The following is a 56,847-nucleotide window of genomic DNA, read 5'->3' as shown; positions in this document are numbered from 1 at the left end:
TGCTGCCCGACTTCGGTCGTGACGTAGGCGTCGCGGCCGGTGAGCGCCGCCGCCAGCCGCTCGAGAGCGTACTGCGGCTTGATGCGTTCGCTGGAGTTCTCGTACTCGAGGCAGTTGCGCGCCTGCCAGCCCTTGATGGTCTTCCACCAGGCACCGATGCCGTTGCCGTGGGCATTGCGGCCGTTGGCCTTCCAGCCGCGCCGCAGGGCGTTGATCGAGCGGCCTGCGTCGCCCTGGACCGGCACGTCGACCGCGACGTTCTTGTTGATGCTTGAGGGGTCGATGTCGATGTGGATCTTCTTGGATCCTGGCGAGAACGCGTCGAGCCGGCCGGTGACCCGGTCGTCAAAGCGCGCCCCCACGTTGAGCATCACGTCGCACTCGTGCATGGCCATGTTGGCTTCGTAGGTGCCGTGCATGCCGAGCATCCCGAGGAAGTTGGGTTCGCTGGCCGGCACGGAGCCGAGGCCCATGAGCGTCGTGGTCACCGGGAACCCGGTTTCGCGCACCAGCCGCGTGAGTGCCCGGCAGGCGGACGGACCCGAGTTCACCACGCCGCCGCCGGCGTAGATGATCGGTCGCTTGGCTCGAAGGATGAGGTCCAGCGCTGCCTTGACCTGGGGGGCGGGCGGCGTCTCCCTAGGCCGGTAGCGCTCGCTGTCCTGCACAGGAGCGACGTACTCGAGCTCCGCGTTCTGGACGTCCTTCGGGAGATCGACGACCACGGGGCCGGGCCGCCCCTTGGCCGCGACCGTGTAGGCCTCGGCGATTACCGGCACCAGCTGGCGGACGTCCTTGATCAGGTAGTTGTGCTTGGTGCACGAGCGCGTGATGCCGACCGTGTCCGCTTCCTGGAAGGCGTCGTTGCCGATCAGGTGGGTGGGGACCTGGCCCGTCAGGCAGAGCACCGGGACACTGTCCATCAGCGCATCCGTAAGCCCGGTGACCGTGTTCGTGGCACCGGGTCCGGAGGTCACGAGAACGACCCCCACGCGGCCGGTCGAACGGGCATACCCTTCCGCCATGTGCACGGCTGCCTGCTCGTGCCGCACGAGGATGTGGCGCACCCGGTTTTGCCGGAAGATCGCGTCGTAGATCGGCAGGACGGCGCCGCCCGGGTACCCGAACACGACCTCCACGCCGAGGTCGGCGAGCGCGCGCACAATGATTTCTGCACCGGTGAGCTGCATCGTATCTTGGCCCGGAGTTGGGAAGGGCCCATTGTAGGGTCGGAATTTGGAAAGCACACGCGACGGCCGTTCCTGACCGGCTTCGCCGACGACAGTGGCAGCGACCGGTTGGAACTGGATCGCAAGTCTTTGGTTGGCTGCGCGCGGCGGCCTCACGATAGTGGCGAGAGGCGGCATCCGGAAGAGCCGTGGCGCGATGTGTCGGCCGCGCATACAAAGCGCTGCTTCGCAGGACGCACGACGGGTCGACTGCGTTTAGGTCATGCGAACCGGCCTCGGCAGGAACACCTCCAAGCGTAGGGCACGGAGCGCGCCGCGCTGTTGCCTTTATGGCACCCGATTTTTCCGGTGGATCGAATGATGTTGCATAGCACGGGCGCTGGATGTCGTCGGATGGCTGTGTGACCCGAAGGTCCTGCGTTGACTGGCCGCCCGCCCAACGGGTAACTGCTGCTGGCGAGCGCTGACCGAGGTCCTTACAGGCGTATGCATTCCTTGGCAGCAAATGTGGTTTCGCAGGAGATTCGGCCGCGCGAGTGATCGGAGGCGTGCCGGTCTTGCGATCTGCTTCAGTGGATGGACTTCGCGCATCCACCGGGGGACGAGCATTGCCTGCTGGAGGTGCCGGGGATGAGGGTTGCGTGATGACTCGGCGTCAGCGACTGCCGTCAGTCAGAGACTTGCGGACGGCTGCAGACGTGGATGCATTGCCGGACGAACCGGTGGCGCTGAAGATGCTCTTGGTGGAGGCGGTGAGCCGTGGGAGCGGCATTGAGACGTACCTGATCTACGGTGATCAGTGGTTGCGAAATGCCGCGGATGTGGACGCATTGCCGGATGAGCCGGCCATGCTCAAGATGCTCTTGGTGGAAGCGGTCATTCGGTGGAACGCCTCTGGAACGCTTCTGGTCCGTGGCGACAATTCCTTGCGAAATGCTGCGGACGTAAGTGCTCTGCCGGACGACCCGGCCATGCTCAAGATGCTGTTGACGGAGGCGGTGAGCCGGGCCAGGCGATTGACGGAAAGCGGCTTGGGACGCCTGGAGCCTGGCCGGCACTACGTTGGCGACGGGACCGGGCTGTTCGTGGACGTATCTGAGACTAGGAAGGTCTCGTTTGGTCAGCGGTTGCGCGTTGCCGGAACCGGCAAGCGCATTGAACTGGGGCTTGGCTCGTGGCCTGCCTTCCGATTGGAAGAAGTGAAAGTCAAGGCGGCTGCTCATCGACGGATGGCGCGACACGGCAAGAATCCATTGCTGGTACGAGCGGAAGTGCCAACCGTCGCGGAGGCCGTGGAGGAATTCTTCAAGGAGTTTGGCCCTTCCTGGGTAGGTCGCAACACGGAACGCGCATACCGGGCAAGCCTTGCGAAGTACGTATTGCCGGGGTTAGGCGCGCGGCGCGTCGATCAGGTGAGGCGGTCTGACCTTGCCGCCGCGGTGAAACCTGCCTGGGTGGAGTACCGGCGGGTGGGACGAGACCTGTTGCGGGTGCTCCGTGGCACGTTTCGCTGGGTACGGGCCCATGATTTTCGGAAAGACCTTCCAACGGACGGCGTAGAGGACCTGTTGCCCAGGATCGAACGTGAAGAACGACACCATGAAGCGATGAGCCACGAAGACGTTTCGGAGGCAGTAGCAAGGGCTCGGATGTTCGAGAACCACGTCAGGAGGGTGACGCCAAGTGACAGGATGCTGGCCCTCGCATTCGAGATGACGATTCTGACGGGTCTGAGGCGGCAGGAACTCGTGGGCATCCGCTGGCGTGACATTGATGGACCGACGCGCGTTTTGACGATCGACGCTCATCGCATGAAGAAAAAGACGAAGGCACACAAGGTCCCGCTGTCGAGTGCCGCGATGGACGTATTGCGGCGAGCACGCGAGCTGAGCTTCAGCAAGGAGAACACAGGCGAGCACGTGTTCATGTACCCGGCGCACATCGGCAATCGTGTTGCGATGAAGCCAATTTCGCCGTACTCGCTGTCGAGATTCCTGCAGCGCCTCGGCCTGAACGGGACATTGCACGGGTTTCGGAGCGCGCTCGACGACTGGGCGACTGAGAAGGGAACGGATGCGCAGATCGTGGAGCGCGCATTGGGCCACGCGGTGAAGAGCAAGGTGCGGCGTGCTTACTCGCGGACAGACTTGCTTGAGCGGCGGAGAGTGCTCATGGAAGCATGGGGCGAGCACGCCACCCGCGCCTGTCAAGGAGGCGCAGACGTTCGGCGGTTCCCGGGCTCCTCCCGTCCCCTCCAGAAACCCCGCCAGTCTCTGCAAGAGGTGCAGAACAAGGTAACCCGTGCTTCCTCATGAGTGAGGGCATCTCCAGCTATTGAGAGCGATTCTCCAAGTAGCAGGGCGCACCTACCCTGTCATGGGTCGCGCGGACCGCGCGGATTGCACGAATTGCGCTAATGGCGAGATCATCGGAGTCCCCGCCCAAATGCCCCGCCATCAGGCCATGGATGCGCTGGTTTCTAGGTCGGTGGGGCAGAATGAAGGTCCACTTTAGTCACGCCGTCCGCGAATTGGACGAGTAGCCAGATAAGCAGATATTCGAAGTTTATCTTTTTGATCAAAAGGGTAACGCATAAAAACCCCGAAATCGGGGCATCAAATCCTTGTTACTAGCGTCGTGGGCTGCAACGAGGTTCATGCCGATTCCGCTCCGTACTCGCGGGAACCGCAAGCGCGCAAGAGACAGCCCCCATGGCTGACACCGAGCCGATGACGGTCAACATGCACACGGCGGAGCAGCATGCGGTAACCGTTGGCGGCACGGTCGAAGTTCTCTTCGGATCCTCTGATCACGCGGACGGTGTCGACGGCATGGACCGAACGATTTTCAGTCGGATCAACGTGAACTACGACAAAACGCTGGACAGTGGTTTGCAGATCGCGGCCCGCATTTCGTACGGCTTGAATGGCCGTAATTCGCCCACATACGTCGACATTGATGACCCAAGCAACACCAACAATGCTGGCAAACTGGTACTTCCCAGGACAGATCTCGGTGGAGCACCGGACGTTCTGTTCATGACCATCGGTGGAGGCTTCGGCACCATCAGCGTTGGCGCACACCCGGGCGCCACGTGTTCGCTGATGCCACGGCCCGTGGCTTTCACGCAGACGCTGAACTGGACTCATCACCTGCAGTTCGCCGGCATTGCCTACGAGAATCTCCTTTTGCAGGAACCGCAGTACTGCGCTACTCCCGAAAGCGTTTCCTATGCGTCTCCGGCAATGGGCGGACTCAAAGCGATGGTCACCTACGCGCCCAATGCGAATGCGAACCAGGCACTTAGCCTCAAGGATGCTGTCAAGAACAACGATAAGGTCTCAGAGGATCTGATTAACGCTGCCGCTTCTTGGTCGAGTTCGATGGGTGGAGCGGACATATCGCTCGGCGCCGGGCTCAACAACTCATCGGGGGCCGACGGAGTCGAGACGATGACTGTAGCGGGCACGATCGGGCTCGGTGGTATCACCGTCGGTGCCAGTTACTTCAACCACGACCACTCAGACTCAACTGGTTACACGCTCGGCGCCAAGTACTCTTTGGGGCCGTTGACCCCAGGGATCGTCTACGCGGTCGAGGAGTACGACGCCGCGGACGCCAAATTTGCTCAGGAATCGGGTCTTGTGATCGGGGCGAGCTACGCCGTAGGCGGAGGCATGCTCGGGTTCTTGGAATACATGAAGATTGAGAAAGACGGCCGCACCAGTGCCAGCGACGAAGACACACTCCTGATTGGTGGTCTGCGACTGGACTTCTGAGGAAGTCGGATCGCTTCTGGCATCGCGGTCCAAACTATTGGTAGTGGCGGGGCGGCGACCCAGAGGCCGCCGCCCTTCTTTCGGAATGAGTAGTTAAGTGCACCTTTGGCGTGTCTCGCGACCCGCATAGGGGCTTACCAACCTTTCATTAGAAGGCAGTGGTGGGCCACTGTGCCGGTCATGATCAATTCATCGATTTTCCTGCTCCGTTAGGGGAGCGTTTGCAAAATCGCTTCCGTGGTTGGCCTAGCGGCGGCGCACGCAGGGTGCAACCAGGCGACGATTTCGACAGATGCAATGAATATGGCGGTGACGGCCGCCGCACCTTCGACCGCTGCGTCCGCAGTCAACACCGTCGGCTCTGTGTTCGTAGTAACGGAACAAGGGCCGAACGGCATCTTCCGGCACGCCACGCATACGATCGTCGAAGAGATGGAACGCAACAGTCTGTTGGTCCATCGCACGGAATACTCGCCCCCGCATGAGGAACTGGGCGGTCCATGCGATGGAGCGAATGGCAATCTCTTTGATGCGCGATCATTCGACTGGATCGGCCGCCTCAAGGACGGGGAGCTGCTGGCCCAAAAGACGCCACACACCGGAATGTTTGCTTGGCCCCTGCAGGTCGGCAACGCATGGCGTTGGAAGGCTCGTTGGTCGGACTACGCGGTACGGCCGGACTTTTCAGGACCAGATTGGACAGACTATGAAGTCAAAGCGTACGAGGAGGTTAAGGTGCCAGCGGGAACGTTCATGGCGTGCCGGGTCGAAATCGTCAGAACGCAGTATGAAAGTCATACGGAAATGGCTTGGTTTGCACCAGAGATACGGCAAGTAATCAAGGGCACCTGGAGCCGCACTTCGAAGAATGGATATGGGGCTGCGTCCCTGCTTACATGGGAACTCGTGAGCGTCGACCTCAAGTAAGACCGGTTGACGACCCTATGCGCTGGCGCAATGCATTAGGTGGCGCCCAGGGCGCGTACAACTTGGACATCCGGTGAACGGTTTGTAGGAATTTGCGCGTCAGGTCGCGGCATAGCTCGGCGCTTCCCTCAGACCCCGCCACGCAATGACGACAGTACGCTTCGCTGATCCTTCACGGCCATCAAGCTGGAAATCGGGTTTGCACCTCCAAGCCGTTGGTCACGCTCGGCACATAAAAAAAGCGGCGGCCCGAAGACCGCCGCCAAATGTCTCAATGAGACGCCGCCCAAGGACGGCGCTCCTGGAACAGGTCAGAAGCCGAGGGTGACGCCTGACATCAGGAGCGTTTCATCGTCGGATACGCCGTCCTGTGTCCGTTCAAGGCCTAGGTATTCGACGAACACACCGAGCCCGCCACCAACAGCGTAGCTCGCGCCGACGACCAAGGCGGTTTCCTCGTTCTGATCGTCGCAACTGTCGCATTCGAGGCTGCTGTAGGTAATTCCGGGCGTGATGGCACCGAGCGAGTACTTCGCGCCAACGGTCCAACCGGTCGTGCCGCTTCGGTAGGTACCATCCGGGTTATCACCGTTGTCGTACCAGGAGAACCCGACGGTCGCTCCGCCCATTCCGGCGCTGGCAGCGATCGTCACGGAGTCGACGTAGTCGTCCGCTGCCGTCTGGAACGCAGCACCGACGTTGATGTTCATCCCGCCCATGTCGGATCCGAACGTAACCGCGGCATTGAGGTAGTCCTCACCGTCGCTGCTGGCGTTGGACAAGCTTCCGGTCTGGTCGGCGTCCATGTTGGGAGCGTAACTGATCATCGCGCTCAAACCGCCCATCGAGGGGGTGGAGTAGGAAATGCCGGTGGGCGTCCCACAGTAATTGACTTCCGAGTGCGTGACGTTGTTGCTACCGACACCGAAGAACAAAGTGTACCAAGTCGCGTTGACACCGCCGGGCACAAATGCGATCGGACGCGGAAGTGTCGCGCACGCCGCCATCGCGTGATGACCCATGGTGACCGTACCAAAGCCGCCGCCGACGCTGATGGCGAGGATGTCAGGAGCGTAATTCTGCCGGTTCTGGGTTTTGGACACGTCAATGTCCATGTCGCCCATCATCATGCCGTCGTCCATCATCATCTCGTTGATGTCGTCAGTGGCGACGGTCGGCTGGGCGTTGGCACCGCGCTGGTTCAGCAGGTACGCAATGTTGCCGGAGATTACTAGGCCATTGTCGAGTGTGTTGGAGTAGTTCACGTTGATCCGGCTGAACAGGCCGCGGTCAAAGCCGTCCTGACCATCAGCGTGGTCGGAAGTGCCGCCGACGACCTCGACAGCGCCGCCGACGGTGACCTCACCCTGCGCCTGCGCGGTTCCCGCAAATGCGAAGAAGGCAGCTAGCGTGAGGCCAAGGCCTGACACCGCTACCCGACGAAGAATCTGTGCCATAAGGATGTTCCCCTGTGGTTAACCGCGGGACCGCAGGCGGCCCTGCTAACTGGCCCCGAGGCGGCGCTCCGGCCCTCCCGAAACCCAACGGCCACAAACCCTTCTGAGGTCCTGGGCCGACAAAAGACTGCCGACATGGGAACCCGCCGCTTGCAAACGGCGAAACCCTGTCGGAATGAGACGGAAAAATTACCCTATTGGACAAAAATGCCAAGGGTAACGACCTCCCTCCTAGGCAATCCTGCAGCATGAGTCACAAAATTGCAACACTGTGCTATCGGAGCTACGGACGGCGTGGTTTCATGGGCTTAGCTGGTCCTTGGTCCATCGCGATCGACTGAGTGCAGCGCCGATTACCCTGCGCGTAGCGATGGATGCCTACCCGCGGTCCGAGCCGAGTGCATTTACGGCGCCATCATGATGGTGGGCAGACCAAAGCCTGGTTGGCGCGATTCAAAGCGAGCAACGGCTAGGGTATATGAACAGCATTGTCCTGTGGATGCGCAATTCCACCCCCCCGGCGCGAGTTCTTGCCTGGGGTAGCCTCCGGCTGACAAGGCTCTGCGTCATCGAACCAACCAGTTGACCAACCTGACTGCCGAGCATAGCGTGTAGTGACAAGTCGAGGATGGCAGGGGCGGTTGAGTCCGGTTGCTGCCACCGATGCAACGGAGGGCCTAGCTGCATGACGCGTCGGGTGAAAGTAGGTGAGGCGAAGACCCACCTGTCTGCATTGTTGGCTCGTGTCGAGGACGGCGAAGACCTGATCATTTGCCGTGGTTCAGTGCCGATCGCCCGCGTTACGCGAATAGTTGGTGAGCGATACGAGAATGTGCGGGAGATCCTGCGCCGGGAACGTGCCAAGCAGAAACCGGTCACGACGAATGAGATTTTGGCTTGGCGCCACGAGGGGCACAGTTACTGATGACGTTCGTGATGGATGCCTCTATCGCGGGTGCTTGGCTCTTGCCGGACGAAGATGCAGCACTCGCTGACGTGGCACTAGATCGGCTGGCCAACGAAACTGCCATGGTGCCCAATCTGTTTTGGCATGAGGTGAGAAACCTCTTGCGAATAGCCGAGCGCCGCAAACGAGTGACTCCCGGATATGCCGACGCGTCGATGGCGCGGATCCGGAGGCTACCCATCGAGTGTCCTGACGAAATGGAAGACGGTCACGTCCTGCAACTCGCTCGTGTCCACGCACTCTCCGCGTACGACGGCAGCTACTTGGCTCTCGCTGTTCACGAAAGCTGTCCGTTAGTGACTTTGGACAGTCAATTGCGCGCTGCAGCCCGCGCCGAAGGCGTCCCGCAGTTTTCCGATCATCCAGGGTCGTAGCGGGTGAGCTGAGCGAACACGGACACAATTCGATCAATTCGAGTTCGAGGCACCAAGAGACAACTTCTGGATGTTCATGCGATGGGTTGCGGCCAGGATCGCAGGACTTGAATTCGGTCCTAGTCCGTGCGCGCCTGAACGAGATCATGTGTGGTCTGGCGCCGCAGCCAGAACGTGGCATTGGACCAGCCTGCCTTTTCCAGCCGAAGCGCCACTTCCGGGGAAATTCCCGCGTGCCCGTCGAGCACCCATGAGAGGGTGTGGCGGGCGACACCGAGCACCTGCGCTGCTTCGGTCACGTTCAGGCCGAGCGGATCCAGACAGTTCACGCGAATGCCGCGCCCGGGATGCGGAGGTTCGCTCATCGCCATGGTTCCGACTCCTGCTAGTGGTAATTGGTCAGGTCGACATCGTAGGCGTCGCCGTCCTCGGAACGAGAGGTGATCCGCCAGAGCCGCTGGCCATTCTTCAGTTTTGGCTGCTGCACGTAGAAACCTGCATGACACTAGGCAAATCAGCTTCACCGCCTCCTGGGTAGCCGCCCCTCTTGCGGACCAGTCGCGACGTCAGGCCGGGCCGGAATCTCCCGGTGAGAAGATACGCAAGTCATGCGTCTGCCTTTTCCTCAATAAATCACTATGTTGGAAGCCTGAACATTTCAGGATCAGGACACCGAAGTTGGCTTGGTCCAAGCCTGTCACACGCTCCGGCGCCGCCCGCAGCGACCGCAGGCAAGCATTGGAGGGCTTCGGCGCGATCGACACCTTGGTGCGGAGGCGGGGACGTCAGTATCGCATCCTGTTCGGTCCCGCACCTGCCGCAGGTTGCCGGAGCATGGGAGGCTCCGTATATAAACTGCGGATAAGGCGCGGGGACCTTCGACCGCAGCCGGCTGAGTTCATGCATGTCCTGGAATAATCAGAATGGCCCCTGGGGGTCGGACCGCGGGTCCGGCGGCTGGGGGAGCGGGCCCGGAAGCCCCCTCTCCGGCGGCCCGCCGCAGAATCCCCTGGGGGATGCGGCCAAAGCTGCGCGGAAGTTTTTCCAGTCGTTCATCCCGGGCGGCAAGAAATTCATCCTGCTTGGCATCGCGATCGTGGCCGGTCTTTGGCTCGCGAGCGGCTTCTACACGGTTGGCCCGCAGGAGCAGGGTGTCGTGCTTCGCTTCGGCGAGTACGTCACGACCACCCAGCCCGGCCTGAACTACGTGCTGCCCCGGCCGATCGAGGAAGCGATCGTGGTCCCCGTAACGCGGACCCGGAACGTCGAGATTGGTTTTCGCAGTGGCGGCAGCGGCGCCCGGAACATCGATGACGAGAGCCTCATGCTGACCGGCGACGAGAACATCATCGATGTCAACTTCGTCGTCCAGTGGGTGATTGGGAACGCCGGCGACTTCGTCTTCAATCTCCGGAATCCGGATCAGAATGTCCGCGACAGCGCCGAAAGCGTAATGCGTGAGATCATGGGCCGGACACCGATCGAGTTCGCGCTGGCCGAGGGACGCGACCAGGTCCGTCAGGAAGCGCAGGTTCTGCTGCAGGAGATCCTTGATCAGTACAAGACCGGAATCGCGGTCACTGCGCTGCTGCTCCAGCGCGCGGATCCGCCGCCGCAGGTGATCGACGACTACCGGGACGTCCAGCGCGCGCGCGCCGACCAGGAACGGTTGGTGAACGAGGCGCAAGCGTACGCCAACCGGATCGTACCGGAAGCCAAGGGTGAGGCAGCACAAATTCGTGAGGGCGCGGAAGCTTACCGGCAGCGTGTGATCGCCGAGGCGGACGGTGCCGCCCAGCGCTTCATCTCGGTGTACAAGGAATACGAGCAGGCCAAGGATGTGACCCGCCAGCGGATCTATCTCGAGACGATGGAAGGGCTGATGAGCAACATGAACAAGGTGATCGTCGACGACGCGGGAGGAGGGGTGGTGCCCTACCTGCCGCTCCCGGAACTCCGTCGCCGGGCGCTTGAAGGGAGCGCCAACTGATGTCGCGGATTGCCGGCATTGCGCTGGGCGCGCTTGCCGCCGTTGCAGCTGTTGCGGCTTACGAGAGCTTCTTCATCGTCGACGAGCGCGAGCAGGCCATCGTGCTTCAGTTCGGCGAGCCGAGGCGCGTGGTTCGGGAGCCGGGGCTGCAGTTCAAGATCCCATTCATCCAGAACGTTACCGTCTTCGACCGACGCATTCTGCTGTTTGACAATCCGGTCGAGGAAATCATTTCCTCTGACCAGAAGCGCCTGATCGTCGATGCGTTTGCCCGGTACCGGATCGTCGATCCGCTGCTCTTTTTCCAGACGATTCGTTTCGAGCTGGCGCTGCGCACCCGGCTCGGCTCGATCATCAACGACAGTCTCCGACAGGTGCTCGGCGAAGTGCCGCTACAGTCGGTGATCTCCGAAAAGCGCGCTGCGCTGATGGCATCGGTGGCCGATGGCGTGCGTCGGGAAGCCCGCCCGTTCGGGCTTCACATCGAGGACGTGAGGGTCCGCCGGGCGGATCTTCCCAACGAGAACTCGGAGGCGATCTACCGCCGCATGCAGACCGAGCGCCAGCAGGAAGCTGCGCAGATTCGCGCCGAAGGCGAGGAAGAGGCCCGGCGCGTGCGGGCTGCCGCCGATCGCGACAAGACGGTGATTCTGGCGGAAGCCGAACGCGACGCGGAGGTGTTGCGGGGGCAGGGCGAAGCCGAGAAGAACCGCATCTTTGCCAGCGCGTTCGGGCAGGATCCGGAGTTCTTTGCCTTCTACCGCTCGATGCAGGCGTACCAGAACGCGCTGACCGCCGACGACACGACGATGGTGCTTTCGCCCAAGAGCCAATTCTTCCAGTTCTTCGGAACGGACGCGGTCGCGCCTCCCGAATAGGACGGACGGCTCCAATTGGATGATCTGTGGGCTGCGCTCGGGCTTGTGCTGGTGATCGAAGGCGCACTATATGCGCTGTTCCCGGACGGCATGCGCAACGTGCTGCGGCGATCGCTCGAAATGCCGGCCGCCGCCGTGCGCGCGGCGGGTATTGTGGGCGCTGGCAGCGGCTTGGTCGTGATATGGCTCATCCGGGGATAAGGCATCCCGCTCTTGGCCGGAGGTACCCCATGATCCGCCCGTCCTTCGTTTACCGCGCGATCGTTGCGTTCTGTTTCGTGGCCGTGCTGGCAGGCGCCTCGTCCACCCGCGTGCACGCGGCCGAGACAGCGCTTCCCGACTTCGCGGACCTCACGGAGCGGCTGCTCCCGTCGGTCGTGAGTATTGCGACGGTGATGCGGACCGCCAGCGGTCAGCGGCCGCAGTTTCCGCTGCCCCCGGACGCCTTTCCGCCGAATTCGCCGTTCCGTGACTTCTTCCGCGACTTCTTCGAGCGCGGTCCGCAGCAGTCGCCCAGCCCGCGGCCGCCGCGGAGTTTTGGCGGCGGGTCCGGGTTCCTGATCGAGGCCGACGGCTACATCGTCACCAACCATCACGTGATTGAGGACGCCGACGAGATCGCCGTGACCCTGCACGACGGCAAGACCTATACCGCCGAGGTGAAGGGCACGGATCCGAAGACCGACCTGGCGCTCATCAAGATCGAACCCGACGAGCCGCTGCCGATCGTCGAATGGGGCGATTCGGATGCGGCGAGAATGGGCAACTGGGTCTTTGCGATCGGCAACCCGTTCGGTCTCAGCAGCACGCTGACGGTCGGCGTGATCTCGGCGCTGGCGCGCGACATCCGCTCCGGGCCCTTCGACTCCTACATCCAGACGGACGCGGCCATCAACCGCGGGAACTCTGGCGGACCCTTGTTCAACCTCGACGGCGAGGTCATCGGCGTCAACACGTCGATCTATTCGCCGCCGGGCGGGGCCGGGGGATCGGTGGGCATCGGCTTTGCGGTGCCATCCTCCATTGCCAAGAACGTCGTCGCCCAGATCCGCGAGCTCGGCCGCACCCGCCGGGGCTGGCTGGGCGTGCAGATCCAGGGAGTCGGTGAGGACATCGCGGAATCGCTGCGCCTCGAGAAGCCCGCCGGGGCCCTGGTGGCCGTGGTGTTTCCCGACAGTCCGGCCGACCAGGCCGGGGTCCAGCCGGGTGATGTCCTTCTGAAGTTCGATGGCACCGATATCCCCACGGTGCGCGATCTCCCACGCATGGTGGCCGGAGCCGAAGTCGGCAGCGAGATCGAGATCGACCTCTGGCGCGACGGCAGGATGGAGACAGTCTGGGTCACGCTGGGCGAGCTCGAGAAGGCCGAGGCGGCCCTGGCAAGTGCCGACGACATCGAACCCGCCAGCGGCGAGACCCTGGGGCTCACACTCGCGACGCTGACCCCGGACGAGCGCTCGCGCCTGACCATCGGCGATGACGTGCACGGCGTGGTCGTCACCGGTGTTGCGCCCGAATCGGATGCCGCCGCCAAGGGTATGCAGGTGGGCGATGTCATCGTGGAGGTCGGGCGGAAGCCGGTGCGCACACCGGCGGCGGCTGTCGAGGAGGTGGACCGCCTGCAGCAGGAAGGGCAGACGTCGATCCTGCTGCTCGTCAATCGCGAGGGCAGCAACCTGTTCGTCGCGCTGCGCACCGCCGAGAGCTGATCCGGCCGGAACCTCCCTCCGAACCCGTGGCGGCCGGACGGCCACGGGTGGTCGTGGTGGCCGGCCCCACCGCCTCCGGCAAATCGGCGCTCGCGGAAGCGCTCGCCCGACGCCTCGGCGGGCAGGTCGTCAACGCGGACAGCGTGCAGCTTTACGGTGCCTTTCGAATCCTCACGGCGCGCCCGACGGTGGCCACCGAGCGCCGGCTGCCGCACCGCCTGTACGGCATTCTCGGGCCCGTCGACCGCTGTTCCGCCGGGCGCTGGCGAAGCCTGGCTCTGGACGCCGTGGCGGAAGGGCATGCGGCCGGGCGTCCGTCCGTCCTGGTCGGGGGAAGCGGGCTCTACCTGGAGGCCCTGCTCCGGGGGTTCTCGCCGATCCCGTGCGTGCCGCCCTCGGTCCGTCGGGATGCGGTTCGGCGGCTGGATGCCATCGGCCCGGCGGCGCTGCACGACGAACTTCGCAAGGTCGATCCGGTCCTGGCCGGGCGTCTGGAACCGGGTGACCGGCAGCGCATCGTTCGCGGCTGGGAAGTCTGGCTCGCGACCGGCCGGCCGCTCTCCTCGTGGCAGGCGTCGGCGCCGGCACCGCCGGACCTGGACGTCCGCCGGGTCCTGCTCCGCCCGCCGCGGAACGCGGTTCGCGCAGCGATCGAGGCCCGGGTGAGCGGCATGCTGGCTGCCGGGGCGCTGGACGAGGTGCGGGCCTTCGTGCAGCTCGACGTGCCGGCGGATGCGCCCGTCCGCAAGGCGCACGGTCTGCGCCCGCTGACCCGGCACCTCCGCGGGGAACTCACGCTAGACGAAGCCGCCGAGCTCACCGTCAATGAGACCCGCCGCTACGCCCGCCGGCAGGACACGTGGTTCCGCGGCCGTTTTGCCGCCGATCACGTGCTAGCCCACCCGCCCGGGGTCGTCGCGGGTGAAGCCGAAGCGTTGGCCCGGGAGGCCATGGCCGCCTGAGGAACCGAAAGCGCGACTATCGAGGCGTCGCCGGTTATTCGAAGATCGTGGTCAGGCGAGCGAGCACTTCGGCCATGATGGTTGCGGGAACGGCTTCTAGGGGGCGCCCCTGCCGGGCCGCGAGGTCGAGGGTGCGGGGCTGGTCGCAGCGGATCACACCGTGCGTTCGGGTTCCAGCTTTCTCGAGCGAAACGGCGAAGCCTTGCCGAGGCGCGAAGCGCCCGCCTTTGGTGACAGGAAGGACCACGGGCGTCCGGGTCCGTTCGTTGAAGGCGGCGGGTGAAACAATCAGAACGGGCCGCGTGCCTCTCTGTTCATGGCCGGCAGAAGGATCAAGGCTGACCAGCCAGATTTCGCCTCGCTTCACTACAAGAGTTCGTTGCCGACTGGCTTGGCATCGAGCCATGCGCGATCTTCGGCAGAAGGCGGGGCGGCATCGTCACACTGTGCCAGGAGCTCCTCGAGGGTGTATCTGGGACGTGTCGTCGGCTCAACGATCAGGCGACCGTCTTCCACACCGATACCCACTTTGGCCCCTACGCCGAGGTTCAGGAGATCGAGAAGTGCCGGGGGCACAGCGAGCATGACGGAACCGCCGACTTTGCGCAGGTTCGTGGTGTGCATGGGCGCCTCCAACATTATATGTTCATATAACTTATACAGGCTTAATGCGCAAGTATTGCCCAGCCGAGAGCCGGGGATGAGGGGGTCCGTCAGGGAACCTGTTACCAGACCGCGCGGCGGCATGCGGCGCGCGTTGCGCACTACAGGCGCGACGAAGCCTCAGGGCCGGGCACCGCATGGTCGGCGGTGTCGCGGACGGCATGACGGCTCAGAACCTCGATGACCCGGCAATCGGCGATGTTCCCGCCCCGGCACTGCTCGATCATCCGTTCGAGCTCGTGGCGCAATTCCTGAAGCCATTCGATCCGTCGCTCGACTCCCTCGAGCTGCGCCTTGGCGATGGCGTCTGCGGCCTCGCAGGACTGTTCGGGCACGTCACAGAGACTCAACAGGTCGCGGATAGCCGGGAGGGGGAATCCCAAGGCTCGAGCACGCCGGATGAAAAGTAGCCGGCGGATGTCTTCAGTCTCGTAGAGCCGCTGGTTGCCTTCCGAACGGGCAGGAATGGGCAGGAGGCCGATCTGCTCGTAATAGCGGATCGTCTGCACCTTGCAGCCGGCCGCCCTAGCGGCCCGACCGATCGTCGATGTGGTTGACATGCGCTTTTCCCCTTGAACCTACAGCTGCTGTAGGGATTAGGTTTGCACCGGACCGTGGCGTGGTCAATGCGGAAACAGGCGATGAGCGCAAGCTGTTGTGGCCGGGAGCACAAGTTCGACGGGATGTCGCGCGCCTATCGGCGCGTGCTGTGGGCCGTCATCGCCATCAATGCCGCCATGTTTGGCACCGAGATGGTTGCCGGAATGGTGGCGGGCTCGCAGGCGCTTCAGGCAGATGCGCTGGACTTCCTCGGCGATTCGCTGACGTACGGGATCAGCCTCTACGTCATCGGCAAGTCGATACAGGCGCGTACGGCGGCGGCCCTGCTCAAGGGGCTGACCCTTGCCGTGATGGGCCTGTGGGTGTTCGGCGACACGGTCTATGCGGTGCTGGTCCTCGGGACGCCGCGCGCGGAAATCATGGGGGCGGTCGGATTCTTGGCCCTGGGGGCCAACCTTGCGTGCGTGCTCCTGCTCCTGCGCTTCCGTCACGGCGAGGCCAATGTCCGGAGCGTGTGGTTGTGCAGCCGTAACGACGCCATCGGCAATGTCGCCGTCATCCTGGCGGCGAGCGGCGTGTGGGCGTCGGGCACCGCCTGGCCCGACTTGGCGGTCGCGGCGGCGATGGCCGGCCTGTTCCTGTGGACCGCGACCCAGATCACCCTTCAGGCACTGCGGGAATACCGCGAGCGCGACGACTGGGTCGCAGACGGAAGCCGATGACCGCGATAGAGGTTACGCGGACGGGCGAATGCTGCCGTGATCGTTTAGGCCGATTCGGTAGGGCCGCGTGTTTTCGGGAAGCCAGCGACTGGATCAGGCAGGCTAGGCGGCCGGGACCGTGGACGCGGTCGACGATCCGCTGCCGGTCGAAGAGGACGCGCGAGATTGAGTTGAAGCGGCTGCGCCGGGACGGCGGCAGGTCGGAGACGATGGACGGCGCCGGTGTCGGTGGCATTTCCGCACAGGATATTACTGGGGGAGTATTGCCGGCTACAACGTGATCGCGTCGCTTCGTTCCGGGGTGTTTGCCTCCCGGGAGTCAGTGTCCGCGTGGATTGGGGACCGCAGGATCTCGTCGCGGAGAAGCGGCATGACTCGGGGGTCAGGCAGGGGCGAAACGGCGGACAGGAACCTCTTCGCGGTCCTGGTGGGCGTGCCAGAGATCGTACTGCAACTGCTGCAGGAGCCAGCTTTCCGGGCTGCCGCCGAACGCCTGCGAGAGACGGATGGCCATCTCGGGAGAAATCCCGATGCGGCCGTTGAGCAGCATCGAGAGCGTGTTGCGCGAGACCGAGAGTCCTTTGGCGGCCTCGGTCACCGTAAGCCCGAGGGGCTCGAGGCACTGGCGGCGGATGAATGCGCCGGGATGGGGCGGATCGTGCATGAGCATCGGTCTAGCCTCGCTAGTGATAGTCGAGATAGTCGACGTCGAGCGCGTGGCCGTCCTCGAAGCGGAAGACGATGCGCCGGTTGGCGCGTACGGTCACGGCCCAGAAGCCGGCGAGATTTCCCTTGAGCGGGTGAAGCCGGAAGCCAGGGAGGTCCATGTCGTCCGGGCGGGGAGACGCGTTGAGCCGGGCGAGGATGTCGCGCACGGCGTCGCGCTATCCGGGATCGATCCGCCGTTCTTCGCCACGTTCCATGAACCGCCTGAGCGTCCTGCTTCTGAAACTCCGTATCATGGCCAACCGTAATGTGCACTATGACGGTTGTCAGCGCATCCTCGTGGTCGGAGTGTCGTCGGCGTCGGGCGGCCCAGAGGGGATCAATGAGGCCCGCAAGACGCTGAAGTTTCGCCCGGCCGACCTAGTCGGGCTGGGCGGCCAAAACCATTGGCATTCTCCGGGCAGATAGACCCTTCGCCGCGGTTGCGATCGGCCGGGCCACTTCAGTTGGGGCAGAAATGCGGGTTCGCTTGGTCGGGAACCCGACCAGGAAAACATCTGCGCAAGCGCGTAGCACCGGGGCGCAATCTCGGCCGGTTCCGCCATGACCGAATTGGAGGGGCGTGCAGAAGCAGGTTCCGGAATGCAAGCGAAGTACCGCGGTGCGCAGCGGTGCACGAGTGCCAGGAAACGTCCCCGGCATCCTCCAATTGAAGGATGAAGCGATAGGGTTGACGGACTAGGCTTTGTTTACCGCAACTGATGGAGGGTGGCGGGAGAGGCGGCACCGCGAATGATGGTCATGGGCCTTGCGTGTTCTCCAGGGTGGGCCGGCTGCCATGGGCTCCAGAGGGGCAGCGGTCGGCATCAGACCTGCCCCGGTCGGACCTACGTTCGCCGGCATCCATTATCGCGCCTTGCACTGGAGCGGACCCGAACCCAGCGGCCACGGTGCCACGCCGCAGCGAGCGGGCGTGTGAAATGACCCAACGGGATGCGTTCCGGCGCGCCGTGACCGCGCTCAACGAAGCCGTGCTCGACGATGCCCGCTGGCCGGAGACTTCCGGGCTCATCGACGAAGCGTTCGAGGTTACGGGCAACATTCTCGCGTTCGGGAGCGAGAATCCGACGAGCAAGGTCGAAATCTTCTTCTCGAAATGCTACCAGCGTGGAGTAGACCGCTCGGACTTGGAACAGGAATACTTTCGGACCTACCACCCGATCGACGAGCATCTCCCGCGATTGCGGCGCCTCCCCGACGGCAAAATCACGCCCATTGTCGACCTGTTCACGGAAAGCGAGCTGAAGACATCGCCCGCCTACAACGAGGCATACGCGCGTTTCGACATACAGAAGGGCTTGAACGTGCGCCTGGACGGACCCGGTGGTTCGCACATTGCCTGGGGGATCGGGAATTCGGTCGCCACGGACGGCTGGTCATCATCCCAGATCAGGATGGTCGCGCGCATGCTTCCGCACATCCGCCAGTACGTGCGCGTGCGTTCCGCGCTCGCTGAAGCGAGGGCGCTTGGCGCGTCGGTCATCGAGCTCCTCGACAATACCCGCATGGGCATCATCCAGCTCGACTGGGGCGGACGCATTGTGGAGGCGAACGACAGGGCTCGGGAACTGCTTCGCCAGAACGATGGGCTGACCGATGAGGGCGGAGAATTGCGCGCCACCCGGCCGGAGGACAATTCCAGACTGCATGAACATCTGGCTCGGGCGCTGCCGCGCCTGGGCGGGCCGGGGGAGAGCAGCTCAATGGCGGTGCGACGGAAGTCGTGGTCGCCGGGGCTCGCGTTGCACGTGAAGCCGGCGACGGTTCGGGAGGTGGACTACCGCTCCCAGAGCGTGGCTGCTCTCGTGCTGGTGATCGACCCGGTAAGCCCGGCTCGGATCGAGCCCGCCCTCGTGGCAGCGGTGTTGGGTCTCACGCCGGCGGAGGCCGTGATCGCGGTACTGCTGGCGGAGGGCCGGACCCTCCGCCAGATTGCCGTCACTACCGGCCGCAAGTACAGCACCATTCAAACGCACCTGAGGCACATCTTCGCCAAGCTGGGGTGCTCGCGGCAACTCGAGGTGGTACAGGCCGTCGAGGCACTGTCAAAATTGCCCTCGGCGCAGGGCTAGGCTGCGCTGACAGACGCCCGTCCCGGCGACAGAGGCGGGGGTTGGACCCGGCTGCTCCCGGTAGACAGGAGCCGTCACTGCGATCACGGGAGCGGATCGCCGCGACGGGCAAGGAAGTCATCTTGCAGAGATAGGCCCGGGAACGACCGTGGCCGACGGCGGTCTTACGGGCGACTGTCCGGGCCCGGCGGGAACAGCGACTTACTCAGCGCCGTGAACTTCCCCTGGAAGTCCCGCTGGCTTTCGTCGGCGTCGTGGAATTCCGCGCGCACCTTGCGGCCGGCAATCGCGATCGCGCACGAATCCCGAGCCTTGCAGTTGCCCGGCACCGCAAGTACCGCCACGATAAGCTGAGTAGGACAAGGCTTGCCAGGCGAGGACCCGGCCATGATCAGCATTGAACGGCTGCCGGCCCCGTTTGGCTGTGCTGCCTACGGAGTGGACCTGACGGCAGGTGTCGACGACGACCAGTTCCGTACGTTGTCGCAGGTCCTCTACCAGCATCGTCTGCTGGTTCTCAAGAACCAGACCTGCAATAAGGACGCGTTTCTTCGGTTCGGGCGCCAGTGGGGCGTGCCGATCCAGCATGTCGTGGATACGGCGCGCATGCCGGGTTATCCCGACCTGCTCGAGGTCGGGAACATGGCCCGGAGGAAGCAGGATCCCCTTGCCCGGAACAGCGCCGCGTTCTGGCATACGGACCAGTCCTACGAAGCCGATGTCGCGACCGCGACCATGCTGTATGCGCGGAAGGTCCCGGACGAGGGCGGCGAAACCCGCATTCTCGACATGAAGGCGGCCTACGACGACCTTGACAAGCCCACGCGCGAGCGCATCGACGGACTGGTCGCCGTGCACTTCTACGGATCAACGTCGGGCCGCGACGGCGAGTTGCCGACGCCGAAACTGACCGATGCTCAGGCCGCCAACGTCCCGCCGGTTCCGCACCCGCTGGTGCGGCCGCATACCGTCACCGGTGAGCGTGCCCTCTACGCGATTGGCGGTACGGCCTTCGACATCGAGGGGATGCCGAGCGACGACGCGGACCGCATGATCCGCATGCTCAAGCGGCACTGCGTGCAGGACAAGTACATCTACGCCCACAAGTACGATGTCGGTGACATCGCCATCTGGGACACCCAGATGACGATGCACTGCGCGACTCCGATCGACGCTCCGAGCGGCCCCGGCACCGAACGCCTCCTCTGGCGGATCAGCGTGCGGGGGGTTCCGGGCGTGTACGCGCGTGCCGCGGTCGCCGCATGATCGACCTTCACTACTGGCCGACGCCCAACGGCAAGAAGGTCACGATCCTTCTGGAGGAGTGCGGGCTTCCCTATCTCATCGTGCCCTGCCATATCGGCCGCGGGGACCAGTTCGGCGAGAAATTCCTGCGCATCAGCCCGAACAACCGGATGCCCGCGATCGTCGATCACGAGCCAGCGGACGGCGGCGAGCCGGTCGCCGTCTTCGAATCGGGCGCGATCATGATGTACCTCGCTGAGAAGGCCGGAAAGTTCTATCCCCTCGACCTGCGCGAACGACACGACGTCAATCAGTGGGTCATGTGGCAGATGGCCAATCAGGGACCCAAGACGGGCGAGCTCGGGCACTTCCGCCGCCTCGAGGAATCGGCCGGCGACCAGAGCTACGCCCGACGGCGATTCGACAACGAGGTCAACCGCCTGTACGGCGTGCTGAACAACCGCCTGTACGACCGCCCCTTCATCGCCGGCGATCAGTACACGATTGCCGACATGATCTCGTACCCGTGGACCGTCGGGTGGAAAAATCAGGGGCAGGACATCGATGAGTTTCCGTATTTCAAGCGCTGGTTTGAGGAAATGTCGGCCCGCCCCGGCGTGCAGAAGGGCATGGCTGTCGGAACGGGACTTGGCGAAACCCCGGACACCCTGTCGGACGAGGAGAAGGCGCGCCGACGCGAGCTCCTCTACAACCAGCGCGCGCGCCCGGTGCCGGCGTAGGCTGCTGCACCGGTTCGCGAAGACGGGCGCCTGATCGTTGCTGCGGGATCTCTCCGGAACGGTTGCCTGGGTAACCGGCGCGGGCACCGGCATCGGCCAGGGCGGCGCCGCGACGCTGGCGGGCGCCGGTGTCCGGGTGGTCCTGTCCGGCCGCCGCCGCCCGGAGCTGGAACGCACGGCGAAGTCGATCGAGGACGGCGGTGGAGTCGCGGTGATCGAACCGCTCGACGTCACCGACAAGGCGGCCGTGGAGGCGGTGGCCCGGCGCATCGATGATCGCTGGGGCCGCTGCGACATCCTGGTGAATTCGGCGGGTGTGAACATCCGCGACCGTCACTGGGGAGACGTCGACGCGGCCGCGTTCGATCAGGTCGTGTCGATCAACCTCAACGGCGCGTTCTACTGCACGCAGGCGGTACTGCCGATGATGCGTGCGCGCAAGGACGGGTTGGTGATCCAGGTGTCGTCCTGGGCCGGGCGCTATCACAGCTACATCACGGGCCCCGCCTATGCGGCGTCCAAGTTCGGCCTCACGGCGCTGAGCGCCAACCTCAATATCGAGGAGTGCGTCCACGGGATCCGCTCCTGCGCCCTATGTCCCGGCGAGGTGGCGACGCCGATCCTGGACCGGCGCCCGGTACCGGTTTCGGCGGAGGACCGGGCAAAGATGGTGCAGCCGGACGACATGGGCGACCTGATCCTGTTCATCGCCCGGACGCCGGCGCACGTGTGCCTGAATGAGATCGTCGTCAGCCCGACCTGGAACCGTGGCTACGTCCGGCAGCATCACGGTTAGGTTCGGATCCTGACTCCTTGTGCCGCCCCGCGGCACAGGGCGCGACCCCGGAGCGAACGAGGCCGGCGCGGGAATGACGCGAGGCCGACGTGCCCGGAGTGGCAGCATTGCCGACGGCGCATGTTGCGTCTGCCAGGTGCGCACAGAGCCGCTTCGATGGCAGCATGCCGAACGTAGGGGCGAGCGTTGGTATCTCCGTCAACCCGAATTTGGATCAACTGTCGGCGCAAATGGCAGATATCACCCGACCGGCTACGAGGAGCATTCGATAACCTTTTTGCTCGATTCAGCGTTTCGTGGCGAGACGGTGCACAGGTCTGCTGGTCCGTGACCGCCATGCGTCTTCGGCCCATGACTTACGCAAGTCGGCGAGGGTGGGCGCATGAGTGCGCATGGGTACGACTGCCGGCGTGATCGCGCGGGGTTGCGAAACCGGCCCCGAGGCTGAACCGTGATCGCCCGCTCCCGCAACCACGCGCGGGGCCCTGTCGATACAACGCGAATGGGCCAAATTGGTTGTCAGGCATAGCAATTGCCCATATGCTGCCGCGGAACTGACGCGGCATTAGCTCTGTCGAATCGTCGGCCTGCATTGGGAGGAATTCGAGTCATGCAACACCTGCCCCGCACCGGAATTGGTGTCCTCTTCGTTGTCCTGGCTGCGCTGACGCTTTCGGCGTGCGCGGGTGGGTGCCGCGGTGCTGAGTGTGAAGACAAGATGGCGATGATGAATGCCGCCGCCGAGGCCAATGCCGCCGCCGCTGAGGCAGCGAATCAGGCCGCTGCAGCCAACAGTGCGATGATTGCAGAGAACGCTGACGGCGATACGGAACTCCGCCGCCTGGTTGAACGCGCGATGGCGATGGCAGAGCAGAACCGCGCCGCGCTGCGCACGCTGAGCGAGAAAGTCGACCGCATGTTCGCGACGATGTCACGGAAGTAGGCATCGACGCGCTGGCGTCGCGCATTCGCTGAACAGGAGCCCAAGGACCCCCCGGGGTCCTTGGGCTTTGTTCGTACCTGAGGTGTCCGGCGGGTAGTGCACCCGCGGCTGGACTCCGCCGCGGTGCATCCGGACCGGTAGTCTCTCGTCTCGCCCCGGCCGTACGCACACCGACACGGCCCGTAACGAAACGGGTCACTGCATGACGGCGGCCGATTCCCTGAGCGTTGGCGGTGCTGGCGGGAGCGTCGGCGCTGTTCGGTCGACCGGTCGGGGGAATGGAGTCCCGCAAGGCGCGACCGACCGCCACCTTGGCCCAGAAGCAGGCTCGCGCAGCCGTAGCCGCCGGTCTAGGGGCCCAGCAGTTCCACGAAGTCCTGCGGCTGATCGAAGCTGACCTGCACGGGCATGCCGCTGGCTCTGAGGACTGCGGACCGGACGCGGCCCCAGTCAATGCGTGCAACCTCGGTCCCCGCCTTCTGCTGGATGACCTTCGCAGCGAGCGGGTACAGCTGTGCCGGCGGGAGTTCGGGCGGCGTATCGACGCCCTCGCCCATCTCCCGCGCATACGTGGGCTCGCGATGCACTTCCACGAAGAAGTCGTCGCCGTCCCAGCCCGCCTTGATGGGCTGGTTGACGATCGTTACCGGCGTGCCGGGCCGCACGGCCTGGAACAGCCAGGCGACACTCTCCGGGTACATGCGGATGCAGCCGTGCGTGACCCGCATGCCGATCCCCCACGGCTTGTTGGTGCCGTGAATCAGGTAGCCCGGCATGCCGAGGTAGAGTGCATGTCCGCCCAACGGATTATCGGGTCCGGGCGGTACCACGGGCGGCAGCGAAGGGTCTTCTTCACGGATCGATTTGGGCACGTACCAGGACGGATTCTTGGCCATCCGGACAATTTCGGTGTCGCCGAGCGGCGTGGTCCAGTTGTAGCGGCCGATGCCGATGGGGAACGATACCGGCGGGCTGCCGTCTTCGGGGAAATAGTACAGTCGCAGGTCACCGAGATTAATGATGAGCCCCGTCCGCTTGCCCTGCGGTAACACGTGCCGTGACGGCAGCACGAGACGGGTTTCGGCTTCCGGAACCCAAGGATCGACTCCAGGGTTCGCACTCATGATTTCGGTAAACGCGAGGCCGTGCGGGCGCGCCACCTCGAACAGGGTTTCGGTCCCCTTGACCAGATAGTCTCCAGCGGATCCGACGAGATCGGATCGTGCCGGACTCGCGGCCTCGGCGCGGATCCCGGCCACGATGACAAAGGACGCCAGTATGCAGCACCGTGACAGCGACATGGACCTTGCCTCCTTGGTTCGCACCATCCCGGACCATCCCAAGCCCGGGATCCTCTTTCGCGATATTACAACGCTCATTCAGGATGGTGCGGGATTCCGGCAAGTTACGGAACGCATTGCCGGCCGCTATCGCTCGCGGGGACTTGACAAGGTCGCAGGTATCGAGGCGCGCGGGCTCATTTTCGGGGCGACGGTTGCAACCGACCTAGGAATCGGCTTTGTGCCGGTACGAAAGCCGGGCAAGCTGCCGCACGAGACCATTGCGGAAAGCTACATGCTGGAATACGGGACGGACACGCTGGAAGTCCACCGTGACGCGATTCGCGCCGGCGAGCGGGTACTTCTGGTCGATGACCTGCTCGCGACGGGCGGCACGGCCGTGGCGGCGTCCAATCTCGTGCGGCGCCTCGGCGGCGTGCTCGACGAATTGGCGGTCGTAATTGAACTTACCGGATTGCCCGGTCGGGAGCGCCTGGCCGAGGCGGATGTGTCCATGTTTGCGCTCCTGCAGATGAGCGGCAGCTGAGCGGGCGGCGGTTCCGGACCTCGAGCCGGCGATCCGCGCTGGCGGCCGCATGGAGACCCGATCGGGTCTTGACCTGCGCGGACCACCGGAAGGATCACGTCCCGCAGCCCGGCGCGTCGACGGCCCGCTCGTGAAACGGCCCGTCAGCTCTGCTATGTTCTCAGTATGTTCTCTTCATCCGGGATTCGTATGCGATCTGGGCGGGCCGGCCGCGCAGTTGGCAAGGGCACTGGGTCAGAGACGATGCCCGCAGGTCGCGCGGCAGTCCGCGGAGAGGTTCTCCGTCTACCGGCGCCGGCGAACTGGTCGGCAGGATCGCCCGCGCTGACCGGTGCGCTTCGGCTGAACACTCCGCACCATCAGATCACGCTTCCTTTCGCACGTCCTGTCGTGGCCAGACCCGACGGTTGGTCCGGGTTCGAGCCTGGGGCGGTGTTCGTCCAGCTCCTCCGCAAGCTCGCCCGCCGCGGTTCGGACCGCTGGCGTCTCGCCGTCCTCCGCGCGGGGGGGCCGGGCGAACGTCTGTGCCGCGTCGCGGGTGTTCGTCCGGGCGCGGAAATACTCCTTTGGGTCACCGGCAAAGGTCGTACCGAACGCGTGCTGCGGACGTTTGCGGCCATCCATCGTCTGGGAATCCATCCGGTCGACATATCCCCGCCGTGGTTTGCAAGTGCAGGTGCTGCGCTGAACGCCGGCATCGCGCCGCGCCCGTACTCCACGAGTCAGCACGCCGCGTATCTGGCTGTCCGGCGGGCGGGAGGGTGAGGCGGCCGGAATACGTTGCCGTCGTCTTGGTCATGACGGGGTTGCTCGCGGCCGCCTGGACGGGAGAACGCCGTCCATGGCTCGTCTACAACGCGTCGGAAAGCGCCCCCGTCGGGTTCTACTTGCGGTCGGCCCAACCGGCAGCGATCGGCGACTACATCCTGGTGAGGGCCGACAGCCGACTGGGGATCGAAGCTGCGGCCCGCGGCCTGGTTCCAAGGGGGACACCCCTCGTCAAACGTCTGGTGGCGGGCCCGGGCGACCGGGTGTGCCGGCATGCGGCGCGCCTCACGGTCAACGGTGACCTGGTCGCCGCGGCCCTCGGTCACGATCGGGCGGGCCGTCCGCTGCCGGCCTGGTCGAGTTGCGTGCGTCTGCACGCCGGCGAGACGTTCCTGCTGCAGGATCATCCGCGATCGTTCGACGGTCGGTACCACGGGCCGACGCCGGCGTCCGACCTGGCCGGGCGGCTGGTCAGAATCGGGTCGCTTCCCCGCTTGCCGGGTGACCGTCCCTAATGGCCGGCGGTAGCGTGCGGCTCCGCGGTGAGGGCCGCGCCCCGGCACCCTTCCTGCGCCGCGTCCAGGCGCTCGGGCACCTGCGCGGCGGGCGGTCGAACACCGTGCGCGGTGGTCGCCGGTTTCATGCTCCCGGCCAGCGTCGCTGCATTGTCAGGCTGAGCTGTCTTGGTGCGACCGGGGCCGCCAATACCCGCGCCCATCTCCGGTATCTCGGGCGAGACGGCGTCGAGCCGGACGGCAGTCCCGGCACGCTGTACGGCCCGGATGGCCGGGGCGTTGCTCCGGATGCGTTTGTCGAGCGCGCCCGTGGCGACCCGGGACAGGCGCGGATCATGCTGTCTCCGGACGATGCGTCCGAGTTGGACCGGCTCCATGATGTGACGTGCGGTGTGATGGCCGGCCTGGCGCGCGACCTGGACCGCGAACTTGACTGGGTTGCGGTCGACCACGCCAACACCGGTCGTCTGCACGCCCACGTCGTGGTGCGCGGGCGCGATGCCGACGGGCGGGCTCTTCAATGGGACCGGCGCAGCCTGCACCGTCGGGTCCGCGCCCTGGCGATGGCCGTACTGACGCGCGAACTCGGGCCGGATTCGGACCGGGCCCTGCGTGAGCGGCTGCGGGCCGAAGCCCGCAGCCAGCAACTGACCGGGCTTGACCTGGGCCTGGTTGAGCGGTCCCGGGCCGGCGTGGTCGATCTGCGGGGTCGGCCGGAGGGGCGCGATGCGCATCTAGGCCGGGCCCGCATGATCGACCGGGTGCGCACCCTGTCGCGGATGGGTCTGGCAGCGGAGACCGCCCCGCTGCAATGGACACTGGCACCGGACACGCTGCCCACCCTTCGCGCCATCGGCGAGCGGCGGGAGACCTATCGCCTGCTGGAACGGGCCATCACGGAGACCGGACTGCGCCGGCCCCTGCGAGATCGCGCCGTCGCCGGTGGCCCGGAGCTCGAGCGGGGCATCACGGGGGCGTTGGTGGCGTGGGGGCGTCGCGCCGGCGCGGCGCCACTTCCATACGCGGTGGTCGACGCATTGGACGGCAGGGTTTGGTACGCCGACCTCGTCCACGTGCCCGCCGGAATCGCGGCTGGCGTGATCGTCGAACTCCGCGCCGCCAACCCGCGCCTCGCGGCGCTGGACCGCGCGATCGAACAGGAGGTCCGGTCGCGGAATGGGACCTGGCTGTTCGGGCGTTCCGGTCGGGAGGATGCCGATCGTCGCGTACGCGCGCTGGCGCGCGCCGGTCTGGCTGCACCCGCAGGACGCGACCGCTGGCGGGTAGCCGATGGCCTCCGGGCGCATATCCGCACCGTGGGCCTGACGCGTCAGTACCGGGGTACTGCCATCCAGGTGCTCGATCGCTTGGCCCTCGACCGGCAGGTCCTCCATCCGGGCCCCACGTGGCTGGACACGCTCGCCTGGTCCGGCGGCGCGATTGCCGATCGAGGCTTCGGACGGGCGGTACGCGAGGCGCTGGCGGAACGGCGGCGCCGCGACCTCGGGGTTTCGGCGCGGCGCGGAGACCCGGACGGCACCGATCGGGATACCGATCGAGACGACGATGATCCAGCACGCCGCGGGCGTACAGGCCCAGATCGGGCCGGGCACCGCCACCGACCGGAGGTTTGCCGGCCAACGCTCGGGCCGGATCGCGGCGCCTGAGCTTCGCGACGGAGGTGGGGAGCAGCGAGTCAACGCCGCCAGGGTCGGGACCGGTGAACGGGTAGAACGTCCTGACAGCGCGCACCCGGCCATACGTCTGACATGTTTTACGAAAGTTCTTGCTTTGTTCTAGTCGAGCTGTATGCTCGCCGGTCCGCCGCCGCCGGAGACCGTGCCGATGACGCCCACGCGACTGCTGATCGGTCAGGGATTTCTGGTCACGATCGCGGTGGGCGCCGTGCTGTGGGGTGCGACCCAATGGACGGCCGCGTTGCTTCGGGATCAGTACGCCCTGGGTCCACCGGGGTTTGAGGCTTTGGGTCTCGACCTCTACTGGCCGTGGCAACTGTTCGAATGGTGGTACGCCTTCGGTGCCGCTGCCCCCGGGGTGTTTGCCCGTACCGGTGGACTGGCCGCGTTCGCCGGGATCGCCGGGATCGTGATCGCGGTGGGCTGCTCGCTCTGGCGGGCCCGCACGGGTGGCCAGGCCACTTCGCATGGTTCCGCACGCTGGGCGGGCACGGCTGACATCAGGCGGCACGGGCTGCTGGTGGACCGGGGAGTGATGCTTGGCCGGTTTGGCCGCCGGTACCTCCGGCACGACGGGCCGGAACACATCATGGCGTTCGCGCCGACCCGCTCCGGCAAGGGGGTCGGCCTGGTGGTGCCAACCCTCCTGGCCTGGCCGGAATCGACGGTCATCCACGACATCAAAGGGGAGAACTGGAGGCTGACCGCGGGCTGGCGTGCGCGCTTCTCCCACTGCCTGTTCTTCGACCCGACTGACCCCCGCTCGGCCCGCTACAACCCGTTGCTGGAGGTTCGGCGCGGCCCCAACGAAGTTCGCGACGTCCAGAACATCGCCGACATTCTGGTTGATCCGGAGGGCGCCCTTGACCGCCGGAACCACTGGGAAAAGACCGGTCACGCGTTGCTGGTAGGCGTCATCCTCCACGTGCTGTACGCCGAGCGCGACAAGACGCTGGCGCGGGTCGCGGCCGTCCTGTCGGATCCCGCGCATTCATTCGAACAGACGCTGACCCGCATGATGCACGTGCCGCATCTCGGCGGCCACGCCTCCGGGCGCCCTCATCCGGTGGTTGCCCAGGTCGCCCGCGAACTGCTCAACAAGTCCGACAACGAGCGCTCGGGCGTCCTGTCGACCGCCATGAGTTTCCTGGCCCTCTACCGCGATCCGGCCATCGCCCATGTCACCGGGTCCTCCGACTGGCGCATCGCCGATCTCATGCACGCCCGCCACCCGGTCTCGCTCTACCTGGTGGTACCGCCGTCCGACCTGTCGCGCACGAGGCCACTGGTCCGCCTCCTGCTCAACCAGATCGGCCGGCGGCTGACAGAACGGCTCGAGGGCGAGAACCGTCGGCATCCCCATCACAGACTGCTCATGATGCTCGACGAGTTTCCCGCCCTCGGCCGCCTGGATTTCTTCGAGAGCACGCTCGCCTTCATGGCGGGCTACGGCATGCGGGCCTACCTGGTCGCGCAGTCCCTCAACCAGATCTCGAAGGCCTACGGCGAGCACAACGCCATCCTCGACAACTGCCACGTGCGCATCGCGTTCGCGACGAACGACGACCGCACGGCGCGACGAGTCAGCGACATGGTGGGAGCGGCCACGGCGGCACGCTTCCAGCGGAACTACGGCGGGCACCGACTAGCGCCGTGGCTCAACCGAGTCACGGTTTCCCAGCAGGAGAACGCCCGGCCGCTGCTGACACCCGGCGAGGTCATGCAGCTCGATCCCGATGAGCAGCTGGTGTTTGTCGCCGGCTGTCCGCCCATCCGGGCTCGGAAGCTTCGCTATTTCGAGGACCGTGCGCTTCGGGGTCGCTGCCTGCCGCCACCACCACCCGGCACCCGCGATTTTCCCCCGCGACGCGGGGACGACTGGCGCGGCCTGGCTCTCCCTGCCGTGGCTACGGCGGCCTCGGGCCGGGATTCTGCCTCCGCGCCGACACGGTCCGAGCAGCGCCTTTTCCAGGACGCGGGCGCGATCCCGGTGCGCGTGGAGCGGCCCCGGTGAACCCTTCCAAGAATGTCCGGGTGCCCGCCGATCTCGGCAGTCAGCTCGCCCGCGAGGCGGCGCGCCGCGGTGTCACGCAGACGGCCCTGGTGGAGGCGGCGCTGTTGAGCTTCCTGACACCGGAGGCGGCCGACCGTCGGGACGAGGTGCTGATCCGACGCCTTGACCGGGTGACGCGGTCGCTTGGCCGCCTGTCCCGCGATCACGTCATCATCTCGGAAACGTTGGCCCTGTTCGTTCGCTACTTCCTGGTGGTAACACCCCCGGTGCCCGACGACGAACAGGATGCCGCCCGGGTGCTGGGGCTGGAACGCTTCGAGTATTTCGTCACGCAGCTGGCCGAACGGGTGGCCGGCGGGCGAACCCTCCTCGACGACGTCCTGGACGAGATCCGCCCCGCGGAACGCGATTTCTTCACGGCCGCCGACTTCACGGCTCCGGTCTCAGCTCCGGCGACCGACGATGCATGACCACGGGGCGGCCCGCGGTGTCGCGATGCTGCGTACCGCCATGGGTTCCGAGGTGAGCCGTGCGCTCGCCAACCCGCATGTCCTGGAAATCACGGTCAATCCCGACGGCCGTCTGTGGCTGGACCACGCGATCCAGGGTCGTGTGGACACCGGGGTCTGCCTCGCCCCGTCAGCGGTCGAGCGCGTCGTTCGTTTGGTCGCCAGCCAGACGGGTCGGGCATCCGGGGCCGACCACCCGATCGTGAGCGCCGAGCTGCCCGCGACGGGCGAGCGCTTCGAGGGAGTGCTGCCGCCGGTGGCGCGCGATCCGTGCTTCTCGATTCGCCGGCCGGCCGGCCGCGTCATCGTCCTGGACGCCTACGTCGAGAACGGAGCCTTGAGCCGCACACAGGCGGAGCTGCTGCGGGAGGCGGTCCGGACCCGCCGCAACATCGTGGTGGCGGGCGGCGCCTCGTCGGGCAAGACGACGCTAGCCAACGCGCTCCTGCACGAAATGCGCGATCTGGGACACCGCGTCGTGCTGCTGGAGGACACCCGGGAGCTGGTTTGCGAAACGGCCGATTGCGTGGCGCTCCGCACCCAGCCGGGCCACGTCACGCTCTCCGACCTGCTGCGTTCAACGCTCCGGCTGCGTCCGGACCGGATCGTCGTCGGCGAAGTGCGCGGCCCGGAAGCCCTGGCCCTCGTGAAGGCGTGGAACACGGGCCATCCCGGCGGACTGGCGACGCTCCACGCCAATTCGGCTGCGGCGGCACTCGCCCGCCTCGAACAGCTGATCCAGGAAGCGGCCGTCGCGGTCGACCGCCGGCTCGTGGCCGAGGCCGTCGATCTTGTGGTGTTCGTCGGCCGCACCGGCACGCGGCGCCGCGTTGAAACGCTGCTTGCCGTCCACGGGCTGGGTCCGGACGGCAGCTACGCCTGCCGACACCTCGGCGCCGCCCCGGACCATTCAGGGAGACCTTCCACATGATGATCAAACCCACTCCACGCCGGCACTTGATCCGCGCGGCGCTTGTGCTGCTTGCTGCGCTCGGGGCGGCCGGACCGGCGTTCGCGGCTGGATCGGGCATGCCGTGGGAAGCGCCGCTCCAGAGCATCCTGACTTCGGTCGAAGGACCGGTCGCGCGCATCATGGCGGTGATCATCATCACCGTGACCGGTCTCACACTCGCCTTCGGAGACACCTCCGGCGGGTTCCGCCGGATGATCCAGATCGTCTTCGGCCTCTCGATCGCGTTTGGGGCCGCATCCTTCTTCCTCACGTTCTTCTCGTTCGGCGGCGGGGCTCTGCTTCCGTGATCCGCTCGTCACCCCCGGAGGGTTTTGAGGTGCCGCTGCACCGCGCCCTCACGGAGCCGATCATGATGGCTGGCGTGCCGCGGTCCCTGGCCATCCTGAACGGGACGCTGTCCGCCGCCGTCGGGCTGGGGCTTCAGCAGTGGGTCGCCGGCCTGGTCCTCTGGATCGTGGTGCAGGCGATTGGGGTGTTCTGCGCCCGGCATGATGCGCAGTTCGTGGACGTGCTCGCCCGCCACCTGCGGCACCGGAACTACCACGGATGCTGAATCTCCGGGAGTTCCGGGCCCGGCCGGCCGGTCTTGCCGACCTCCTGCCCTGGGCGTTCCTGGTCGCGCCGGGAGTCATCCTCAACAAGGATGGATCGTTCCAGCGCTCAGCCCGGTTCCGCGGTCCCGATCTCGAGAGCTCCACCGAATCCGAACTGATGGCCGTGACCGCTCGCGTTAACAACGTGCTGCGGCGGTTCGGGTCCGGCTGGGCCCTGTACTTCGACGCCGAACGCGTTCCGGCACGGAGCTATCCGAGAAGCACGTTTCCCGATCGCCTCTCGCAGCTGGTCGACGATGAACGGCGCCGGGAATTTGCCGGGAGGAGCCGTCATTTCGAGACGCTGTTCCGGCTGACGCTCACCTACCTTCCGCCGGCCGATTCGTGGTCTCGGGCGTCTGAGACCTTGGTCGAGCGGGCCGCCGCCGAGGCTGGCGGGTCGATCACCTGGCGGACGCACCTCGAGAACTTTCAGGCACGGACCGACCGTGCCTTCATGCTCTTGGGAGACGTGATGCCGAGGTTGGCGCCGATGTCGGACGAGGCCACCCTCACCTACCTGCACGGCACGGTTTCCGCGTCGGACGGACGCATCACGGTACCGGGGATTCCGGCCCACCTGGATGCAGTTCTGGCCGATACACCGCTTGCCGGCGGCATCGAACCCATGCTGGGAGACCTTCATCTCCGCACCCTGACCGTGCTCGGGTTCCCGAACCTCACACGCCCCGGGCTGCTGGACGACCTCAACGACCTTCCGTTCGCCTACCGGTGGATGACCAGGTTCCTCGTCCTCGGGAAGGACGAAGCGGAGCGCGAGCTCGGGCGCTGCCGGCGGCAGTGGTTCGCCAAGCGGAAGTCGGTGCTGGCCATGTTGAAGGAGGTCGTCTTCAGTCAGGAGGCGGCGCTGGTGAATTCGGATGCCGACGTGAAGGCCGCCGACGCGGATCGGGCGCTGCAGGAGCTGGGCGAGGACCTGGTCGCGTTCGGGCACATCACCACGAGCGTGACCGTGCGGCACCGGTCGGCAGCCGTCGCCGCCGAACATCAGCTCGAACTCGAGCGGATCCTGCACGGTCGCGGCTTTGCCACGATCCGTGAACGCCTCAACGCGGTCGAGGCGTGGCTGGGATCCTTGCCGGGACACGCCTATGCGAACGTCCGGCAACCGGTTGTCCACACGCTGAACCTGGCGCACATGATGCCGCTGTCGGCCACCTGGGCCGGGCCGGAACGGAACGCCCATCTCGGTGGTCCCCCGCTGCTCCACGCGCAGACGCGCGGCACCACGCCGTTCCGGCTCTCGCTGCATGTCGGCGACGTGGGACACACGCTGGTGGTCGGTCCCACCGGGGCCGGGAAGTCCGTGCTCCTGGCCATGCTGGCGCTGCAATTCCGCCGCTATCCCGGCGCCCAGGTGTACGTGTTCGACAAGGGAGCCTCGTGCCGGGCTGCGGTGCTCGGCATGGGCGGCACCTTCCTGGACCTGGGCGGCGCTGCCGAGCAGCTGGCGTTCCAGCCGCTGCGGCATATCGAACTGGAAGTCGAGCGTGCCTTCGCTTTCGAGTGGACGTCGGCGCTGCTCCGGCGCGCGGGCATCGACATCGACCCCGGCGTACGGCGCGAGCTGTGGGACGCTCTCTCCAACCTGGCGGGCGCACCGCCGGGTGAGCGCACCCTCACGGGCCTTGGGCTGTTGCTGACGCGCCCGGAACTCCGGGACGCCCTGCAGCCGTGGACGCTCGCCGGCCCGCACGGGCGGGTGCTGGATGCCGCCGACGATTCCCTGGCCCTGTCCGAGGTGCAGGGTTTCGAGATGGAGGAGCTGCTCGAGAACGAGGGTCTCGCGGCACCGGTCCTAGGTTACCTGTTCCACCGGCTGCGCGATCGGTTCGACGGCCGGCCGACGATGTTGGTGCTCGACGAGGCCTGGGTCTTCCTCGACGATCCCCTGTTCGCCGCGCAGATCCGCGACTGGCTCAAGACCCTCCGCAAGCGCAATGTGTCGGTGGTGTTCGCCACCCAGTCGCCGAGTGACGTCGTGGCGAGCACCGTGGCGCCGGCGATCCTGGAATCTTGCCCTTCCCGGATCTTCCTCCCGAACGATCGCGCGCAGGAGCCGGCCGCCCGCGAGGTCTACACCCGGCTTGGATTGAACGAGCGGCAGATTGAACTGCTGGCCCGAGCCACGCCCAAGCGTCACTACTACTACCAGTCGCGACGGGGTGCCCGGCTGTTCGATCTCCAGCTGGGCGAGATCGCGCTGACGTTTGCCGGGGCCTCGTCCAAGGAGGACCAGGTGCGCATCGATGCCGCCATGGCCCGGGCCGGGCCGGAGCGGTTTCTGGAGGCGTTCCTGGCCGAGAGCAGCGCTCGCCGGAGCGGACTGGCGTGAGGCGGCGCGGACTCGTCCTGGCATTGGCGGTCGCCCTGGCGGCCACGCCCCGGTCCGCGGACGCGTTCGCGGTCTACGACGGCGCGAACCACGCCCAGAACCTGCTGACCGCCGTCCGTTCCCTCGCCGCCGTCCGTCATCTCCAGGAAACGGTGGCGAATCTGGAGCAGAACCTGCTCCGGCTGAACTTCGACGGGAGCGCCATCCTGGACACCGGAAAGGCCTGGCTTCGCACGCTCTTTGCCGATGCGCCCGGCATTTCCTGGGGCCGGAACGCTGCGGCGGTGACGACGGGGACGCTGTTCCCGGACCCGGTCGCGACGACGCTTGCAAGGACCGCCCGGGTCCAGCAGGCCCGGGTCCGGGCCGAAGCGATCCGCGCTGGCTGGCGGCACAGCCACGACGTGCAGACCGGCATGGTCGAGGAAACCCGGGAGACTGAGCGGTTGCTGGGGCGGCTCGTATCCGAATCCCGGGGGGCCGCGGGAACACTGGCCGTCACGCAGGCCGGTAACCAAATCGCTGCCATGCAGGTGCGCGAGCAGCTGCGCACGCAGGGCCTGCTCGCCGCGCACCAGCGCGTGCAGGCCGCGGAGCGCCTCCGACTGGACACGGCTGCCCGCGAGGCCCGGGCCCGGTTCGGCGCCTCCATCGGCACCGGCAACCTGTACACGCCGCTTCCGTAGAGCCAGCCAAGGTGGATGATCTCAACGTCGTCGACCGGTTCACCGAGACGTTCCTCACATTCATCGACAGCGGCTTTGGCCTGCTGGGGCCTGACATCGGCTTTTTGATCCGGATCCTCATCACCGTCGACATCGTTCTGGCCGGGTTGGCATGGGCGTTGACGACCGAGGGCGACGTGTTCGCAGGTCTGTTGCGGAAGGTCTTGTACGTCGGCGCGTTTGCCCTGATCCTCAACAATTACGAGCTTCTGGCGGACATCATCTTCTCGTCGTTTGTCGACCTCGGACTCACGGCGTCGGCCGCGCCCATCCGTCCCGACGACCTGCTTCGGCCAGGCTTCGTCGCCAATACCGGTGTCGCCGCCGCCCATCCGATCCTGCTCGATATCCAGACACTGATCGGGTTTCCCGAAATCGTGGTGAACGCGGTTGAGATCGCGATTCTGCTGCTGGCCTGGCTCGGGGTCGTGGCCGCGTTCTTCGTGCTCGCGGTGCAGATGTTCGTGACTCTGGTGGAGTTCAAGCTGATGGCGCTGGCCGGTTTCGTACTGGTGCCGTTCGCGCTCTGGAACCGGACCACGTTCCTCGCCGAACGGGTGCTCGGCAACGTGATGGCGTCCGGCGTGAAGGTCATGGTGCTGGCCGTGGTCATCGGGATCGGCAGCACGATCTTCGCGGACATCGCGAGCGCGCTGCAAGGTCAGGAAGTGACCATCGCCCGTGCCATGCCGCTGCTGCTGGCGGCGTTCTCTCTGCTCGGGATCGGGATCCACGGCCCGGCCGTCGCAAGCGGCTTGATCGCCGGCGGCCCACAGCTCGATGCCGGCGCCGCTGCCGGCACGGCGCGCCGGGCCAGGGATTTCTTTGCGGGTGCACTGGGCATTGCCGCGGCCGGTGCCGCCCGCGTGCAGGACACCGCGTCCGGCGCGGCCCGGGCGGCCGCGCGCCTGCCTTCCGGCCCCCACGAAACTCCCGCAACGGCGGATCGCCGCGAAGCCGCGGCAGCGGTGCGCGACGCCGCGAGGGTGGCCGATGGGGGCTGGGAGTCCGGTGACGGACCTGCTCCCGACCGAGGCCGCAGAAAGGACCGCCAATGAGTGCTCCGACCCGCTCCGGGGTCTCCTATGGCCGCGCCCCGGCCCCGGTGACCCCGTACCAGAAAGCCGCGCAGGTGTGGGACGAGCGCCTCGGCAGCGCTCGCGTCCAGGCCCGGAACTGGCGCCTCGCCTGCCTTGGCGCGCTGGCGATCGCGGGCGTGCTCGCTGCCGGCTTCTGGCACATGGCGAGCCGCAGCAGCGTGGTGCCCTACGTCGTGGAAGTCGACGCACTGGGCGCTGTGCGGGCGGTGGGGCCGGCCCTGGACGGGCATCGCCCGAACGACGGCCAGATCGTCTACCACCTCGCGGAATTCGTGGAGCACGTCCGGGCGGTTCCCATCGACCCGGTCGTGCTGCGGAAGAACTGGCTGCGCGCCTACGCGTTCGTCACCAGTCGGGCCGCGACGCGTCTCAGCGATTACGCGCGGACGGCGGAGCCGTTCCGGGACGTCGGCGTACGCACGGTCACGGTGGAAATGACGAGCGCCGTGCGGTCATCGGCGACCAGCTTCGAACTGCGCTGGCGCGAGGACGAATCGCTCCGGGGCGGGGCGGCCGAAACCAGCCGGCATACCGCCCTGCTTTCCTATGTCGTCCAGCCACCCGCCGATGCCGCAGCCCTCCGGGCGAATCCGCTCGGGATCTACATCACCGATTTCCACTGGTCGCGAGACCTCGTGACGGGAGACAAACCATGAAGAATCGTGTGGCCGTGCTGTTCGTTGCCGTGGTCACGACCGGCTGCGTGACCGAACCCCCTACCGGGAGCGGGCCCGGGCCCGGTTCCGCTCCGGCGGTGGCCGTGCCGGCGACGCGGATCATCGAGCCCGAGGCCGAGGTGGTCGCGGTGCCGACCCCGCTGCCGCTGCCGGGGCAACTCAAGCCGGTGGCGTCGGCACTCGCGAGCGACGTGGCGCCGGAAAGGGCCAGCGCGGACCCGGCGCAGCGGGTGCGGGCGGCCAATGCCGTGGCCCGCCTGGAACCGGCGGCAGACGGCTACGTGAACGCGATCCAAGTCTATCCATGGACGGAAGGCGCGCTCTACCAAGTCTATACCGCTCCCGGCCAGGTCACGGACTTGGCCCTGGCCCCGGGCGAGCAGCTGGTGTCGCTCTCGGCCGGGGACACCGTCCGGTGGAAAGTGGCGGAAACGGCGAGCGGCAGCGGGGCCAATCTGCGCCCGCACGTGCTGGTGAAACCGACCGCGTCGAAGCTGGTGACGAACCTCGTCATCGCGACGGACCGGCGGGTCTACCACGTGGAGCTCCAGTCGCTGGACATCACCTACATGGCCTCGGTGTCCTGGACGTATCCGGAGGAGGAGCTGGCGTTCCGGGCGGCGGCCGTGAAGAGCCGGGGCCCGGATCGCGCCGCTGCGGCGGACGGCATCCGGCCGGAGGCACTGCATTTCGGCTATCGGATCCTCGGTGACCAGCCGCCCTGGCGGCCAGTCCGGGCCTTCGACGATGGCCGGCGCGTCTTCATCCAGTTCCCGTCGGGAACGGCCGAAGCGCCGCCTCTCTTCCTGATCGGACCGGAGGGGGAGGTGGCGCTGGTGAATTACCGCGTACGCGGGTCGTACTACGTAGTCGATCGTCTGTTCGAGGTGGCCGAGCTCAGGCTGGGCACGGACCCGCAAACGGTGGTGCGAATCGAGCGCCAGTCGTGAGCGGCCCGGGCGCGTCGGCACCCACTGCTCCGGGCGTCGGGCTACCGCCCGACGCCGAGCCCGAACTCCCGCTGCCCGGTCTCGAGGTGACGGATGAATTGCCGCCCGGCCCCGACGGTGCCGGCGAGGCACCCGCGAAGGGCGATCCGGCCGACTTTGAGCTCCGGGCGTCGCCACGCCGGGTCACGCGCATCAACCGCAGGGTCCTGGCCGTGCTCGCAGGCGCTGCCGCGCTGGCGGTGTTTGGCGTCTTCACGGTGGCCCTCGATTCCCCGCCGCGGGAGGAAGGCGGCGCCGTCCAGGAGGTCTGGCATCCCGGCCAGCCACATCCGGAGGCGATCGAGCGACTGCCGGAGACCTACCAGGAGATCGCGTTCGCGCCCGTGCCCGAACCCGTGCCGCCGCCCGTGCCGGACGAGGCGGCGCCAGGCCTGCCGGCCGACGAGGATGCGGCCGAACGGAAACGGCTGGCAAAGCGGGCGACGGAGGCCCTGCGCTCGGAGCTCTTCTTTCGCGTCCAGGGAGCCGGCCCGCCCGCTGCAGGTCCGGCGCCTGACGCCGGCGTCCCGGCCGGTCCCGAACCGGGCCTGATCCCGGCGAGCGAGCCTGGCCGGCAGGCCCGGATGCAGGCGTTCCTCGAAGCCGCGCCGTCTGCCGACATCTACAACCCGCATCTGTTGGAAGAGCCGCTGTCGCCGTGGCAGGTGATGGCCGGCAGCGTGCTCCGGGCAGCGCTGATCACCGGGCTGAACTCGGACCTCCCCGGCTTTGTCGTGGCCCAGTTGACGGAGGACGTCTTTGATTCCGTGACCGGCACCGTCCTCCTGCTGCCGCGCGGAACCCGCCTCCTCGGCCGCTACGACAGCCAGGTAGCGTTCGGACAGGAACGGGCGCTCGTGGTCTGGCACCGGCTGATCCTGCCGGACGGAACGTCGGTGGTCATCGAGAACCTGCCGGCGACCGACGAGGCCGGCCATGCCGGGATCAGCGACACCGTCGACATGCACGGCTGGCGGCTGGCCCGGGGGATCCTGCTGTCGTCGCTGCTCGGCATCGGCACGGAACTTGCCTTGGCGAACGAAGGCGACGTGACCCGTGCGTTCCGGGAGTCCGTGCAGGATGGAACGGACAAGGCCGCCGGCGCGCTGGTGAAACGGGAACTCGACGTCCAGCCGACCCTGAAGGTGCGGCCGGGCTGGCCACTCGCGGTGCTGGTCCACCGCGACCTGTTGCTCAGGCCGTGGCAGAACCAGCCAGAAACGTAGCGGGCTGCAAGGTCCCGCAGCAGCGGTCCGGGACACGGGCAGCGTCAGCCCCAGGGTGCGCTCCGGTGCCGCGATGGCGGCTTGCCGACAGACGCAGCTACGCGTCAGCTGAATGCTCGACGAGTGTACCGGTTTCCTTGCAATATGGGAAGCGGGAGGTTACACTTCTCACATGATACTTGGGTTCCGTCACAAGGGCCTCAAGCTGCTGTTCGAGAGGGACGATCGGCGGAAGGTGCCGGCGGAACACGCGGCCAAGATCGCGCGCATCCTCGCGCGGCTCGAAGAGGCATCAGAGGCCGGCAACATGGACCTGCCCGGCTTCCGGTTGCATCGCCTCAAGGGCGATCTCGCAAGTTTCTGGTCGGTCACCGTGTCCGGCAACTGGCGCGTGATCGTCCGCTTCGAGGGCGGCCATGCCGGCGATGTCGATCTGGTCGATTATCACTAGGGAGAACAAGCGATGCCGATGAAGAACCCACCGCATCCGGGCCTTTCGGTGCGGCATGACTGTCTGGCGCCTTTGGGGCTGAACGTCACCGAAGGGGCAAAGCACCTGGGGATCAGCCGCAAGCAGCTTTCGGACATCGTGAACGGTCACGCGGGCATTTCGCCGGCAATGGCGATTCGCCTCGACAAGGCATTCGGGGGCGGTGCCCACACGTGGTTGCGACTCCAGGCGGCCTACGATTTGGCGCAAGCTATGAAGCACGCCGAAGACCTCAAGGTCGAACGGCTGTCGCCTGTGGCCTGACCCGCTGGGCCGCTTACCCTGTTCGCACTCGAAGACATCTAATTCGAGGAAGGATTCCAGCAGGTGAGGATGCACGTTCTTTCCGGCGGTCGCGTGCGGATGTCGAAACACATCTACTTGCCTGATGCAGCGCGCGAGGAAACCATCGACCTGCCGGTTGCCTGTTTCCTGTTTCGGCATCCACAGGGCAATGTGCTGTTCGATACTGGTTGCCACCCGATGGTTGCCAAGAACCCGCAGGAGAGATGGGGCAATCTCGCCAGGTCGGTGGTTCCGATCATGGGAGACGACGAGAACGTCGTTAGCGAGCTTCGCCGGGTCAACCTGAGGCCTGCGGATATCGACGTCGTCGTGAACTCCCATTTGCATTGCGATCATTGTGGCTGCAACGAATTCTTCTCCAGGGCGGCCATTTATGTCCATGAGGATGAACTTGCGCGGGCGCGGCGCCCGGACATGGAGAAAAAGGGCTACTTCAGCGCCGACTGGGAACATTCGATGCCGATCGTTGAAATCAATGGTGAGGTGGACATCTTCGGTGACGGGCGCATCGTGCTGTTGCCGCTCCCCGGGCATACGCCAGGACTGACCGGCGTCCTCGCCGGCCTGCCGAATAGCGGCGCATTCCTGTTGGCTTCCGACGCGGTAGCTCTCAGAAAGCACCTGGATCTGGGGATCGTTCCGAAGAACACGTGGAACCGAGACCTGCATGCAAAGTCCCAAGCCGAGATCAAACGGATTGAGCGATCGGGAGCGGCGGTCATGTGTGGCCATGACCTTGCCCAATGGTCGGCCATTCGAACCGGAGAGGACTACTACGACTAGATCGAACTTCAGTGCGCTGTTCGACGGAGCTTCTCTCTGGTGGGTACGATTCCCGCCCAACCACTGTCGTCCGATCGGCGGCTGTCCGGGCGGTTCATGGAAGTCACGGAATGGACTGAAGCACTCTGGCAAGGGGACCGCCTCGGAGGGTTCAGCGGCCATGCAGGCTGGAACATGCCTGAATGCCGAGCACGGCTCGAACCTGTCGATACGGAAGCCGGCCCTCCTGAAGCAGGGGGAAGACCGAGGAAGCCGGAACCAACAGCCTCAACGATGATGCCCCGCGTGATGGGCGCCAAGAATTTCGCCTACGGTCATGCTGGCCGGCTGCCAGCCGCTTCGGCGCTTGCGAAAGCGGGCAACGGCCCGCCGGTCGGCGTTGCGAAGCCGCTGCCAGGAGCGCCCGGGCGCCCGGACCGCCTGCCGGCGTCCCCCGGGAACCGCGTCGCGCGCGGGCGATGCGCCGCTGGAGGCGGACGCGTCTCGGCGGGGCGCGCCAGATGCGGAGGTCGAGGGCGCGGAAGTCGCTGAACAGCGGATCACGACGCGGCGCGATGAGGCTCTTGAAATGGTCCTGCCAGGGGATCGAGCGGCGCTGCCGGTGCCAGGCCTCGACATGTTCCTCGAGGGCCGCGTTGCAGAGCTGCCACGTGAGCGCGAGAACCTCTCCGAGGCGGCGGTGGCCGGCTGGCGTGATGCGGGCGCGGCAGACGAACGTGAGGTGCAGGAGGACGGGGTCGCCTGCCGGTGGTGTCCCTGGAGTTCCTGTCTTCAGTGGGCAGAGACCTCTGCATGTTCCTTATATGTTCATACTGCAAACATTTTTGCACCTGCTGTCAACCCAAGGGTACAAGTGCCGAAAATATCGCGTACGATCCGGAGGTTGCGTCGGCGGAGTGATGTCATTCCGTCTGGGTCGCAGCGGAATGGCCTGCTGGGTGACCGGATGCGAAATTACATGGTCCCGCTTCTTGCGGCCGGCGTTCTACTGCTCACGGCCACGCAGTACGCGAGTGCGCAGGAGGGGCCGTACGTCAGCGTGGCAGCCGGATGGAACCGGACAAACGCCGAATACACCAAGGGAATCGGTCTCGACGTGCCGCCCGCGAGCTACGAGACGGCGACCAGCGAGGCGCAGGACGGAGTTGGCACGGTACGGGCATCGCTCGGCTACCGAACCTTCGTCACCGGTCGCCTGTACGTCTCCGGGGAGTTGGAGGCGGCGCTCCACGGAGGCAGCGGCCCGACAGGCTACCTGCGGGAGGGTACCGGCGTTGGCGACCGGGACGTGTGGCCGGGACCGTGGAGCGTGCAGCGGAAACGCGGGCTCGGTATGAACGCCCGGCTGGGGTACGCGCCGGGCGGTCTGCTGGGTGAAGGTGGATCGGTCTACGTCGTCACCGGCGTGCATTGGGAGCGGGCGACCCTGCGGCGCGGTTCCGACATCGGCGGGGAAGCGATCCGGACCGTGGCGGATCGCACGTTACACCCGTGGGTCGTCGGAGTGGGCGTGGAGTGGGGGAGTTTGGCGAGCCGGGTCGGGCTCGAGGTCCGGTACTCGGCAGCTGAGCTGGAGTTCCGCACCGGAGGGGATGGGTCGGCGCTCGGGATGCCGCGCATCAACCACCGGTTCGGCGTGCGCGAGGTTGGCGTTCAGGTGGGATACGTCCGCTCGTTCTGATCAGAGCGGCAGAATCAGGCAACCGTGCGCGGCGGCATTCTGAACAAGACCGGTACCCGCACTTCGCGATCGTCTGGGAAGGCGGTGGGGAATTGCTTGGTCGGCTGTTGTGCAGATATTCGCAGTTGCCATCGAGGGACAAGATCGCGGTGGATCGTCCCGGTCCCGAACGTCGCCCAGGGTAGCGTTCGCCGGCCTCGCCTAGGGTGGTAACGGAGTCGGAGACGTCACGCAGAGAGGCTCTATTGGCGTCCGGAGATACTTCTCAATGAGCCCCCGACGAGGAGCCCCGGGCCATCAGGTTGCCAGCCGATGTAGGCAGAACTGGGCGCGGACATGCGGGTGGATGCCACGCCGGGAGCATTTGCGCACACAGCGACACGTCGGATGCAGGTCGATCCTCACCCAAGCTGAGAGACGCGCTCATGCCAGCGCGTGCAGCAGAAATGGCCCGTCAATGCGGTATCATTCCCACGCAATTGCGACGGGCACTGCGGAGAGAGCAATTTCCGTGGCATGAGAAGTAAGCGCGTCGGAACGCGCCGGAAGGGACCCCGGTACACGAAGAAATGATCAGGGCACTCAAGCGGCTCATCCGTCAAATCCGTGGTCGCGAATCATGACCAAGGGTCCCTGAGGCAAGGCCGCTTCGTTACCCAGGCCCATTAACCCCGGAAATGACGCTGGTAACAGGCACGGTCGGCGCTGACACGCAGCACGCGGCGAGACGGCATCGATCGCGAGGCATCGCCCGATTGGCGCAAGCCAGCGTCCGCCATGGATTGCGACTGTGCGCCGTGGTGTGGGCGTCAGCGGCAATGGCCGCACATGCGGAAACGGCCGGGCATCGCCTTTCCGGGGAATCTTGCATCGAGGATGACCGGCGGCTGACGTACGGTTTTTTTGCGGACTTCCGACCGGTGAGTTTCAGCGAGAACCTGGATCCGCACGGCCCCGGAATCAATGTCCATCGCGGTTACGAGGCTGACCTCCTGACCGCGTTGGAGACGATGGCCGACGCTGGCCTTGCGTTCGACCGAAGGGGCATCAATACCTGGCCGGACATCTGGCTGCGGCCGGCGGGCCCTGATTACGACTTTGTGGGAGGCGGCATCACCATACTGGAAGCGCGCACGCGTGACGCCAATGGCGTGGAGCAGGTGGCGTTCACTTCCGGGCATATCGCATTTCGACAATCGCTGCTGGTGCGCGCTGAGGACGCGCATCGCTACGCGTCGCATGACGACCTGGGCCCCGCGCGGGTGGCGGCGTTGGGCGGTACGACCGGGGAGCAGCGGCTGCTGGTGCTGACCGGGGTGGCGGGAGCGAATGGCAATCTGGCGGCGGGTACCACAATTCACCTGGCCGACGGCACTTCCCTGACTGCCGACGGCAGCGCCCGTTATCAGGTTACCGCTGCGGGCTCCAGCGAGAACTTGGCGGACCGCGTGCGTATCGAGGGGCCAACGGGCACGGTGAAGGAAGTGCTCCTCACGTCCACGGATCAGGACCAGCTGGATGCCCTTGCGAGCGGGCGCGTGGATGCCATCGCTCGCGGCGAAGTGGGCAACCTGGAGGTGTCCCGCAACTCGAACTCGCGCTTTGTCGTGACAGCGCTCGACCCGGCGGTGGAGTACGGAGGCTTCGCTTTCGACAGGGACGACCAGGGACTCGCCACGTGCGTTGATGCTCGGATCAACTACTTGACCGACGATCGCCGCATCGGTTTTGCGGAATGGCAGGACGACTCGCAGGCGTTTCTACAGCGCGCCCGATACTGGAATGCGACGGAAGCACTGGCCCAGATTTACGCCTATTCGGTGCTTACCGAACTCGTGCGCGAACGATTCAGCCGCACCTTGCGCGACCCGGCCGACGCGGGCGATGCATGGTCGGATCCCGACCCCGGCAGTCTCTGGCTGCGGGTGCGGCATGGGGGCCGGCGCAACGAGAACGCCCACGCCGACAATCGCCCGTTCGACGGCGGCAGTTGGCGGGAAGACCGCAGCGAACTGCAAGTCGGTGTGTACCGGCCCATCGACGGACTGGACATCGACCTCCGGGCGGCGCTCACCGGGCACGTGTTCCGGGTGGATGCCAACGTCGAAAACGGTCGAAGCGCGGCGGCGTCGGATGCGGAAGCATTCGGGTACGGCGGCGGGGCGAGCCTGACCTGGTTCGGCAAACGAGGGCCTTATGCGGCCACCGAGGCGCGCTTCAGCCTTTGGGAAGCCGATGTGGACTACCGGCGCCGGGAATTGTCGACCGGCATCGATGGACATTCCTGGGGGGTGTCGGCGGAAGCGGGCTGGCGACTTGGCGTGGGTAGCTTCCGGATGACGCCACGGTTGCGCGTCGCTTGGACCGGCGTGGATTTCGATCGTTTCACCGACAGCGACGGCGTCGCCGTGCGGCAGGAGCACGACGAAGCCTTGGACGCGGCGTTGGGCCTGGAGGTTGGCATCGTCATGCCGGATTCCGGAGTCCGGTTTTACGGCGACCTGGCGTTCGTGCATGACTTTGAAGAAGACAGTGCCATTGCCGCCTACGGATACCAGTTCCGATCCGGCTTGGCGGATTCCTGGGCGCGGTTGCAGGTGGGCGTCCGCAAGGAGTTCTCGCCGCGCCTGAGCGCCACGTTGAGCAGCGATGTCGGGTTGGGACTGGGCCCTGACACCGAGAGCACGTCCATGTGGGACCTTCAGGCGGCACTGCGTTGGGCGTTGTGAGCGCACACTGATCTTGGGATGGCGGCACGTCCCACTCCTCGAACGTGCGGTCGGATCGCTTGCAGGAGTGAAAGCGATGCTCGCGGTGCGGCCTCGCGCGCACGAAGCCGTCAATCGTCTGCTTCTGGAGCCGTGCCGCGTCTCGTTGGTCCTTCATTGCGATGCCAACGAGATGGCGGGGACGCAGGTGGTCCCGGATTGCCCGAAGCACCCGGTCCGAGGATCGCGGGTTCGACACTTGTAATCGCACCAAAGGATCCGGGTGGCTTCCACGTCCTGTTGCAGCCGGCTCCTTATGCCCTCGCCCAGAAGAATGATCGGCGCCGGACCGTCCATGTCGAAATAGGTGCGGTAGCCCGGATCAAAATCAATGCGGTATTCGGGCACGCCGGAGCCGATCTCCTTGGCCGTACCCGCGCGTTACCGTTGTCTTGTAAGGCGTAGGCGCGTCGGTCGTGGCCGTTTGCGGGTCGATCGGTTTCGGAGACCTGGGGGCGTTCTCATGCCTCGCCTGGCTGGGGCATCCGGTATCCAACGCCGCGCTCGTTGAGGATGTACGTCGGAGCTGCCGCGTCGTCGCCGAGTTTGCGGCGGAGACTTCTGATGAAGGCGCGCACTGGGTTGGATTCGGCGTGATGGCGCCCGCGCCAGATCTGCCGCAGGAGCGTTTCGTAGGTCACGACACGTCCGGCGGCGAGCGACAGCACGCACAGGAGCTCGTACTCAGTGGCAGTAAGCGGGACCGGGTTTCCGGCGAGCGTCACGCGGCGCCGGTGGTGGTCGATGGCGAGCTCGCCCAGGACGAACGGCTCGGGCTCCTCGTGGCGCCGCAGCGCTGCGCGGACCCGCGCAACCAGCTCCGTGGGCGAGAACGGCTTGACGATGTAGTCGGCCGCGCCTGCCTCGAGCGCCCTGGCAACAGTCTCGTCGCGGCCGTAGGCGGAGATGAAGATAACCGGGAGGTCGGAGAGCTCGGGTATCTCCTGCATCAGCTCGATACCGTCCCGGCCAGGCAAAATCAGGTCGAGCAGCACCAGCCGAGGCATCTCGGCGCGGATGATCTTCGCCAGCTCGTGCGGCTCGCCCGTCACCAGCGGGGCGTAGCCGGCCGCCGACAGGGTGTCGCGCACGAGGCGCAGCATCCGCGGGTCGTCATCAACCACCAGGACGCGTGCTGGCTCGCCCGATCGCGGCGTCGCCTGGAGTCTGGCAGCCAGCTGTCCGGCTTCGCCGGCCGCAGGTAGCGTAAAGGTGACCGTCGTGCCGAGGCCGGTACCGGGGCTTGTCGCCCGGATGCGGCCGCCATGCGCCTCCACCAGCCCCTTGCAGATCGCAAGTCCCAGGCCGTGGCCCGTCGCCGTTCCACCTTCGCCGGTACCACCGTGTTTGCTGAAGAGGCGCGGGAGCAGCTCCGGGGCGACCCCACGTCCCTCGTCGGACACGGCAACCGCAACATGGGCCCCCTCGCGCAGGGCCGCGACCCGGATGGGCGATGATTCCGGTGCATGCCGCGCGGCGTTGGCGAAGAGGTTGTTGAGCACCTGCACGATACGCCGGTGATCGGCCATCACCGGCGGCAGGCCCGAGGGCAGGTCGACGGTGACGCCGTGCCGCCCGCCGCTGCTCAGGAAGGTGCTTCTCGCCCCCTCCACTAGGTCGCCCACGTCCGTGGGCGTGGGCGAGACGGAAAGCGTGCCCGCGTCGATGCGCCCCGCATCGAGCAGGTCGGTGACCAGGCCGCGCATGTGATTGGCCTGTTCGTCGATGACGCGGAGGAACTCTCGCAGCTCGGCAGGGTCCAGTGCTTGCCCGGCGTCCAGCACAGTGGCGATGGAGCCCTTGATGGCTGCCAGGGGCGTGCGCAGCTCGTGGCTCACCAGGCTTAGGAACTCGGTCCGCATCCGCTCGATTTCGTCGAGCGGTGCCAGGTCCTGCATGGTGACCACCACCGACGCCACGGTGCCGTCCTCGCCATGGATCGGCGTTGCGTTGATCAGCACCCGGACACTGCGCCCGTCCGGCACCGAGATCAGCATCTCCTCGGCGCGCACCGTCTCGCCGGCACTGAGCTGCTGCGCGATCGGGAAGTCGCTCAGCGAGATCTCGCGCCCGTCCGCGCGCCGGAAGGTGACCACCTCGAGGAGCTCCTCGGCCGGCCGGCCGGGCGTCCGCAGGGCCTCCGTGATCCGCCGTGCCTCGCGGTTGGACGACACTGCCCGGCCGCTCTTCGCATCGAACACCACGACCCCGACCGGCGACGTCTCGACCAGCGCCTCGAGATCGGCCCTGGCCCGGCGCTCGTCACGGTGGGTGCGGGCGTTCACGATCGCCGCGGCGGCTTGGGATGCGAACACCGTCAGTACTTCCTCGTCCTCGTCGGTGAACGCCTTCCCGTTTGCCTTGTCGGCGAGGAAGAAGCTGCCGACGTCAGTGCCGCGGTGGCGCATCGGCGTACCCTGGAAGGTGCGGGCAAACGCCGGGGCGGGCTCGATGCCGAGTGCGCGGACGTAGCTCGAGAGGTCGTCGAGCCGCAGCGGTCCCGGCAGGCTGCGGAAATGCTCGAACAGGCGTGCGCTGTAGGGCCAGGTGTACAGCTCGTGTTGTTCCTCGGAGGTGAAGCCCGAGAACACGAAATCCCGCGGCGCGCCCAGCTCGTCGACGGTGGCGATCACACCCCACCGGGCGCCGGTAAGCGACTGGGCGCTCTCCATCACCTCTCCGAGAACGGTGTCGAGGTCGAGAGAGGCGTTGATTCGAAGGACGGCGTCGGTGAGCGCTGAACTGCGCTCGCGTGGGACTTCGTTGCCGCGCGTCGTGTCGTCGGAACGCATCAAGGCTCTTCCTTCGCCGCATCGGTGCACCGAGTGGTCCACGTTGTCGGTTATGCGATCAGTCCGGCTGTCGGTAGCGGTTGGGCTGTGTTCGTTGGCCGAGCTTTACTGAAGTACTACCGAAATACAGTCGATTCGCACACCAATTTTACACGAGAATTCGATAATGCTGCCGGGCGCGCAATCGTGGGGGACCCCGCGTGAAACCGGACGAAGCTTTCGACCGCCTTCTTGCGTTGTCGTACCAGGCCGGTCCTCGCCCGGCGCGTGCTTGCGTTCAACGCGCATGGCAGACGCGAACCGGCCGAACGGCAGGGCGCGAATTCCGTCGCCTGCATACGGGCCGGCTGCCGGTTCACCACCTTCCTCGCGCAGATGCTCGACGGCGGCACGGTCGACCCTGATATCGGCAAGGCGACACACTGTCCCCTCGCGTCACTACTGCGTGGGAACCACGGAAGGAACAGCAAGTGGCTTGCTACGTGATTGCGGACATGAACATTACGAACCCGGAACAATTTGCGGAGTTCATTGAGGTGACTCCGGCGACGGTTCAGCGATATGGCGGCAAATATCTGATTCGCGGGGGCAGCTTCGCGGTGGCGCAGGGTGACTGGACGCCTGGCCGCTTGGTCGTGATCGAGTTCGCCGGTGTGGGCCAGGCAAGGGCGTGGTTCGACTCGCCGGAGTTCGAACGCCCCAAGGAGATACAGGCCCGCTCCAGCAACTCCAATTTCGTCTTTGTCGAGGGCGTGTAGTCCGCGCCGGCGCGCTTGTTTCTCGCGCCCGATCCTTGTTTCGGAAGCGGCCGGAGGAGACGCGCCGTATGCAGGAAGAAGTCCCGCGGAAATGAACCGCGAGCAATCCAGGGCTAGACGAAGCGGCTCCAGGCGGCTCGTTTGGGGTTATCGGAACGTCTCTTACCCGCCGCTGACGCCTCAGCGGACATGCCCTCGTGGGCGTACCGGAACCTGCGAGGGACCGCGGCCTGGCTCCGCGCATCGCAGGTCGGGCCAACGCGATCCCCGAACATGAATCTGATTTCCGAACTCCGCACCGACCTGCGCTCGACAAAATTGCTGTCGGCGCTGTCGGTCGGCCTGGTCGTGGGAATCATCGGCTCGGCATACCTGATTTCAGTCGGAGCGCTGGTTTTTTCGGGCCCGTTGGCGCCGTTTCTCTCTCAGGGCACGATCATGGTGGTGTTCGGCGGCTTCGTCGTATGCCTGGTGATTGCCCTCACCAGCGGCTACCGAGGCGCGCTCTCGATGGTGACGGTGCCTTCCGCGATGGTGTTGGTCGCGATCGGCGCCACGATCGGCCCGCAGGACAGTGCCCTCGCGCATTTCATGACCACCGCCACGGTCGTGATTGCCGGTTCGGTGGCGACGGGCGTCTGCTTTCTGTTGGTGGGACATTTTCGGCTCGCCAAGCTGATCCAGTTCATTCCCTATTCGGTGGCGGGCGGGTTCATCGCCGGAACCGGGGTCATGCTGTGCACGGCAGCCCTGTCGCTGATGGGGGCAACGCTGGAGACGCTCCCCACGCTCTTGGAGCCCGCTTCGCTGTGGAGATGGGTCCCGGGCGTGGTCTACGGCCTCGGCCTGTTCCTGGTCACGAAGCGCTGGAAGAGTCATTTCATCCTGCCGGCGAGTCTCCTGCTTGTCGCCGGGCTCTATCACCTGGTCTTTGCCGTCATCGGGCTTTCCGGAGATGAGGCCAGGGCGGCGGGCCTGCTGTTCGCCGGCACGGCGACAGGGGGCCTGTGGCCTCCTTTCGAACTCCGCGATCTGGCGCATGTGGACTGGGCCGAGGTGGCGGCACAGGTTCCCAACGTGCTGACGTTGATCGTGGTGACCCTGATCGCCGTCGCGATGCATCTGAGCGGCCTCGAGCTGGCCACCAACGTGGAACTGGACTGGAACCGGGAGTTCAGGGCAGCGGGTGGAGCCAGTGCGATCGCCGGCTTGGGCGCCGGCTCGGTCGGCAGCTTGTTGTTTACGTTTTCGATCCTCAGCCACAGGTTCGGGGCGGACACACGGCTGACCGGCGTCGTCACCGCCATGGTGGTGGGTTCGGTCGTTCTTCTGGGCGACTCGATCCTGAACCTGGTTCCCCTGCCGCTCATCGCGGGGTCGTTGTTCTTCATCGGCCTCGATCTACTGGATGAGTGGATCGTGAAGAGCCGCAAGCGGTCGCCCTGGGCGGAGTACGCGATTCTCTTGCTGATCGCCGTCACCATCGTGTCGTTCGGCTTCCTCGAGGGAGTGGGCGTCGGCATGGCGATCACCATGGTGTTCTTCGCCGTCCGCCTCAGCCGTGTAGGACTGATCGAAGCCACCTTCACTGCCCGCGAGCATCACAGCAAGCGGATCCGTCCCATTCCCGATCGCGCGATCCTGCGGATGGAGGGAGAACGGATACAGGGCTTTCGCCTGCGCGGCTACATGTTCTTCGGCAGCGTGAGCCCCTTGATTGATCGCCTCAAGCAGTCCTGGACGGGTAACCGGCGAACGGACTACATCCTGCTGGATTTCGGTGGCGTCTCAGGTTTTGACTTTTCGGCGATCAGCGGCCTCTGCAGGTTTGCGCACGCCGCGCGGTCTGCTGGCGTGCAGGTCGTTTTTTGCGCCCTGGCGGAGGAACTCAAGAACGGACTGGAGCGCAATCTTCCCCCTTCCGTTTGCGACAACCTTCGGTTCGAGCCGAATGCGGACCGCGCTCTGGAGCACTGCGAGGACCATGTCCTCGCGGCGCGGCGGGCGGACCGGCACAAGGAAAATGGCTGGGGAGACGCGCTGCTGGAGCGCGTTGCCGGCGATATGGAGCGCCATCTCGACCGGCAAGTTCTTTTCGAGGCAGTAGTGGACGAGCTTCAGGACTGGCTGGAGCCTCGCGATTACGACGCCGGTGAAGCCATTGTCTCGATCGGTGAGCAGCAGAACGGCCTGCAGCTGTTGGTGAGAGGTCAGGCCTCCGCCTACGATGCCAAAGGCACGCGGCTGTTCCAGTACGGCCCGGGCGACGCAATCGAGCCGCGCAGTGCTTTCGGCGCGTATGCGGCCGAGACAGCCATGATCGCGGACCAACCCTGCCGAACGATGACGCTGCCTCCCGCCGCGCGGCTATGGCTGGAAGAGAATGAAGAGCAACTGATTCTGAAGCTTTATCGCTATCTCTTCACCATCTGATCGGCGAACTGCCACCTGGCGCGATATGGGGACGCGCGGGACGGGGCCTAACGAGCCGGTCGGTGGCCCCGCTGGGCCGTTCCGCGTCCGCAGTGGCCGGGAGCCAGACCCCGTCATCGCATCGTTCAAGCACGTCGCCGCTCTCCCGTCGTCCTCCTCGCAATCGGGCGTGCTCAGGAATTGGGGGCTCCCGGCAGCATCGTGCAAATGGCAAGCGCAGTCCTCCGATTACTCACCTCGACGGTGGACCAATTCAGTTGGGGGCAGGTCAGCACGATGCCGGCAAGTCGAGTGCATGACACGTATCGCTTCAGCCGGGTTCAAGACTGCGCAGGAACGCGGATTGCTCGGTCGCGGCGGATGTCATGAACGGGAGGTCATTGCCGGCCAGGATCAGCTGGAAGCCCATGCCCACGTACCGTTCCATCAGATCGCGTTGGTAGACGCCGCCCAGGCCGGGATAGGTGCCGTGGGCCGAGCAGGCCGAGAGCACTGCGTCATAGGCCTCCGCGACCCGCGGGTGGCCGATCTGGCCGGGGATCCCCATCTCGATCGCGAGGTCGTTGGTACCGACGAGCAGGGCGTCGATTCCGGGCACCGCCGCAATGGCTTCGGCATTCTCGATGGCGAGTGGTGTTTCCAGCATGACGACGACGAGTGTGGCCGCGTTGATCGCCTCGGTCGCCTCCGGAATGGGTAGCGACTGAAAGCCAAGCTGGGGAAGCGCGCCGGTGATCGAGCGCCTGCCGATCGGTGGGTACTTGCACCAGGCGACCACCTCGGCGGCGCGTTCCGGGGTGTCGACGTGGGGCACGACGATTCCCAGCGCGCCGCCGTCGAGTACCCGTGTCGCGTCGTGCAATGCCAGCGCGTGCACGCGGACGACCGGCGTGATCCCGGCCGCCTGGGCGGCCACGCTGATCTGCGCCGCCGTATCCAGGGTCATCGTATTGTGCTCGAGGTCGATGAACAGCCAGTCGTAGCCGCAACGCTTCATGATGGGGCCGATGTCGACCGTGCGGGCCTGGCGGAGGCCGACGCCGAGCGCGAGGTCGCCCGCTTCGATGCGCTGGCGAGCGTAATTGATGATTTCAGGCATGGTTTCCTATCCGACGTCGGCTTGGTGGAGCGAATCGTAGCGCGTTCGCAGTGGTGGCGGCGCGTGTGCAGTGCGGGATCGGGGAAGCCGGCGCGGCTGCGACTGGCGGAGTTGACAGCGAGCACGCGCAATGCGTGCGATCGGAACGGTCGATTCACGATTTCGTGAGGTATCTGGCGGTGCGTCGTCACCGTCCCCATATCACTGGTAGCAGGTGCATGTGACGGCCTGAGAGCTTGGAGAAGTGTCCGGCCATAAGCCAAAGGAGGTGAACCTGATCAACTATCAGACGTTGGTGATTCCCGGATTCGAGAAAATCCTCCGGTGCAGGGAGCCGGAGAGCGGATTGAGCGCCGTGATCGCTGTCCACGATACGACGTTGGGACCGGCGATGGGCGGCTGCCGCATGTGGAGCTACGGAAGTGAAGATGATGCGCTGGCCGACGCACAGCGTTTGGCCCGCGGCATGACCTTCAAGGCGGCGTTGGCCGGGTTGCCCCTGGGCGGCGGCAAGGCGGTGATCATCGGCGATCCGCGCCGCGAGAAGTCGCCGAAGCTCTTCAGGGCCTTCGGCCGCGCAGTGGAACATCTGCACGGGACTTACGTGACCGGCGAGGACGTGGGCACGTCGGTGGAGGACATGGACGAGGTGCGCCGTGAGACCCGGCATGTTGCGGGCGTGGCGGACGGCAGCGGGGACCCGTCACCGATGACGGCCCTGGGCGTGCTGCACGGAATCCGGGCCGCCGTTCGGCATCGTTACGGCGCTGACAGTCTCGACAGCTTCACGGTCGCCGTACAGGGTCTCGGGCACGTGGGCTTCCACCTGTCCCGGCTGCTGCACGATGCCGGTGCGCAGCTGATCGTGAGCGATGTGGTGGCGGATCGCGTGCAACGGGCGGTGCGCGCATTTGGCGCTGTCCCCGTCGAGCCGGAGGCGATTGCCGGCGCGGAGGCGGAGGTGTTCGCGCCGTGCGCGCTCGGCGGCGCTATCAATGCGGTGACGCGGCGGCGGCTCAAGGCCGGCGTGATCGCGGGTGCTGCCAACAACCAGCTTGAAACCCCCGGGGACGGCATGGCGCTGCACCGGGACGGCGTGCTCTATGCGCCTGACTATGTGATCAACGCCGGCGGACTGATCAGCGTGGCATGGGACATTCTCCGGCGGGGCGAGGCCTACGACCGGGCCACCGTGAGCGTGGACGTCACGAAGATCGGTGATCGCCTGGACGCGATCTTCCGGACGAGCGGCAGCAGCGACCGCCCGCCCGAGCAGGTTGCCGACGCGATGGCTCGGGAGTGCCTAGCGGTGCCGGCCGTAGCCTGATCGACGGCACGCAATTTCTGTGGGAAGCGCGGGCTCGACCGTCTTGGGAGATCGTGCGTCGTTCTGAGGCTCGGAGTACGCCGCACAGCTGGCCGCGTGCGGCCGCCGCGGCCAAGGCCGTCGGTTACAGGTCATCAAAGCTGGCGAGCAGACGGGGACGAGGCACCGGTCGAATTTCGGAGAGGAACCGCCGTCGACAGCCTGGCAGATCGGCCGGATTCAGGCGCTGGCGCCCGGCACAACAGGATGCCCGCGCCCGGGCGGGGACGCCTGCCCGTCACGCGCTGGCAGGTTGCTGGTGCCGGCCGCGGAGTACCCGCGGTCTCGTGACGCGCTCGCAACTTCGCCGCATTCGCGGCGGTCTGATCGGCGTCGGTTCGCCAGTGCTGGCAGGCGGCGCTGCGGCCGTCAACGGCTCTTGGCACGGGTACGACGCGCGCGGCGTCCGCCGCGGCCGCGACGGCCCCGGCGGCCGCGGTTCCGATTGCGGGCAGGTTTGGAGCGACGCCCGTCTGGCCGCTTCCGCCCGCGTCGACGGCCGCGGCGTGGTCGAACCCGCCGTCGCCGGACGATCGGCCTGGGCCGGCGGATATGCATGGGATTGGGACGTGGCTGACCGCCTTCGGCCGGGCGCTTGCCGCCGCCGGCACAGGCGCTGAGGGCGAGAATCGCCGAACTGAACACGATGGCGGCGAGAAGCGAGACGCGGCGGCGCGTGAGCATCAGAGGTCTCCCGAAAGATCCGGGAAGGCGGGCTCTGCCCATGCAGAGAGGATATGAACTTAGGGCGGCAGCGTGACAACAGACGTCGGAGCAGGCAGGAGCGGCGTGGTGCTTCGCTGAGTGGTTGCAGGCTCAAGGGCGCGGCATCCACCGGATCGACGTCACCGGGGGCTGGTGAGGTCAGAACCGTACGAGGGTGTGCTGGAACCGGCCGGGGCGGCGCCTGTAGGCGGGCAAAACTTTTCCCCGGATTCGCCAAAACTATTGCCCGCCTGCAGAGGTCCCGCGCCGATGCGCTGGTGGCAGTGCCCGGCCGGGCAGTGGAGCGTCGCGGCTTGCGGGTCAGCTGTCCTGGCCCGAAGCCGCCTCTATGAGGTCCTCGAGCGTGCGCAGCATTCGTTCGATGTCGGCCGGTTCGGACAGCCGGTGGTCGCCGCTTCCGACAAGGGTGGCCTCGACATCATCGGCCTCGAGCTGCTCGGCAATCCGGAGCGAGGTATCCCAGGGCACCGCCTCGTCCCGCATGCCGTGCAGCAGGCGGACGGGGCAGCGGATCGGGATGGGCGCATCCAGCAGCATGTGCTGCTCGGCCTCGTCCAGGAGGTCCCGGGTAATCACGTAGCCGTCTTCGCTGTACTCGGACGGAACGGTCACGCGCCCGTCGCGCCGGATGGCCTCCCGTTCGCGCTCGCCGAATTCGTCCTGCCACATGCGGCGCGTGAAGTCGGGTGCGGCCGCGATGCCGAGCAGACCGGCGATCCGCGCAGGGCGCGCGCGCGCCGCAAGCAGGGCGATCCAGCCGCCCATGCTGGAGCCGACGAGGACTTGCGGGCCTTCGGTTGCCCCGTCCAGCACGGCCAGCGCGTCAGCCAGCCAGGTGCCGATCGTCCCGTCCTCGAATGCGCCCTCCGAGGCGCCGTGACCGCGATAGTCGAACCGGACGAAAGCGCGGCTCCGGTCGCGCGCCCAGGCCTCGAGTGCGGTCGCCTTGGTGCCGGTCATGTCCGACATGAAGCCGCCCAGGAACACGACGCCAGGCCCGGAGCCGGCAGCGCGCGCATACGCGATGCGCACGTCGCCGGTCGAGGCAAGGTAGGTGAGGCTGGCAGTCACGGCAGGGGATGCCGACGGGACATCCCGTCCGGTCAGGTCTCCGGTGCCGCCACGAGGGGGGCTTCGTCGTCGGATGGCGACGCCTGGAGCGGCTGCTCGACTTCCACTGCTGCCGGCTCGGGTTCTGGCGGGGCGGGCATGCTTTCCGGCTCAGCCGCAGCCGGAGCGGTGCTGTCGGGCGCCTGCTGCCGCGCCGCAAGGGAAGCCTCCACCGCCTGGGTCGCGTGGCCAAGTCCCTGGACGGGAGCCACCACCATCACCATCTGGCGACCGTCCATCGACGGCAGCTGCTCGATCCGTACCCGTTCGGACAGTTCGCCGCGGATGCGCTCGAGCACCTGCGCGCCGAGTTCCTGATGCGCCAGTTCACGTCCGCGGAAACGGAGGGTGACCTTTACCTTGTTGCCGTAGTCGAGAAACTTGGTGATCGACCGCATCTTCACGGCGTAGTCGTGTCCGTCGATGTTGGGTCTGATCTTGACTTCCTTGACCTCGAAGGTGCGCTGCCGTTTCTTGGCTTCGCGCGCCTTCCGCTGGTCCCGGTAGCGGAACTTGCCGTAGTCGAGGATCTTGCAGACCGGCGGGGACGCATTGGGCGACACCTCCACGAGGTCGAGCCCGGCATCCTCGGCGCGTGCGAGTCCCTCTTCGAGCGGGACGACGCCCACCATGGTTCCATCGAAGTCGATTAAACGAACCGGATCAATCCTGATTTCCTGATTGATTCGCGGCCCGCGGCGTGTCGGGGCGACCGGCCGCGCAGGGCCCCTAGCGATTAGTTTGTCTCCGCAAGCGTGCTTCCTCCCGTGCCCGACGATCGGGCTTCGCCCACAAGGGTAGAGCCGCACCGGGTCAGTGCAAGCGCCGTCCGCGGGACAGCTCGCGAGTTGCGGCGGTTTCGCCCAAGCGCGTCGTGCAACGGCGCGTCGTGTGAGAGCCTAACGATGCCCGCGCCGGACACTCGGTTCATGCACGCCCGGCGACAGCGAGAGGATCGGCTGCGGATGGCTGGTATCGGCCCTTGCGACCGGGGAGGCTCGGTACGAATGGACGCGCGCGACACCTCGTCAGGCGGCCGAAGTTGACGAGCTGCGAATTCTTTTCGCAGTTGGAAGCATCTTGACAGCAGCAAGCACGCACATCATGATGCCAACGATGCGCACCACATTGACCATTGATGCCGATGTAGAGTTGCTCCTCCAGCGCGAAATACGGCGCACAAACAGGAGTATGAAGGCCGTCGTCAACGATGCGTTGCGCGTCGGTCTGGGAATCCGTGGCAAGCCGGCGCGGCCCCCTCGTTTCAAAGTGGAACCGCATGCGTTCGGCTTCCGACCGGGCGTCGATGTTGACCGGCTCAATCAGCTTGTCGATGAACTGGAGGCCAGTGAGGTAGCCCGGCGCCTCGACCGGTGATCATTCCCGACGTCAATCTGCTGGTGTACGCCCACGATTCCCAATCCCGCCGGCATCGGGCGGCGCGGGACTGGTGGGAAACCTTGATGAATGGCACAGGAAGCGTCGGCCTCCCTTGGGTGGCTGTCCTGGGCTTCATCCGCATTGCCACCAACCCGAGGATTCTTGAGAATCCCATGGACGTGGGCAGCGTTTGTGCGCGCGTTAGGACTTGGCTCGACAGGCCGCAAACAGTCTTTGTCCATCCCGGTGACCGTCATGCCGACATCCTGTTTGATCTTCTCGAAGCAGTGGGGTCAGGCGGCAGCCTGACCACGGACGCGCATCTCGCCGCCCTTGCCATCGAGCATCAGGCCGAGCTCCATTCAACGGATGCCGATATGGCAAGATTTCCAGGTCTCAGGTGGGCGAATCCTATGGGACTTATATCGAGTACTTGACAACTTACGCTGCCAGCCGTCGATCCGTTTCACGGGTCACAGGAGTCG

55 protein-coding genes and 2 pseudogenes (1 of these 57 only partly in view) are annotated in these 56,847 nt (G+C 66.0%); 42 read left to right on the top strand and 15 right to left on the bottom strand.

The window, feature by feature from the left end:
* On the bottom strand, positions 1–1,190 hold the 5' portion of the coding sequence (ilvB, locus tag OXH60_12855) for a biosynthetic-type acetolactate synthase large subunit (protein MDE0713008.1). It extends 559 nt beyond the left edge of the window; 1,190 of the gene's 1,749 nt are visible here — the first part of the coding sequence; the start codon lies at positions 1,188–1,190; the stop codon falls past the left edge of the window.
* Positions 1,191–1,888: 698 nt separating this feature from the next.
* Between ilvB and OXH60_12850 the strand changes: the two genes are divergently transcribed.
* The 3 genes from OXH60_12850 (at position 1,889) to OXH60_12840 (ending at position 5,896) form a co-directional block, all read left to right on the top strand.
* Positions 1,889–3,505 (top strand): tyrosine-type recombinase/integrase, encoded by a 1,617-nt coding sequence (locus OXH60_12850; protein MDE0713007.1) that lies wholly within the window; start codon positions 1,889–1,891, stop codon positions 3,503–3,505.
* A gap of 327 nt (positions 3,506–3,832) precedes the next feature.
* Positions 3,833–4,969, top strand: a complete 1,137-nt coding sequence (locus tag OXH60_12845; GenBank protein MDE0713006.1) for a porin — start codon at positions 3,833–3,835, stop codon at positions 4,967–4,969.
* A gap of 297 nt (positions 4,970–5,266) precedes the next feature.
* On the top strand, positions 5,267–5,896 hold the full coding sequence (locus OXH60_12840) for a hypothetical protein (protein ID MDE0713005.1): 630 nt from the start codon (positions 5,267–5,269) through the stop codon (positions 5,894–5,896).
* A 311-nt stretch (positions 5,897–6,207) separates the two neighbouring features.
* Here the strand turns inward: OXH60_12840 and OXH60_12835 are convergent, their stop codons facing one another.
* Complete coding sequence (locus tag OXH60_12835; GenBank protein MDE0713004.1) at positions 6,208–7,353, bottom strand: porin; 1,146 nt, start codon at positions 7,351–7,353, stop codon at positions 6,208–6,210.
* Positions 7,354–8,038: 685 nt separating this feature from the next.
* On the opposite strand from OXH60_12835, the gene OXH60_12830 reads away from it, so the two are divergent.
* A complete protein-coding gene (locus OXH60_12830; protein ID MDE0713003.1) occupies positions 8,039–8,278 on the top strand; it encodes a hypothetical protein in 240 nt (79 codons plus the stop codon).
* Positions 8,278–8,694 carry a type II toxin-antitoxin system VapC family toxin gene (locus OXH60_12825; GenBank protein MDE0713002.1) on the top strand — a complete coding sequence of 139 codons (417 nt, stop codon included), beginning with the start codon at positions 8,278–8,280 and terminating at the stop codon, positions 8,692–8,694. The genes OXH60_12830 and OXH60_12825 overlap by 1 nt, the downstream gene beginning before the upstream one ends.
* A 119-nt stretch (positions 8,695–8,813) precedes the next feature.
* On the opposite strand, the gene OXH60_12820 is transcribed toward OXH60_12825, so the two are convergent.
* A complete protein-coding gene (locus OXH60_12820; protein MDE0713001.1) occupies positions 8,814–9,059 on the bottom strand; it encodes a HigA family addiction module antitoxin in 246 nt (81 codons plus the stop codon).
* 539 nt (positions 9,060–9,598) lie between these two features.
* Here OXH60_12820 and hflK point away from each other — a divergent pair.
* From hflK to miaA, 5 genes are all read left to right on the top strand, one after another.
* Positions 9,599–10,684, top strand: coding sequence for an FtsH protease activity modulator HflK (hflK, locus tag OXH60_12815; protein ID MDE0713000.1), 1,086 nt, complete (start codon positions 9,599–9,601; stop codon positions 10,682–10,684).
* The gene (locus tag OXH60_12810) at positions 10,684–11,562 is read left to right on the top strand and encodes a protease modulator HflC (GenBank protein MDE0712999.1); all 879 of its coding nucleotides are present in this window, start codon (positions 10,684–10,686) and stop codon (positions 11,560–11,562) included. The genes hflK and OXH60_12810 overlap by 1 nt, the downstream gene beginning before the upstream one ends.
* 15 nt (positions 11,563–11,577) lie before the next feature.
* Entirely contained in the window at positions 11,578–11,763 is a 186-nt protein-coding gene (locus OXH60_12805) for a DUF2065 domain-containing protein (GenBank protein ID MDE0712998.1), read from the top strand.
* Between the two features lie 77 nt (positions 11,764–11,840).
* Complete coding sequence (locus OXH60_12800; protein ID MDE0712997.1) at positions 11,841–13,271, top strand: Do family serine endopeptidase; 1,431 nt, start codon at positions 11,841–11,843, stop codon at positions 13,269–13,271.
* Positions 13,272–13,327: 56 nt separating this feature from the next.
* On the top strand, positions 13,328–14,233 hold the full coding sequence (miaA, locus tag OXH60_12795; GenBank protein ID MDE0712996.1) for a tRNA (adenosine(37)-N6)-dimethylallyltransferase MiaA: 906 nt from the start codon (positions 13,328–13,330) through the stop codon (positions 14,231–14,233).
* Between the two features lie 34 nt (positions 14,234–14,267).
* Here miaA and OXH60_12790 read toward each other — a convergent pair whose 3' ends face one another.
* The 3 genes from OXH60_12790 to OXH60_12780 all read right to left on the bottom strand — a co-directional run bounded on the left by OXH60_12790 (position 14,268) and on the right by OXH60_12780 (position 15,456).
* Positions 14,268–14,639 (bottom strand): type II toxin-antitoxin system PemK/MazF family toxin, encoded by a 372-nt coding sequence (locus tag OXH60_12790; protein ID MDE0712995.1) that lies wholly within the window; start codon positions 14,637–14,639, stop codon positions 14,268–14,270.
* Positions 14,600–14,857, bottom strand: coding sequence for an antitoxin (locus tag OXH60_12785; protein MDE0712994.1), 258 nt, complete (start codon positions 14,855–14,857; stop codon positions 14,600–14,602). The genes OXH60_12790 and OXH60_12785 overlap by 40 nt, the downstream gene beginning before the upstream one ends.
* Positions 14,858–14,997: 140 nt before the next feature.
* Entirely contained in the window at positions 14,998–15,456 is a 459-nt protein-coding gene (locus OXH60_12780; GenBank protein ID MDE0712993.1) for a helix-turn-helix domain-containing protein, read from the bottom strand.
* Between the two features lie 81 nt (positions 15,457–15,537).
* Between OXH60_12780 and OXH60_12775 the strand changes: the two genes are divergently transcribed.
* On the top strand, positions 15,538–16,179 hold the full coding sequence (locus OXH60_12775; protein ID MDE0712992.1) for a cation transporter: 642 nt from the start codon (positions 15,538–15,540) through the stop codon (positions 16,177–16,179).
* Between the two features lie 382 nt (positions 16,180–16,561).
* Here the strand turns inward: OXH60_12775 and OXH60_12770 are convergent, their stop codons facing one another.
* Positions 16,562–16,849, bottom strand: a complete 288-nt coding sequence (locus OXH60_12770) for a HigA family addiction module antitoxin (GenBank protein MDE0712991.1) — start codon at positions 16,847–16,849, stop codon at positions 16,562–16,564.
* Positions 16,850–16,862: 13 nt separating this feature from the next.
* Positions 16,863–17,054, bottom strand: a complete 192-nt coding sequence (locus OXH60_12765) for a type II toxin-antitoxin system RelE/ParE family toxin (GenBank protein MDE0712990.1) — start codon at positions 17,052–17,054, stop codon at positions 16,863–16,865.
* Positions 17,055–17,139: 85 nt separating this feature from the next.
* Between OXH60_12765 and OXH60_12760 the strand changes: the two genes are divergently transcribed.
* Together OXH60_12760 and OXH60_12755 are read left to right on the top strand one after the other, a co-directional pair.
* Complete coding sequence (locus tag OXH60_12760) at positions 17,140–17,313, top strand: hypothetical protein (GenBank protein ID MDE0712989.1); 174 nt, start codon at positions 17,140–17,142, stop codon at positions 17,311–17,313.
* 512 nt (positions 17,314–17,825) lie between these two features.
* A complete protein-coding gene (locus tag OXH60_12755; GenBank protein ID MDE0712988.1) occupies positions 17,826–18,977 on the top strand; it encodes a LuxR C-terminal-related transcriptional regulator in 1,152 nt (383 codons plus the stop codon).
* 164 nt (positions 18,978–19,141) lie between these two features.
* On the opposite strand, the gene OXH60_12750 is transcribed toward OXH60_12755, so the two are convergent.
* The gene (locus tag OXH60_12750; protein MDE0712987.1) at positions 19,142–19,375 is read right to left on the bottom strand and encodes a hypothetical protein; all 234 of its coding nucleotides are present in this window, start codon (positions 19,373–19,375) and stop codon (positions 19,142–19,144) included.
* Between OXH60_12750 and OXH60_12745 the strand changes: the two genes are divergently transcribed.
* The 4 genes from OXH60_12745 (at position 19,365) to OXH60_12730 (ending at position 22,701) form a co-directional block, all read left to right on the top strand.
* Positions 19,365–20,243: a TauD/TfdA family dioxygenase gene (locus tag OXH60_12745; protein MDE0712986.1), complete on the top strand. Its 879-nt coding sequence runs from the start codon at positions 19,365–19,367 to the stop codon at positions 20,241–20,243. The two genes, OXH60_12750 and OXH60_12745, sit on opposite strands and share 11 nt — an antisense overlap.
* The gene (locus OXH60_12740) at positions 20,240–20,962 is read left to right on the top strand and encodes a glutathione binding-like protein (GenBank protein ID MDE0712985.1); all 723 of its coding nucleotides are present in this window, start codon (positions 20,240–20,242) and stop codon (positions 20,960–20,962) included. The genes OXH60_12745 and OXH60_12740 overlap by 4 nt, the downstream gene beginning before the upstream one ends.
* Positions 20,963–20,999: 37 nt before the next feature.
* Entirely contained in the window at positions 21,000–21,758 is a 759-nt protein-coding gene (locus tag OXH60_12735; protein MDE0712984.1) for an SDR family NAD(P)-dependent oxidoreductase, read from the top strand.
* Positions 21,759–22,482: 724 nt separating this feature from the next.
* On the top strand, positions 22,483–22,701 hold the full coding sequence (locus OXH60_12730) for a hypothetical protein (protein MDE0712983.1): 219 nt from the start codon (positions 22,483–22,485) through the stop codon (positions 22,699–22,701).
* A gap of 350 nt (positions 22,702–23,051) precedes the next feature.
* Here OXH60_12730 and OXH60_12725 read toward each other — a convergent pair whose 3' ends face one another.
* Positions 23,052–24,002: a L,D-transpeptidase family protein gene (locus OXH60_12725; GenBank protein ID MDE0712982.1), complete on the bottom strand. Its 951-nt coding sequence runs from the start codon at positions 24,000–24,002 to the stop codon at positions 23,052–23,054.
* Between OXH60_12725 and OXH60_12720 the strand changes: the two genes are divergently transcribed.
* From OXH60_12720 to OXH60_12625, 20 genes and pseudogenes are all read left to right on the top strand, one after another.
* Positions 24,001–24,528 (top strand): adenine phosphoribosyltransferase, encoded by a 528-nt coding sequence (locus tag OXH60_12720; GenBank protein MDE0712981.1) that lies wholly within the window; start codon positions 24,001–24,003, stop codon positions 24,526–24,528. The genes OXH60_12725 and OXH60_12720 overlap by 2 nt on opposite strands.
* A 390-nt stretch (positions 24,529–24,918) precedes the next feature.
* Positions 24,919–25,293 carry a DUF2840 domain-containing protein gene (locus OXH60_12715; GenBank protein MDE0712980.1) on the top strand — a complete coding sequence of 125 codons (375 nt, stop codon included), beginning with the start codon at positions 24,919–24,921 and terminating at the stop codon, positions 25,291–25,293.
* Positions 25,290–25,811 carry a S26 family signal peptidase gene (locus OXH60_12710; GenBank protein ID MDE0712979.1) on the top strand — a complete coding sequence of 174 codons (522 nt, stop codon included), beginning with the start codon at positions 25,290–25,292 and terminating at the stop codon, positions 25,809–25,811. Before OXH60_12715 ends, OXH60_12710 begins: the two co-directional genes overlap by 4 nt.
* On the top strand, positions 25,811–27,478 hold the full coding sequence (locus OXH60_12705) for a DUF3363 domain-containing protein (protein ID MDE0712978.1): 1,668 nt from the start codon (positions 25,811–25,813) through the stop codon (positions 27,476–27,478). Before OXH60_12710 ends, OXH60_12705 begins: the two co-directional genes overlap by 1 nt.
* A gap of 178 nt (positions 27,479–27,656) precedes the next feature.
* Positions 27,657–29,432, top strand: a pseudogene (gene traG / locus OXH60_12700) (IncP-type conjugal transfer protein TraG).
* A gap of 86 nt (positions 29,433–29,518) precedes the next feature.
* Positions 29,519–29,992: a CopG family transcriptional regulator gene (locus OXH60_12695; GenBank protein MDE0712977.1), complete on the top strand. Its 474-nt coding sequence runs from the start codon at positions 29,519–29,521 to the stop codon at positions 29,990–29,992.
* Positions 29,985–30,962 carry a P-type conjugative transfer ATPase TrbB gene (gene trbB, locus OXH60_12690; protein ID MDE0712976.1) on the top strand — a complete coding sequence of 326 codons (978 nt, stop codon included), beginning with the start codon at positions 29,985–29,987 and terminating at the stop codon, positions 30,960–30,962. The genes OXH60_12695 and trbB overlap by 8 nt, the downstream gene beginning before the upstream one ends.
* Positions 30,962–31,291, top strand: a complete 330-nt coding sequence (locus OXH60_12685; protein MDE0712975.1) for a TrbC/VirB2 family protein — start codon at positions 30,962–30,964, stop codon at positions 31,289–31,291. The genes trbB and OXH60_12685 overlap by 1 nt, the downstream gene beginning before the upstream one ends.
* Positions 31,288–31,557, top strand: coding sequence for a VirB3 family type IV secretion system protein (locus OXH60_12680; GenBank protein MDE0712974.1), 270 nt, complete (start codon positions 31,288–31,290; stop codon positions 31,555–31,557). The genes OXH60_12685 and OXH60_12680 overlap by 4 nt, the downstream gene beginning before the upstream one ends.
* The gene (trbE, locus tag OXH60_12675; GenBank protein MDE0712973.1) at positions 31,551–33,953 is read left to right on the top strand and encodes a conjugal transfer protein TrbE; all 2,403 of its coding nucleotides are present in this window, start codon (positions 31,551–31,553) and stop codon (positions 33,951–33,953) included. Before OXH60_12680 ends, trbE begins: the two co-directional genes overlap by 7 nt.
* A complete protein-coding gene (locus OXH60_12670; protein ID MDE0712972.1) occupies positions 33,950–34,639 on the top strand; it encodes a hypothetical protein in 690 nt (229 codons plus the stop codon). Before trbE ends, OXH60_12670 begins: the two co-directional genes overlap by 4 nt.
* 11 nt (positions 34,640–34,650) lie before the next feature.
* The gene (gene trbL / locus OXH60_12665) at positions 34,651–35,736 is read left to right on the top strand and encodes a P-type conjugative transfer protein TrbL (GenBank protein MDE0712971.1); all 1,086 of its coding nucleotides are present in this window, start codon (positions 34,651–34,653) and stop codon (positions 35,734–35,736) included.
* Entirely contained in the window at positions 35,733–36,434 is a 702-nt protein-coding gene (gene trbF / locus OXH60_12660; GenBank protein MDE0712970.1) for a conjugal transfer protein TrbF, read from the top strand. The genes trbL and trbF overlap by 4 nt, the downstream gene beginning before the upstream one ends.
* The gene (gene trbG, locus OXH60_12655) at positions 36,431–37,405 is read left to right on the top strand and encodes a P-type conjugative transfer protein TrbG (GenBank protein ID MDE0712969.1); all 975 of its coding nucleotides are present in this window, start codon (positions 36,431–36,433) and stop codon (positions 37,403–37,405) included. The genes trbF and trbG overlap by 4 nt, the downstream gene beginning before the upstream one ends.
* On the top strand, positions 37,402–38,670 hold the full coding sequence (locus tag OXH60_12650) for a conjugal transfer protein TrbI (protein MDE0712968.1): 1,269 nt from the start codon (positions 37,402–37,404) through the stop codon (positions 38,668–38,670). The genes trbG and OXH60_12650 overlap by 4 nt, the downstream gene beginning before the upstream one ends.
* Before the next feature lie 172 nt (positions 38,671–38,842).
* The gene (locus OXH60_12645) at positions 38,843–39,121 is read left to right on the top strand and encodes a type II toxin-antitoxin system RelE/ParE family toxin (protein MDE0712967.1); all 279 of its coding nucleotides are present in this window, start codon (positions 38,843–38,845) and stop codon (positions 39,119–39,121) included.
* Between the two features lie 12 nt (positions 39,122–39,133).
* On the top strand, positions 39,134–39,424 hold the full coding sequence (locus tag OXH60_12640; GenBank protein ID MDE0712966.1) for a HigA family addiction module antitoxin: 291 nt from the start codon (positions 39,134–39,136) through the stop codon (positions 39,422–39,424).
* A gap of 69 nt (positions 39,425–39,493) precedes the next feature.
* Complete coding sequence (locus tag OXH60_12635) at positions 39,494–40,249, top strand: N-acyl homoserine lactonase family protein (protein ID MDE0712965.1); 756 nt, start codon at positions 39,494–39,496, stop codon at positions 40,247–40,249.
* A gap of 958 nt (positions 40,250–41,207) precedes the next feature.
* Positions 41,208–41,930: a hypothetical protein gene (locus OXH60_12630; protein MDE0712964.1), complete on the top strand. Its 723-nt coding sequence runs from the start codon at positions 41,208–41,210 to the stop codon at positions 41,928–41,930.
* An 818-nt stretch (positions 41,931–42,748) separates the two neighbouring features.
* Positions 42,749–44,659, top strand: coding sequence for an autotransporter domain-containing protein (locus tag OXH60_12625; protein MDE0712963.1), 1,911 nt, complete (start codon positions 42,749–42,751; stop codon positions 44,657–44,659).
* Between the two features lie 153 nt (positions 44,660–44,812).
* Here the strand turns inward: OXH60_12625 and OXH60_12620 are convergent, their stop codons facing one another.
* Together OXH60_12620 and OXH60_12615 are read right to left on the bottom strand one after the other, a co-directional pair.
* Positions 44,813–45,046, bottom strand: coding sequence for a hypothetical protein (locus tag OXH60_12620; GenBank protein MDE0712962.1), 234 nt, complete (start codon positions 45,044–45,046; stop codon positions 44,813–44,815).
* Between the two features lie 113 nt (positions 45,047–45,159).
* On the bottom strand, positions 45,160–47,490 hold the full coding sequence (locus OXH60_12615) for a response regulator (protein ID MDE0712961.1): 2,331 nt from the start codon (positions 47,488–47,490) through the stop codon (positions 45,160–45,162).
* Positions 47,491–47,960: 470 nt separating this feature from the next.
* Between OXH60_12615 and OXH60_12610 the strand changes: the two genes are divergently transcribed.
* Entirely contained in the window at positions 47,961–48,248 is a 288-nt protein-coding gene (locus OXH60_12610) for a DUF1330 domain-containing protein (GenBank protein ID MDE0712960.1), read from the top strand.
* Between the two features lie 273 nt (positions 48,249–48,521).
* Positions 48,522–50,681, top strand: a complete 2,160-nt coding sequence (locus tag OXH60_12605; protein MDE0712959.1) for a SulP family inorganic anion transporter — start codon at positions 48,522–48,524, stop codon at positions 50,679–50,681.
* A 310-nt stretch (positions 50,682–50,991) separates the two neighbouring features.
* Here the strand turns inward: OXH60_12605 and OXH60_12600 are convergent, their stop codons facing one another.
* Positions 50,992–51,780 carry an aldolase/citrate lyase family protein gene (locus OXH60_12600; GenBank protein MDE0712958.1) on the bottom strand — a complete coding sequence of 263 codons (789 nt, stop codon included), beginning with the start codon at positions 51,778–51,780 and terminating at the stop codon, positions 50,992–50,994.
* A gap of 244 nt (positions 51,781–52,024) precedes the next feature.
* Between OXH60_12600 and OXH60_12595 the strand changes: the two genes are divergently transcribed.
* Positions 52,025–53,107: an amino acid dehydrogenase gene (locus OXH60_12595; GenBank protein ID MDE0712957.1), complete on the top strand. Its 1,083-nt coding sequence runs from the start codon at positions 52,025–52,027 to the stop codon at positions 53,105–53,107.
* 1,065 nt (positions 53,108–54,172) lie between these two features.
* Here the strand turns inward: OXH60_12595 and OXH60_12590 are convergent.
* Entirely contained in the window at positions 54,173–54,943 is a 771-nt protein-coding gene (locus OXH60_12590; GenBank protein MDE0712956.1) for an alpha/beta hydrolase, read from the bottom strand.
* A 242-nt stretch (positions 54,944–55,185) separates the two neighbouring features.
* Positions 55,186–55,719: pseudogene (infC, locus tag OXH60_12585) on the bottom strand (translation initiation factor IF-3).
* Between the two features lie 379 nt (positions 55,720–56,098).
* On the opposite strand from infC, the gene OXH60_12580 reads away from it, so the two are divergent.
* Both OXH60_12580 and OXH60_12575 read left to right on the top strand, forming a co-directional pair.
* Positions 56,099–56,359, top strand: coding sequence for a hypothetical protein (locus OXH60_12580; GenBank protein MDE0712955.1), 261 nt, complete (start codon positions 56,099–56,101; stop codon positions 56,357–56,359).
* Complete coding sequence (locus tag OXH60_12575; GenBank protein ID MDE0712954.1) at positions 56,356–56,799, top strand: type II toxin-antitoxin system VapC family toxin; 444 nt, start codon at positions 56,356–56,358, stop codon at positions 56,797–56,799. Before OXH60_12580 ends, OXH60_12575 begins: the two co-directional genes overlap by 4 nt.
* The last annotated feature ends 48 nt before the right edge of the window (positions 56,800–56,847 follow it).

This window comes from Rhodospirillales bacterium, assembly GCA_028824295.1.
GTDB lineage: Bacteria > Pseudomonadota > Alphaproteobacteria > TMED109 > TMED109 > VXPW01.
This window is presented reverse-complemented; position numbering and strand designations above follow the sequence as displayed.

What these genes read in the sequence shown, in the direction of transcription:
- OXH60_12840 (MDE0713005.1), top strand. Translation starts at nt 5,267, where the DNA reads ATGAATATGGCGGTGACGGCCGCCGCACCTTCGACCGCTGCGTCCGCA.
- OXH60_12835 (MDE0713004.1), bottom strand. Translation starts at nt 7,353, where the DNA reads ATGGCACAGATTCTTCGTCGGGTAGCGGTGTCAGGCCTTGGCCTCACG.
- OXH60_12830 (MDE0713003.1), top strand. Translation starts at nt 8,039, where the DNA reads ATGACGCGTCGGGTGAAAGTAGGTGAGGCGAAGACCCACCTGTCTGCA.
- OXH60_12825 (MDE0713002.1), top strand. Translation starts at nt 8,278, where the DNA reads ATGACGTTCGTGATGGATGCCTCTATCGCGGGTGCTTGGCTCTTGCCG.
- OXH60_12820 (MDE0713001.1), bottom strand. Translation starts at nt 9,059, where the DNA reads ATGAGCGAACCTCCGCATCCCGGGCGCGGCATTCGCGTGAACTGTCTG.
- hflK (MDE0713000.1), top strand. Translation starts at nt 9,599, where the DNA reads ATGTCCTGGAATAATCAGAATGGCCCCTGGGGGTCGGACCGCGGGTCC.
- OXH60_12810 (MDE0712999.1), top strand. Translation starts at nt 10,684, where the DNA reads ATGTCGCGGATTGCCGGCATTGCGCTGGGCGCGCTTGCCGCCGTTGCA.
- OXH60_12790 (MDE0712995.1), bottom strand. Translation starts at nt 14,639, where the DNA reads ATGGCTCGATGCCAAGCCAGTCGGCAACGAACTCTTGTAGTGAAGCGA.
- OXH60_12785 (MDE0712994.1), bottom strand. Translation starts at nt 14,857, where the DNA reads ATGCACACCACGAACCTGCGCAAAGTCGGCGGTTCCGTCATGCTCGCT.
- OXH60_12780 (MDE0712993.1), bottom strand. Translation starts at nt 15,456, where the DNA reads ATGTCAACCACATCGACGATCGGTCGGGCCGCTAGGGCGGCCGGCTGC.
- OXH60_12775 (MDE0712992.1), top strand. Translation starts at nt 15,538, where the DNA reads ATGAGCGCAAGCTGTTGTGGCCGGGAGCACAAGTTCGACGGGATGTCG.
- OXH60_12770 (MDE0712991.1), bottom strand. Translation starts at nt 16,849, where the DNA reads ATGCTCATGCACGATCCGCCCCATCCCGGCGCATTCATCCGCCGCCAG.
- OXH60_12760 (MDE0712989.1), top strand. Translation starts at nt 17,140, where the DNA reads ATGGCCAACCGTAATGTGCACTATGACGGTTGTCAGCGCATCCTCGTG.
- OXH60_12755 (MDE0712988.1), top strand. Translation starts at nt 17,826, where the DNA reads ATGACCCAACGGGATGCGTTCCGGCGCGCCGTGACCGCGCTCAACGAA.
- OXH60_12745 (MDE0712986.1), top strand. Translation starts at nt 19,365, where the DNA reads ATGATCAGCATTGAACGGCTGCCGGCCCCGTTTGGCTGTGCTGCCTAC.
- OXH60_12750 (MDE0712987.1), bottom strand. Translation starts at nt 19,375, where the DNA reads ATGCTGATCATGGCCGGGTCCTCGCCTGGCAAGCCTTGTCCTACTCAG.
- OXH60_12740 (MDE0712985.1), top strand. Translation starts at nt 20,240, where the DNA reads ATGATCGACCTTCACTACTGGCCGACGCCCAACGGCAAGAAGGTCACG.
- OXH60_12730 (MDE0712983.1), top strand. Translation starts at nt 22,483, where the DNA reads ATGATGAATGCCGCCGCCGAGGCCAATGCCGCCGCCGCTGAGGCAGCG.
- OXH60_12720 (MDE0712981.1), top strand. Translation starts at nt 24,001, where the DNA reads ATGGACCTTGCCTCCTTGGTTCGCACCATCCCGGACCATCCCAAGCCC.
- OXH60_12725 (MDE0712982.1), bottom strand. Translation starts at nt 24,002, where the DNA reads ATGTCGCTGTCACGGTGCTGCATACTGGCGTCCTTTGTCATCGTGGCC.
- OXH60_12705 (MDE0712978.1), top strand. Translation starts at nt 25,811, where the DNA reads ATGGCCGGCGGTAGCGTGCGGCTCCGCGGTGAGGGCCGCGCCCCGGCA.
- trbB (MDE0712976.1), top strand. Translation starts at nt 29,985, where the DNA reads ATGCATGACCACGGGGCGGCCCGCGGTGTCGCGATGCTGCGTACCGCC.
- OXH60_12685 (MDE0712975.1), top strand. Translation starts at nt 30,962, where the DNA reads ATGATCAAACCCACTCCACGCCGGCACTTGATCCGCGCGGCGCTTGTG.
- trbE (MDE0712973.1), top strand. Translation starts at nt 31,551, where the DNA reads ATGCTGAATCTCCGGGAGTTCCGGGCCCGGCCGGCCGGTCTTGCCGAC.
- trbF (MDE0712970.1), top strand. Translation starts at nt 35,733, where the DNA reads ATGAGTGCTCCGACCCGCTCCGGGGTCTCCTATGGCCGCGCCCCGGCC.
- trbG (MDE0712969.1), top strand. Translation starts at nt 36,431, where the DNA reads ATGAAGAATCGTGTGGCCGTGCTGTTCGTTGCCGTGGTCACGACCGGC.
- OXH60_12645 (MDE0712967.1), top strand. Translation starts at nt 38,843, where the DNA reads ATGATACTTGGGTTCCGTCACAAGGGCCTCAAGCTGCTGTTCGAGAGG.
- OXH60_12640 (MDE0712966.1), top strand. Translation starts at nt 39,134, where the DNA reads ATGCCGATGAAGAACCCACCGCATCCGGGCCTTTCGGTGCGGCATGAC.
- OXH60_12635 (MDE0712965.1), top strand. Translation starts at nt 39,494, where the DNA reads ATGCACGTTCTTTCCGGCGGTCGCGTGCGGATGTCGAAACACATCTAC.
- OXH60_12630 (MDE0712964.1), top strand. Translation starts at nt 41,208, where the DNA reads ATGGTCCCGCTTCTTGCGGCCGGCGTTCTACTGCTCACGGCCACGCAG.
- OXH60_12625 (MDE0712963.1), top strand. Translation starts at nt 42,749, where the DNA reads ATGGCCGCACATGCGGAAACGGCCGGGCATCGCCTTTCCGGGGAATCT.
- OXH60_12615 (MDE0712961.1), bottom strand. Translation starts at nt 47,490, where the DNA reads ATGCGTTCCGACGACACGACGCGCGGCAACGAAGTCCCACGCGAGCGC.
- OXH60_12605 (MDE0712959.1), top strand. Translation starts at nt 48,522, where the DNA reads ATGAATCTGATTTCCGAACTCCGCACCGACCTGCGCTCGACAAAATTG.
- OXH60_12600 (MDE0712958.1), bottom strand. Translation starts at nt 51,780, where the DNA reads ATGCCTGAAATCATCAATTACGCTCGCCAGCGCATCGAAGCGGGCGAC.
- OXH60_12580 (MDE0712955.1), top strand. Translation starts at nt 56,099, where the DNA reads ATGCGCACCACATTGACCATTGATGCCGATGTAGAGTTGCTCCTCCAG.